Origin of the sequence: Pseudoroseicyclus aestuarii (assembly GCF_003217255.1) — a bacterium.
GTDB classification, from domain to species: Bacteria; Pseudomonadota; Alphaproteobacteria; order Rhodobacterales; family Rhodobacteraceae; genus Pseudoroseicyclus; species Pseudoroseicyclus aestuarii.
Window position 1 is genome coordinate 1 of sequence record NZ_QJTE01000008.1, and the last position, 57,096, is coordinate 57,096.

Here is a 57,096-nt window from a genome sequence, read left to right on the forward strand (position 1 = left end):
GCTTGAACTCGCGGCTGAATTTCCTTCTCTGCATTCCAAATCTCCAGTTCCGTTAAACACCTTATCTCGGCGTCCACGAAACCGGCAGCAGGCCATTGTGCTCAGCCTCTCAGCCGAAGGGCGTTTGGTCCAGAGCGGTTCTCAGAGCAGTCTGAGCGCCGGCAGACACCTCCTCCGCGATCGACCACAGCGGTCACTTTACACTCAGCGCGCCCCTTAAAGCGCTCGGCCCGAAGCCGGCATTCGGCGCGATGCAATGATCGTGACTGTCACCGCGGCGGTGCTGCAGGCGGGCGCTCTGCCTGCCCGGCGCGCTGTCGGGGCGGCAGGATGGACGCCCGTCGCCCTTCCCCTTCAGAGGCTCGCCGCCGCGCGCGCTGCCTGATCGTAGCTGCCCGACAGCGCGCGCAAGAGCGCGGCGAGGTTCGACATCTCGCTCGGGTCGAGCCCCGTGGCCTTGAGGCCGCGGATCAGCAGCGCCTCGCGCACCTCTCCGTAGCGCTTGCAGAGGGCGGCGCCCGTCTCGGTGATGACGACCGTCTTCTCCTTGCCCTTGCGGCCCGTGTCGATCAGCCCGCGCTCCGTCAGCTTGCGAAGCGCGTAATTGACGAGATGCGTATCCTCGACGTTCAGCACCAGGCAGATGTCGGCGAGCGTCTTGGGCCGCTCGCGGTGATTGACGAGATGCAGGATCAGGATTTCCAGCGGCGCCATCCCCGCCTCGCCCGCCGCCGCCATGCAACGCGACATCCAGCGCTGGAAGGCGTGGTTGGTCATGGTGATCGCGAATTCCATTTCGGACGCTTCGGGCAGCGCCGAATTCGCCAGATGCGCGGAACTGACGACGGGGCCGATGGCTGTGGGTTCGTCTTTGCGTGTCATGGGTCAGTTCAGCATCGTTCCGGGAAGCCAGAGGGCGATCTGCGGGAAGGCCGACAGAAGGGCGACGGCCAGCACGAGGAGCCCGAAGAAGGGCGCGGCATAGGCCGCGAGGGTCAGGATGTCACGCCCGGTGATCTTCTGCAGCACGAAGAGGTTGAAGCCCACCGGCGGGGTGATCTGGCTCATCTCGACGACGAGGACGAGGAAGACGCCGAACCAGATCGGGTCGATCCCGGCCTCCAGCACCATCGGCATGATGATCGAGACGGTGAGCACGACGATCGAGATCCCGTCGAGGAACATGCCCATGACAACGAAGAACACCGTCAGCGCCGCGAGGAGGGCATAGGGCGACAGCCCCATCTCGCCGATCCACGCGGCCAGCGCGCGGGGGATGCCGGTATAGCCCATGGCGACCGTCAGGAACGCGGCGCCCGCAAGGATGAAGGCGATCATGCAGGTGGTCTGCGTGGCCGCGATCAGCCCCTCGCCCGCGCCGCGCCAGCTTAGCGCACCGGTGGCGGAGGCGAGGATGAGCGCGCCGGCGACGCCGATCACCGCCGCCTCGGTCGGCGAGGCGATGCCGGCATAGATCGAGCCGATGACGGCCGCGATCAGCCCGATGACCGGCAAGAGGCGAAGCACGGCGCGCGGATCGCCCGATCCCGGCTCGTCTGCCGGCATGGCGCTGCGATGCGTGGTCGCCCAGAGCATGATGAAGCCCGAGAACAGGGCGACCAGCATCAGCCCCGGCACGAGGCCGGCAAGGAACAGGCGGGCGATGGATTGCTCGGTCGCCGCGCCGTAGACGATCATGATGATCGAGGGCGGGATCAGGAAGCCGAAGGTACCCGACCCGGCGAGGCTGCCGATCGCGATGCGCGGATCGTAGCCCCGCGCCGTCAGCTCGGGCACCGACATGCGCCCGATCGTCGCCGTGGTCGCGGCGGAGGAGCCGGAGACGGCGGCAAACAGCGCGCAGCCAAGGACGTTCACGTGCAGAAGCCGCCCCGGCAGGTAGCGGGTGAAAGGCGCGAGCCCGGCGAACATGTCCGCCGAGAGCCGCGAGCGCACGAGGATCTCGCCCATCCAGATGAACATCGGCAGGGCGGTGAGGTCCCAGACCGTCAGCCCGCCCCAGACGCGGGTGGCGAAGACCAGCGTGACGGGCGCGGAGGAGGCCGCCGCCATGGCGACGAGGCCGACGACGATCAGCGCGAAGCCGATCCACAGGCCCGCCGCCAACGCGGCAAAGAGCAGCACGATCAGGATCGGCGCGAGGGTCGCGATCTCCATCAGCCCTCTCCCCCGGCTTCCGCTTCGCCGATCTCGTAGGCCGGCGTGGCGCCGCGCAGCAGCTGGATCAGCGCGTCCAGCAGGGCCACCGTCAGAAGCGCGAGCCCCAGCGTCATCACGCCCTGCGGCAGCCAGAGCGGCACCCGGATCATCCCGAAGCTGACGCTGTCGAAGACCCAACTGTCCACCGTCTGCAGCCAGCTCGACCATGTCCCGAAGGCCGAGAGGCCCAGCGCCGCCGCCGCGACGAGGGCCGACAGCCCCCGCCCCGCGCCCGGCGGCAGCGCCCGCGTCAGAAGCGAGACCCGCACATGTCCGCCCCGCACGAAGGTGCCGGCCAGCCCCAGCGTCACCCCGGCGACGAAGAGGAAGCCGCCGATCTCGGCGAGCGAGGGCACCGTCAGTCCCGGCGGCGGGGCGCCGACGAGCCGGGCCGCGCGGTCGATCAGCCGGCCAAGAACCTGGATGAGGACGAGCCCGGCGATCGCGGCGAAGCTGGCCGCCGAGGCGAAGAGGGATCCGGCATAAAGCCGGTCGAGGAACAATCGCATGGCGGGCTCCGATGCGCGGACGTGCAAATGGGGACCGGGGCCGCCAGCGCGGCAGCCCCGGAGGAGGACGCTACTCGGCGCGGTAGGCGTCGATCACCGCCTGCCCTTCTTCGCCGGCCTGCTCGCTCCATTCCGCGGTCATCGTCTCGCCGATCTCGGCGAGTTCGGCGGACAGCGTCTCGGAGGGCTCCATCACCTCCATCCCGTTCTCGGTCAGCGCGGCGATCTGCGCCTCGGTCTCGGCCTCCGACATCTCCCAGCCGCGGGTCTCGGCGGCCTCGGCGGCCTCCATGACGGCGGTCTGCACCTCTTCGGGCAGGCCCTCGAAGGCACCGGTGTTCACGATCACCATGTTCTTCGGCAGCCAGGCCTGAAGCTCGGTATAGGTCGAGACAAAGTCCCAGGCCTGCGACGAGACGCCGGTGGAGGGCGAGGTGATCATCGCGTCGGCGCGGCCGGTGGCGAAGGCGGTGGGGATGTCGCCGGTCTCGATCTGCGTCGGCACGGCGCCCATCAGCGTGGCCAGCCGCTCGGTCGCGGTGTTGTAAGCGCGGAAGGCGCTGCCCTCCATGTCGGCCACGCTGTCGACGGGGCCTTGCGTGTAGAGGCTCTGCCCCGGCCACGGCACGGCGAAGAGCAGGGTCAGCCCCTGCTCGGACAGCTTTTCCTCGATGGCGGGGCGCGAGGCCGCCCAGAGCGCCTCGGCCTCGTCGTAGCTGGCGGCGAGGAAGGGCACGCTGTCGATGCCGAAGAGCGGATCCTCGTTCTCCAGCCGGGACATCAGCGTCTCGCCGATGGGGGCAAGGCCGCGGCGCACGGAATCCTTGATCTCGGGATGCGCGAAGAGGGAGCCGGCGGAGTGGACGGTGATCTCCAGCTCCCCGTCCGTCGCCTCGGCCACGTCCTCGGCGAACTGCGTGATGTTCTGGGTGTGGAACACGCTGTCGCCGTAGGGCGTCGGCATGTCCCAGGTCTCTGCGGCGGCCGGTACGGCGGTGGCGGCGAGAAGGCCGGCGATCAGCCGGGCGGTCGTATGTGCGGTCATGGCTTTCCCTGTCTGTCAGTCGCTGGAGCGGTCGATTCTTTCTCCGCGGCGCGCCCGCTCCGGCGCAGCGGATAGATGAAGGTTGACCGGACGAAATTAAGTTGTCAACAAATCGTCAGCGTTTTGCCGATGACATGCAGGAGATGACCAATGAATGAGCAGCAGCCCCCCGGCGCGTGGCAGTTCTGGGTCGATCGCGGCGGCACCTTCACCGATATCGTCGCCCGCGCGCCGGACGGGGCGATCACCACGCGCAAGGTGCTGTCCGAGAACCCCGAGCAGTACGAGGACGCTGCCGTTCACGGCATTCGGATGATCCTGCGCCTGGCCGACGGCGCGCCGATCCCGCCGGGCACGATCCGCTCGGTGAAGATGGGCACCACGGTCGCCACCAATGCCCTGCTGGAGCGCAAGGGCGACCGGACGGTGCTGTTCATCACCCGCGGCTTTCGCGACGCGCTGCGCATCGGCTACCAGAACCGCCCGCGCCTCTTCGACCTCGACATTCGCCTGCCGGAGCTCCTCTACGAAGACGTGGTGGAGGTGGACGAGCGCCTGGATGCCGGCGGCGAGACGGTCCTGCCGCTCGATACTGGGCAGGTCCGGGCGGAGCTGTCGCGCATTCACGGCACCGGCGTCCGCTCCATTGCCGTGGCGCTCATGCATGCCTGGCGCGCGCCGGAGCACGAGCGGATCATTGGCCGCATGGCGCGGCAGCAGGGCTTTCAGCAGGTCTCGCTCAGCCACGAGGCGAGCCCCCTGATCAAGCTGATCGGGCGCGGCGACACGGCGGTGGTGGATGCCTACCTCTCGCCCATTCTGCGCCGCTACGTCGATCGCGTCGCCGCAGCTCTGGGCCGCGAGGAGGAGGGCGGGCCCCGGCTGATGTTCATGCAGTCCAGCGGCGGGCTGACGGCGGCGGACCGCTTTCAGGGCAAGGACTCGATCCTATCGGGCCCGGCCGGCGGTGTCGTCGGCATGGTCCGGACCGCCGAGGCGGCGGGTCATGATCGGCTGATCGGCTTCGACATGGGCGGCACCTCGACCGATGTCTGCCACTATGCCGGCACGCTCGAGCGCAGCTTCGAGACCGAGGTGGCGGGCGTTCGGATGCGGGCGCCGATGATGGCGATCCACACCGTCGCGGCGGGCGGCGGCTCCATCTGCTCGTTCCGGGACGGGCGGCTTCAGGTCGGACCCGAAAGCGCCGGCGCCGATCCCGGCCCGGCCGCCTATCGCCGCGGCGGGCCACTGACGGTGACCGATTGCAACGTGGTGCTGGGCAAGCTGCAGCCCGCGCTTTTCCCCAAGGTGTTCGGCCCCGGCGCCGACCAGCCGCTGGATGCCGAGGCCCCGCGCCAGGCCTTCGAAAGGCTGGCGGCAGAGATCGCGAGGGCGACCGGCCAGCCCGAAATGAGCGTCGAGGCGCTGGCGAGTGGTTTCCTGACCATCGCCGTGCAGAACATGGCCGCCGCGATCAAGAAGATCAGCGTCGAGAAGGGCTACGACGTCACCGGCTACACCCTGCAATGCTTTGGCGGCGCGGGCGGTCAGCATGCCTGCCTCGTGGCCGATGCGCTGCGCATGGACAGGGTCTTCGTCCACCCCCATGCCGGCGTGCTCTCTGCGCTTGGCATGGGGCTTGCCGATATCCGTGCGCTGCGCGAGGTGCAGTGGGGCCGACCGCTGGAGGAGGTCGATGCCGCCGCGGCGGCGCTGAACGACATCGCCGCACAGGCGCAGGCCGAGGTGGCCGAGCAGGGCGTGGGTGACATCGCCCTCCTGCGCACCGCGCATATCCGCGCCGGCATCGCCCTTCAGACCCTGCCCGTCCCCTTCGGCGCAGAGGAGGACATGCGCGCCGCGTTCGACGCCGCCCACCGCCAGCGCTTCGGCTTCGGCGCCGGGGATCAGCCGCTGACCGTCGAGCAGCTGAGCGTCGAGGCCGTCGGCCGGACCGGCGAGGCGGTGACGGCGATGCAGCCTGAAACCTCCCCTTCCCCGACGCCCGATGCGCGCATCTGGTGCGGCGATGCCTGGCGCGAGGTGCCGGTTCTGCATCGCGGGGCGCTGGCGACTGGCGAGCGCGTCGCCGGCCCCGCCCTCGTGGTGGAGCCCACCGGCACCAACATGATCGAACCCGGCTGGACCGCGCAGCCCGACGCCTACGGCAACCTGATCCTGACCCGCACCGAGCCGCGCGCCGAGACCCGTCCCGAGGGGACGCAAGCCGACCCCGTGCTGCTGGAGGTGATGAGCAACCTTTACATGTCCATCGCCGAGCAAATGGGCGCGACGCTGGCCAACACCGCCTATTCGGTGAACATCAAGGAGCGGTTCGATTTCTCCTGCGCCATCTTCGACGCCGCCGGCAACCTCGTCGCCAATGCGCCGCATGTCCCTGTCCACCTCGGGTCGATGAGCGAGAGCGTCAGGACAGTCCTCAGCGACAATGCCGGCCGCATGCAGCCCGGCGACGTCTACGCCACCAACGATCCGGCGCGCGGCGGCACCCACCTGCCCGACGTCACCGTCGTCACGCCCGTGTGGGACGATGCGGGGGCCGAGATCCTCTTCGTCGTCGCCTCGCGCGGGCATCACGCCGATATCGGCGGCACCACCCCCGGCTCGGCCCCGCCCGACAGCCGCCGGATCGAGGAGGAGGGCGTCGTGCTGCGCAACCTCCTGCTCGCCCGCGGTGGCGCGCTGCGCGAGGCCGACCTGCGGGAGGTTCTGGCCTCGGCGGAGTGGCCGGCGCGCAACCCCGATCAGAACCTTGCCGATATCAAGGCCCAGATCGCCGCAAACGAGACCGGGCTGTCCGAATTGCGGCGGATGACCGGGCGCTACGGCCGCGACGTGGTGCTCGCCTATATGGGCCACGTGCAGGCCAACGCCGAGGCGGCGGTGCGCCGGGTGCTGCGGGACCTGCCGGATGGCCGGTTCACCTACAGGCTCGACAGCGGCGCGACGATCGAGGTGGCGTTGAGGGTCGACCGGGAGGCAGGCGAGGCGGTGATCGACTTCACCGGCACCTCGCAGCAGGACGCCGGCAACTACAACGCCCCGCGCGCCATCACGCGGGCCGTGGTGCTTTATGTCCTGCGCACCCTCGTTGGCACCGACATCCCGCTGAACGAGGGCTGCCTCGCCCCGATCCGCCTGATCGTACCAGAGGGCTGCTTCATCAACCCCGCCCCCGGCGCCGCCGTCATCTCGGGCAACACCGAGGTCAGCCAGGCCATCGCAGAGGCGCTCTATGGCGCGCTCGGGGCCATCGCGGGCAGCCAGGGGACGATGAACAACTTCGTCTACGGCAACGATCATCACCAGAATTACGAGACGATCTGCGGCGGCACAGGCGCGGGCGACGGCTTCGACGGCGCCTCGGCCTTGCACAGCCACATGACCAATACCCGCATGACCGACCCCGAGGTGCTGGAGGCGCGCTTCCCGGTGCGGGTGGAGGAATTCTCGATCCGCGCCGGCTCGGGCGGCATGGGCCGCTGGCAGGGTGGCGACGGGATCCTGCGCCGGCTGCGCTTTCTCGAGCCGATGACGGTGACCGTCCTGTCCTCGCACCGCGCCACCGCGCCGCACGGCGCGGCGGGCGGCCTGCCGGGGCTGCCCGGAGAGAACGCGGTGGAGCGGGCGGACGGCACCGCCGAGGCCCTCGCCGGCAACGATCGCGCCGAGGTCCGGCCCGGCGATGTCTTTGTCATGAAGACGCCGGGCGGCGGCGGCTACGGCTCGCCCCTTGCGCAGGCCGAGGCAGCCGAATGATCATGTCCCCAAGACCCGCCCGGGCCGTTCGCGGCACCGACATCGCTTCCACCCCTCTCCCAACGGCCGGAGCACGCGACCCATGCCCTTTCTGACCACCTCCATCGACCGGCGCCACGTCCTCAAAGCCGGAGCGGCGTCCCTCGCGGCTGCGAGCATCCCCGCCGCGCTGCGCGCCCAGACCGCGGGCGACGCGGTGCTCTTCACCATCGCCGACCTGCACTCGCCCTATGCCCGGTTGCCCGCGATCCTGTCCCGGCTGCGGCAGGCGCGGGCCGACACGGACATGCCGATGGCACTGCTCATCAACGGCGACGTGTTCGAGCGAGGGAACGTCGTCGCGCTGCGCTCGGGCGCGGAGGCGGACTGGGCCTTCCTGCGCGCGGCGGCGGCCGAGATGCCGGTGATCCTGAACCTCGGCAACCACGAGACCGCGATCATGGACGACATGGCAGAGGTCGTCGCGCGGGCGCGGGAGATGGGCGTACAGGTCGTCTCGAACCTCGTCGACACGCGCACCGGCGAGTACTTCGCCGAACCGGGCCACCGCCTGATGCTCGGCGATGTCGACATCGCCCTGCTCGGCCTCGCGACCACCAATGCCTTCGTCTACCGCGAGGAGGTGCGCGACACGCTCGGCTTCGCCGATCCGGCCGAATTCGCGCGAGAGGCGTTGCCCGTCCTCGTGCAGGAGGCGGACCTCGTGGTCGTCATGAGCCATGCGGGCGTGACACCGGACAAGGCGGTGCTGAACGCGCTGCCGCCAGGGGCGGTAATCCAGGGCGGCCACGACCATCTGTCCTTCGAGATGACGCCGCAGGACGCCCTCTACTTCCACGGCGCGAGCTGGGGCACCCTGCTTGGCCGCATCGACCTTACGCTCGCGAACGGTGCCGTCCGGGCCAGCTACAGCGCCGAGACCATTCCGGCCGGCTCCGGCGACGGCGACCTCGCCGCGCTGATCGCCGCGCAGATGGAGACGCACCTGACCGCGGAGGACCGCGAGGTACTGGCGCGGATCCCGCAGACGCTGGACCTTCACGCCTCAATCCTCGTCGCCGCCGAGGCCGTGCGGCAGGCCGCGCAGGCTGATCTTGCCATGCTCAGCCACACCACCTTCGGAGCGCCGCTGAGCGAAGGGCCGTTCACGCGCTACGATCTCGACGCCTTCATCCGCTTCGGTGGCGGGATCAGTGTCACTGAAATTTCCGGCGCTGACCTCACCGCTATCCTGTCGCGCACCAACCAGTTTGCAGCGGCCTCTCTCGATGCTCGGACGGGCGACTACATGCATGTCGCCGAGGTCGATCTCGATCCTGATGCCACCTATCGATTGGCCATGAACTCCTGGCCGGCCTCGAACCAGGAAAGCTACCTCGGAACCGATGGACTGACGTTCCAGGACGTGGAAGGGCTGGAGTTGAAGGAGATCGTGACGCGACATCTTGCGTCCGGTTGAAGGACAGCCTCTCAAAGGCATTCCCAGCAGTGCGCCTGCGCCAAGTGCAAAGCCTCTGAAAAAAATTAGGGGCCCGTGCATCCAATCGGTCTGCTCGCCGAGTCCTAGGGGTATCGAGGCTGCGGAGCATCCGCGGCCGTGGACCCAAAAGGAACCGATCCATGACCAAGACCCTCACTGCACTGACCGCCGCCGCCCTGATCCTGCCCGCCGCCGGCGCGCTGGCGCAGGACGATGCCGGACTGATGGCCATCGGCCTCTCGGGCGACAAGACGCTGCACCAGATCGACACGAGCACCGCGACTGTCACCGCCTCCATGGAGGTCGAGGGTGTGGACCGGCTGCTCGGCATCGACCTGCGTCCCTCGAACGGCACGCTGATCGGCGTCACCGCCAGCTTCGACATTGTCGAGATCGATCCGATGACCGGCGCCGCCACCGTGGTCTCGACCATGGACACCGAGCTGCCGATCGAGGCCGATGCGCCGGTGATCGTCGACTTCAACCCGATGGCGGACAAGCTGCGCTTCATGTCCGGCACCACCAACCACCGCGTCGATATCGAGACCGGCGCCGTGACGGTCGACGGCTCGCTCGCCTTCGAAGAGGCGGACATGCATGCCGGCGAAGCCCCGGCGATCGCCGCGGCGGCCTACATCAACTCCTACGGCATGCCCGAGAGCACGGCAATGTACGACATCGACAGCACCATCGTCGCCCTGATCCAGCAGACCTCGCCCAATGAAGGCACGCTCGCGGCGATCGGCAAGCTCGGCATTGACGCGGCCGACAGCTATGCCTTCGACATCGCCACCGATGCCGAGGGCACCAACACCGCCTGGCTCGCGGCCGGCGGCATGCTCTACACCGTCTCGCTGGACGACGGCTCGGTTCAGGACAGCTGGGAGATCGTGGAAGCCGGCGATGCCGAGCTGCGCGACATCACCTTCATGACCGCCGACTGATCGAAGGATCATCGACAGGCTGGCGCGGGCCCCAGGGCCGCGCCAGCCTCGGACAGGGGCCGGCCTGATGCCAATGCCTTCAAGCAGCCGCGCCCCTGCCCCCTGCCTGACGCCGCGTTTGACAGAATTCGCCGCCTTATCTAGCAGTTGCTTCGACGCGGTGCCGGGACGGGATCGCCTAGCCCGGGCACGTCTCACAGTGACAGATCATGCAAGCTTGCTGAAATCCTGCGCCGCGGGCGACCGGGCCGCGCTGCGGGCGCTGATGGAGGCCGAGGGCGGGCGCATGCTGGGCGTGGCACGCCGGATGCTGCGCCGGGCCGACCTTGCCGAGGATGCGGTGCAGGAGACGCTGGTGCTGATCTGGCGCCGGGCCCACCAGTTCGATCCGGCGCGGGGCAGCGCCAAGGGATGGGTCTACACCATCCTGCGCAACCGCTGCTTGACGCTTCTGCGCCGCGAGGATCGCGAGGTGGCGACCCAGCCGGCTGCCTTCGACAGCGCCGAGGACCGGATCGTCCTGGATCAGGCCTTCGACCGGCTGGCCGCCAATTCCGACCTGCGCCGCTGTCTGGCGGGGCTCGACGAGCAGACCCGGCGGGCGATCCTGTCCTCCTACCTGCTGGGCCACAGTCACGGCGAAATCGCGGGGCGGCTGGAGGCGCCGCTCGGATCGGTCAAGTCCTGGGTCCGCCGCGGCCTCGGCAAGCTGAGGGAGTGCCTGTCATGACGGATCGATCCCGGCAAATCCTGATCGACGAGGTCGTTCTCGGCCTCGCCGACGAGGCCGATGCCCTGCGGCTCGAGGCACTGGCCGCCCGCGACCCGGATCTGGCCGAAGAGCTTGCCCGTGCGCGCGAGCGCTTTGCCCAGCTCGACGACACCGCCGAGAGCCTGCCCCTTCCGGAGGGTTTCTGGTCGCGGATCGAACCCGCGCTCGACGCCGGCCCTGACGACGCCCGCCCCGAGGAGGCCCAACTCGCCGCGGCATCGGCGGATGTGGTCGATCTCTCCGCGGCCCGCCGGTCGATGACCCGCTGGCGCGGCATGGCCCTGGGCAGCGTCGCGGCCACGGTGCTGCTGGCCCTGACCCTCGGATGGACCACGCTGACCCCGGTGGAGCCCTCGGTGATCGCGGTCCTGCTAGACGAGGACGGGCAGGCGATCGGGCTGGTCGAAGGGCAGCCCGACAACACCACGCTCGTCACCCTGCTCGAACGGGCGGATGTCCCGCCCGAGCGCGTGATGCAGGTCTGGACGAAGCCGGACGATGACGGGCCGCCCGTCTCGCTGGGGCTGCTGCGCTCGGGCCGGTCGGCGAGGCTGGCGATCGACGGGCTCCCTGCCCCGCATCCGCAGCAACTTTACGAGATCACCGTGGAGCCGGCCGGAGGCTCGCCCACGGATCTGCCTACCGGCCCGATCCTCGGGAAGGGCCTGGCCAAGGAGCCGGTGGTCTGATCGCAGGACTATCCCGTACCGAACCGGGCGCAGTCCTGAGAGTTTCCATGCGCAGACCGTTCGGCAGCCAAGGCAGTGAGGCGCTGTCGGTCAAGCCGTCGCCACGCCGGCCCAACAGGGCGGCCGGTCAGCACGGTGAAAGGCCAATGGTCATGATGCAGGCCTCCGAACGCTGCGCTTCGTGACGTGGGCCTGACGACCGACCGACTCTCTGGCGTCCCATCGGCGGGTGAGGCGTCCAGGGGCCTTCCCCATGCGCGCAGCCCGGAGGTCTTCGACCCAAGCGGCGCAGGAGGGCCTCCGGCCTCTCCCCTTACTCCACTAATTGGACATTTTTCCTGAAATAGCGGCGCAGGAAAAGAAAGATTGGATGCGCGGTCACCGCGAGGTGGCTCAGATTTTTGGACCACCCCCGGTGCCCTGCGGCGCGCCGCGGCGGCGGGAGGCCCTACCCCGACCGCCGCCAGCGCTGGCATCTCCGCCCGGTCAGCCGGTGCCGGTCCGGCTTGCCTGCCGCTGGTGCGCTCGGCGCTACCGGTCAGGCCTCCTCCTCCACCGGCCAGCTGGCGCGCGTGCCGTAGAAGGCTGCCGCCATCCGCGGGCGCGGGGCCGGGCCCGAGAGCCGGTCGAGGGCCGCGGCGAGCGCTGCCGCTGCCGCCTGCACCGTGGCGCCGCCCAGGCCCCAGTTCTGCTTCTTCAGCAGGCCGGAGATCGTCAGCCCCTCGACGAAGACGCCGTCCACCAGCTGCCGGTCGCTGATCGCCCGCCGCGGCTTGGCGTCCGCGCCCCGCTTCGATGGGCGGACGCGCCGGATCGGCATCGCCACCCCGTCCCCGATCCGGCGCTGCAGCGCGACCAGCCGCCGCCGCTCTTCCAGCCGTGCCTCGTTGACGTCGCCGCCGCGCGCGCCGGCGGAGCGGCCGCCGGCCCTCTGCATCGAGGAGATAGGGCAGGACGTCGACCTTGCCGCCCTCCCCGTAGAGGCCGCGCGGGGGACCAGGTACGATGCCCGGCGCGGCATCGGCTTCGCCCGCGCCGTCGGAGCCCCGATCGCGACATCGTCCTGCACGCCTGCGTCCTGCGCCTCGTCGGGCTGAACCCGCCCGCCAAGGATGAGGCGCTGGCGCTGCATGTCATCGAGGGTCCCCGCGGCCGCATCGCCGTCGCCGCGCAGAAGCTTCGGCAGGTCGTCGAACGCACCGAGCGTCTCGCAGCCGAGAAGCAGAACATCCCGGACCAGATGAAGGAGGTCATGGCCGAGGCCGAGGGCCGCGGCCACGATACAAAGCTCCTGCGCAGGCTCATTGCCCTGCGCAAGCGCGACCCAGACGACGTCGCCGAGGAAGAGGCGATCCTCGACATGTACAAAGCCGCGCTGGGGATGTGAGCGCTGCTAGAAAGCGCCCCCACATTCACGCGCACCGCGTGCCGCACTGTGAGCGACAGTCCGAAGACATCGAAGCCGACGATGTCGCATTACCAATCAAACGCCGGGAAACATTTTAGCATTCCGGCAAGGGGATCGCTATTCATCGCGGTGGCCGTGACCCATCGATCTGAAAGCCCATCGACTAAGATCGCCCACATCACGCCGTCCGGCTCAACCAGAGTCCCGAGGGCTTGGCTCTCTCCGTGCGCGGCAAGCTCTCCCGGCAAGCCGTCTATGGAAAACACATTTTTCTCGACATCCACCACGACATCGCTCTGCTCGCCACGACTGTCCACGCAGACCATCGGTACCGGCCGCGCTGACACCGAAAGGGGCGCGACCATCAAAAAGACCGTAAGGACCCGCCGCATCACTCTCTCCTCCACCGATGAGAGACCCAAACATGACACGCTCGGGCGGCTCGCGGAACCCCGCCCTCCTGAAGCCTCTCGACGCTTCAGGAGGCGCCCGAATGACCGGAGGCACGAGTACCCAGAACCGCATCGCCTGCGGCGGCATCCAACACGACTGGTGTGGGCGCCATGCGCGCTCACAGGCAGCGCGCGGAGAGGCGCAGCGGCTATCACCTCGAAAGCAGGAGGGGCACCAAGCCATGCCGCAGGCCAGCTTCACGCAAGCCGATCTGTCGCGCGCTGGGTACGTGGAGAAAGGCCGGTTTGCGGTTTGGCGAGGCCCTGATCTTGCCCGATGGCAGTATCCGCATCCGGGCACCGCGGGCCGCGGACCGCAGACCTATGGTGCTGCCGCACAGGGGGCACGACGGGCCGAGCCCACGGCCATGACGCCAGGGGGCTGGGACCTGTCACTACCCCAAGATCGACCAGACTACCCCAAGCAAATATTTTCATATTTAACTGAACTACTTATCGTGAATCTCGTATCCTGCCGGGCCTATCAAGGCCGCCCGGAACGCCAGAACGCCCCGAGCCGGCGCGCCGCTGTTACCAGTCGGCCTCTCGATCTCCGCCAGTGAATTGCGCGCTGGCCGCGGTGTACTCGAACAGCTCGATCTTCACGCCGTTCGGATCGTCGACCCAGGCCTGCCAGGTGTCGTCGACGGCTTTCTTCGGCTCGGTCGGCTCGAGGCCCTGCGTTTGGATATGGGCGACGGCCTCGGCGAGGTCCTCCACCTCGAGGCACAGGTGGTTGATCTGGTTCCTGCCGCTGTATTCGGCCGAGGCATTCTCGAAAACCTCGACGAAGCTGCGATTGCCGGCATCAAGGTAGAAGCCAAAGACCCGGCCGTCGCGGGTAAAGTCGAAGACGCGCGTCATGCCGAGCACATCCTCGTAGAAACGGCGCGTCTCATCGAGATCGCGGGCGAAGATGCAGACATGGGCAAGTTGCTTCAGGTTCAGGGCCATCCCGGCCTCCCTTGCTAAATTCGGGTCCGATGGACCGCCGACCCGGCGCCCGCGCATGGCGGGCCTGCCACCTGCGGCTCAGCAGGCCGGCTGCGCCGCCTCGGGCTGCCGCGTCTCGTCCTCCTTCGACGCCTCCGGCGCGCGGTCCCACTGGAAGCGATCATAGGGCACCGGCGTCGGGAACAAAGCCATGATAAAGGCCGCGCGGGCGAAGCGACGGCTCGACCTTGGCCGGCGCGGCGCGGACGGCGCGGTCGCAGCCCCCCAGGCCGATCCTGACTGCCCTGTTAATCGGCCCTCCGAACGCTGCGCCGCCGCTGGCGAGCGGCAGCGGGCGGTTCCGGTCCGGGGCCTGGATCACCCTCCTGCTGCTCGCAGCGGCATAGTGCCGATGGAGGTCACGACGCCCGGAAAGCGTCGTCCGTCAGGCGCCCCGGATCGCCGCCTCGTAGGTGTCGAGTTGCTGCGTCACGGCAGCGAGCAGCAGCGCGCGCGCCTGCGGAGGGACCTGCCCCGCGCGCACAGGGTCCGCGAGGCGGCCCAGGTGCTGACCGATCAGCGGCAGCGGGATCTCGACGCCCTCGAGACGGGTCAGCAGCGCCTCCACCGCCGCGGCGATCTGCGGATCGGGCCAGTAGTAGCGGATCCGGTCGGACAGCGAGTAGTGCCGCTGCAGGAACAGGGCCGCCGCGTCTCCGTGGTAGTAGCTTTGCCAGTAGCGCGGCTCGGCCAGCATCCGCTCTTCGGTCACGCGCGGCAGATCGGCGGCGTGGTGCCCGTCCAGCACCGCGGCGATGGCCGAGAGGCCATAAAGCGCCTCGCGCAGGGCGAAGGTCAGGCCGGGCCCGACCTTGAGGATAGCGAAGCCGTCGCGAACCAGCGCAGCAAGCGCGGCCTCGGTCTGGTAATCGGTGGAATGGGCCTCGTAGACGAACTGCGGCAGATCGTTCAGCGCGGCGCTCAGATCGCGCGCGGCCTCGGGGGCGTAATCGACGATATTGGTGCTGCCGAACTCCACCCCCGGCTGGACGACGACGGCGATGGCGCGGGCAAAGGCCGCCTCCTGACCCGCCTCGGCGAAGGCGCGGCGATGCACCTCGATGGTGTCCCGCACGGCTGCCGGGGTCGTCGGCTGCAGCCCCTCGATCTCTTCGAGCGCGCCGCCCGGCACAGGCACCTCGGTGCCGATGACGTAGACCGGGGCGGGCCCCGTCGCCGCCGCCTCGGCCCTTGCGGCCAGCTGCGCGGCCCGGCGGGCGGTGACGGCATCGTCGAGGGCCGCGGGCTCTCCGGCGCAGCCCATCGAGCAGTCGAGGTGCAGCTTCGAGAACCCGGCCTCGGCATAGGCCGCGATCATCGCGCCCGCCTTCTCCATCGCCTCTTCGGCCGGGAGCGCCTTCCAGGGGTTCGGGCCGAGATGATCGCCCCCGAGCACCAGCCGATCGGCGGGAAAGCCGGTGCGCGCGGCGATCCCCATGACGAAATCGCGGAAATCCGAGGGGGTCATGCCAGTATAGCCGCCGTCCTGGTTGACCTGGTTGCAGGTCGCCTCGATCAGCACGTCGCCGCCGCGCGCCAGCCCGTGGCGCAGCGTCGCCTCGATCACCAGCGGATGGGCCGAGCAGACGGAGGTGATGCCCTCCCTGCCGCGCCGTTCGGCAATGCGGGCCAGGCGGTTCGTGGCTGTATCGGTCATGGCCTCTCCTTCAGTCGCTTGCGCGCAGCATCGCATCGAGGGCGGCGCTGTCCAGCGCCCCTTCCATCGGCCCCAGCGCGGTCACCGCCGCGGCCCCGGCGGCATTGGCCCGTGCCAGCGCCTGCGGGGCGGCCAGTCCGCGCAGCCAGAAGCTGACCGCTGCCGCGCCGAAGCTGTCGCCGGCGCCGGTGGGATCGACCTCCTCGACAGCCAGCGGCGCCGCCTCGTAGCGCCCGGCACCGTCGTACCAGACCGCGCCCGCCGCACCCTTCTTGACGACGACCGCTTCGATGCCGCGGGCCAGCAGCTCTGCCGCGGCGGCATCCTCGGTGGTGGCCTCGCAAAAGGAGAAAAGCTCCTCGCCCGAGGGCAGGAAAAGGTCGCAAGCCTCGAGCACCCGCTCGAGAGCCGGGCGCAGGCCCGGCGCGCGGGCCATCTCCTTGCGCAGGTTCGGGTCGAAGGAGACCGTGCCGCCCTGCCCCTTCACCGCGTCGAGCGCCTGCAGGACCGTCGGCGCCAGCCCCGGCGCGGCGAGGGCGCTGCCCATGACATGCAGGTGATCGGCCCCCGCGACGGCGGCGCGGGCGGATGCATCGAAGGGGATCGTGCCGCAGGCGGAATGGGCGATGTTGAACAGGAAATCGCGGCTGCCGTCCGCCGCATAGGTCACGAAAGCACTGCCGGTCGCGGGGCCCTGACGCACCGCCACCGCCGAGACATCGACCCCGCTCGCCCTCAGGCGGTTGAGGTTCACCGCCCCAAAGGCATCCTCGCCCACCGCCGAAACGATGGCGGCCGGCTGGCCCAGCAGCGCCGCCTGATTGACGAAGATCGCCGGCGCGCCCGAGGGGAAAGGCCCGCGGTAGTCCCCGGCCTCCAGAAAGCTCTGGCCGCGCCGGGTGGCCATGATCTCGACCAGGATCTCGCCGATGGTGACAATCTTGCGCAGCCTGCTCATGCCGCGCCGCCCCCGGGCTGTCTGGCGGGGCGAGCGGGCGGCATTGGGCGGCATCGGGTCATGGCGCCATCAAGGCCGATGCCGTGCCGCTTGGCGAGTCGAAGACGGCAGATCCGCCTCCGACCGGCAGGATGGTGCTGCAGCCCCAAGGTGGAAACCCTGTCTTTGCCATGCAACCGACACACTGTTCCCTCCTTCCGCCTGCACTTTAGACTAGGACCAGAAGAGTCCCGGGCAGGAGGAGGCCGACCATGATGCGCAAGCTGATCGCCGTCGCAGTCGCGGGCTGCTGTGCCGTCATGCCCCTGTCTGCACAGGATGCCGCGCAAAGCCGGGGCGATGCCGGCGCGGCCATGCCGCCCGTTCGGCCCTGCATCGTGGAGGCCTGGCGATTCGAGCTGATCAGCCGCGGCGTAACCCTGATCGAGGGGTCGACGGACTGCGACCAGGGCGTGATCGATCTCGAGATCTACCAGCAGGACATGCTGCGCCTGACCGAGCGGACGATGGTACAGCAGCACCGCTTCCGCACCATCGTCATCGCGACCCTCCTCGACGAGGCAGAGCTGCGCTACCAGATGATCGCCCGCTAGGCGCCCTCGTCGCCGGTCTGCGCGCCGCGCAAAGCGGCAAAGCGCGAGGCCTGCTCGGCGGTCCAGCGCACCCGCAGATGGGTGCCCTTGCCGCTTTCGCGCGTCTCCTCGACCACCTTCTGCTCGAAGAGCCAGGCCCGCGCGCGCCCCTCGTCGTGCCGCAGCAGAAGCGAGGCCTCGTGCTGCGGGCCGGTCAGCCGGGCCGAGACCATGGTCATCAGGCCCTCGAGGCCCTCGCCCGTCAGGGCCGAGATCGCGGCGACATCCTCGGTGCGGGCGGCGCGCGCCTCGGCGGCGGCACGCGCGTCGCCCGTCAGCGCGTCGATCTTGTTCCAGACCTCGAGGCGCGGCGTCTCCTCGGGCAGGCCGAGACTGGCGAGGATCGTCTCGACGTCGCGCGCCTGCTCTTCGGTCTGGGGATGCGAGATGTCGCGCACATGCAGCACGATATCGGCGTCCAGCACCTCTTCGAGGGTGGCGCGGAAGGCGGCGACCAGCTCCGTCGGCAAGGACGAGATGAAGCCCACCGTGTCCGACAGGATCACCCTGTCGCCGGTCACCGGCAGATCGACGCGGCGCATGGTAGGATCGAGCGTGGCGAAGAGCATGTCCTCGGCCATGACCTCGGCCCCGGTCAGCCGGTTGAAAAGCGTGGATTTGCCAGCGTTGGTATAGCCGACCAGCGCGACGATGGGGAACGGCACCTTGGCGCGGGCGGCACGGTGCAGCGTGCGGGTCTTAACGACCTTTTCCAGCTGCCGTCGCAGATGCGTCAGCTGCTCGTCGATGGCGCGGCGGTCCGCCTCGATCTGGGTCTCGCCGGGGCCGCCGACGAAGCCGAGGCCGCCGCGCTGCCGCTCGAGGTGGGTCCAGGCGCGCACGAGCCGGGTGCGCTGGTAGCTGAGCGCCGCCATCTCGACCTGCAGCACGCCCTCGCGGGTGCGGGCGCGGTCGCCGAAAATCTCGAGGATCAGCCCGGTCCGGTCGAGGATCTTAACCTTCCAGGCCTTCTCGAGGTTGCGCTGCTGCTTGGCGCCGAGGGTGCCGTCGACCAGCACCAGCGCGACCTTCTCGGCCGTGAGGCGCTGCTTGATCTCCTCGATCTTGCCCGTGCCGAAAAGCAGGCCGGGATGCGGCCGCGGCAGCGGCACCACCTCCGACCCCACGACCTCGAGGCCGGGAAGAGCGGCGGCAAGGGCCACGGCCTCTTCCAGCGCGGGGCCGGGCTCGCGCCGGTCGCGGTCGCTGCGGATATCGGGATGGATCACCCAGGCGCGGGTATCGGGCGCCTCGGGTTCGAAATAGGTGTCCTTGCCGCGCGGGACGAAATCCTCGTCCCCGCCGCTCTCAGCGCCGCCGGTCAATCTTCGCCGTCGTAGAGGTTGACGGGCTGCGACGGCATGATCGTCGAGATCGCGCTCTTGTAGACCAGCTGGCTCTGCCCGTCGCGGCGCAGCAGCACGCAGAAGCTGTCGAACCAGGTGATCACGCCCTGCAGCTTCACCCCGTTCACCAGAAAGATCGTGACCGGGGCCTTGATCTTGCGGACATGGTTCAGGAAGGCATCCTGAAGATTCTGCTTGTCCCCCGCCATCGGTAACCCTTGTTCTTGTAACTGCCGCATATCGGCGTTTTCTCACATCCCTGAGAGTATGTCGCGCAGCAGGGGGAGTTTCCACCCCAAAAGCCGCCGGAACCGGGCGTCACCCTGCCCAAATAGCCCGCTTTGGGGCCCTCAGCGCCGCCAGGAGGCGGGGTTGAGCAGCGCGATGATCGCCAGCGTCTCGAGCCGGCCGAGCACCATGGTCCCGGCCAGCACCGCCTTCGCGGCATCCGGAATCCCGGCGTAGGAGATCGGCGCCTCGGCTGCGACCTGCGCCAGCGGCCCGGTGGTCGACAGCGCGGCGACGGTCAGGACCATGGCCTGCTCGAACTCCACCCCCGTCAGCGACAGCGCGAGCATCACCCCGGTGACAGAAAGCGCGGTCAGCATGAAGAAGATCCAGCTGATCACCGCGCCCTGCCGCCGGATGCGCCGCGCCTCGGCGCCGTCGGTGCCGATGGAATTGGGGTGCACCAACCGCTCCAGCTCGCGCCGGCCATGCACCCAGAGCGCGTAGACCCGCAGCAGCTTGACCCCGCCCGCCGTCGTCGCGGTGCCGCCGCCGATCAGCGCGAGGCCGACCAGCACCAGCCCCGGCGTGTCGAGGCCTGACCAGCTGGTCGATCCCTGCCACCACGCGCTTTCGAAGCCGGTGGTGGTCAGGAAGGACAGGACGGTGAAGAGCGCGCCCCAGAGCGCGGCGAAGGCCCCGGGCAGATCGCCCTCGGTCCTGTCCTCGACCGCGCCGACGAAATGGCGCAGGAACAGCAGCCCCGGCACGATCAGCACCAGCGCAAGGCCCATCCGCATCTCGGGATCGCGCAGCAGGCTGCGGCCGTCGTCGCCGAAAAGGCTGCGCGCGAAAGTCAGCCGCGAAAGGGCGAAGATCATCAGGCAGAACATCGCGAGCTCGCCCAGAAAGCCGCTGCCGGCATGGGGCACGCCCTGCAGCGGGCTGATGCCGCTGGTCGCCAGCACCGACATCGCGTGGCAGATCGCGACGAAGGGCCGCTCGCCCGAGGCGACGAGCGCCAGCCAGAGCACGCCGGTCAGCCCGACGTAGATCGGCACAAGCCGGGCCGAATAGCGGGCCAGCCGCTCCGTCGTGCGGGCGGTGCGCCCGATCTGCGAGAAGCGCTGCCCCCCCTCGCCCGCCTGCGCCGGGCTGCGCACCTCGAAGCCGCCGAGGTTCATCGGCGCCAGGATCGAGATGGCCGCCAGCCAGATCAGCAGCCCGCCCAGCCAGCCGACCAGCGCCCGCCAGAGGTGCAGCGTCTCGTTCAGCCGCGAGACGGCGTCGTAGATCGTGGCGCCGGTTGTGGTGAAGCAGCTCACCATCTCGAACCAGGCATTGAAGAAACTGGTGGTGCCGAGCGCGATCCAGAAGGGCAGCGCGAACATCACCGGCAGCAGCCCGAAGGCGGCGACCAGCGCCAGAAGCTGACTGCGCGGGATCGACTCGGGCTCGTGGTTGGCGGTGGCGAGGCCGGTCACCAGCGCGAGCATCAGGCCCAGCCCCGCGCAATAAAGGAACACGCGCGCCGTCGCGCCGTCGCCGGTCACCGTGGCATGCAGCGCCGGCAGAAGCATGGCAGCCGCGCCGACCGCCATGATCAGCACGAAGAAGGGCAGCCGCTCCAGCCGTCGATGCACGCGTGTGACCGTCTGCACCGCCCCGCCCCTAGAAGAAGTCGATCGAGACCTGGAGCATGCGCTCCACCTCGGGGACCTGCGGCGCCATGGCGAAGATCGCGACCATATCGCCCTCCTCGATCCGCAGATCGCCCGAGAGGCGCACCATCTTGCCGTTCTTCAGCACGCCGCCCACCAGCACGCCGCGCGGCAGGCCGAGGTCGCGCAGCCGCTGGCCCGCGATGGGCGAGGTCGACAGGACCTGCGCCTCGATCATCTCGGCCTCGGCATCGCCGACGGAATAGACCCCGCGCACGCGCCCGTGACGGATGTGCCGCAGGATCGAGCTGACGGTGGTGGCGCGCGGGTTGATGTAGGCATCGACGTCCAGCGCGCCCATCAGCGGGATCAGCGTCGGATCGTTCACGAGGCAGATCGCCAGCGGGCAGCCCATGGCCTTGGCCCGGACCGCCGCCAGAAGGTTCGTCTTGTCGTCGTCGGTCACGACCAGCACGGCATCGGCGCCGCCGATCTGCGCCTCTTCCAGAAGCGCGGCATCGAGGCCGTCGCCGTTCAGCACGATGGTCCGGTCCAACTGGTCCGCGGCCCGCTCGGCCTGGGCGCGGTTGCGCTCGATCATCTTGACGCGCACCCGCTCGGGCCGCGACTCCAGCGCGCGGGCCACGGCCAGGCCGACATTGCCGCCGCCGATGACCACGACACGCTCCTGACTGCCCTGCCGCTTGCCGAAGATCTCCATCGTGCGGTCGACATCGGCAGTGTCGGTGAAGACATAGGCCTCGTCGCCGGGGAACAGCTGATCCTCGGCCGAGGGCGCGAAGAGACGCCCCTTGCGGCGCACCGCCACGACGATGGCCCGCAGGGTCGAGAACAGGTCGGTCAACTGCCGCAGCGGCGTGTTCACCACCGGGCAATCCTCGTCAATCTGGATGCCCAGCAGATGCGCCTGCCCGTCAAGGAAGACCTCGGCATCGAAGGCCGAGGGCGCGGCAAGCCGCTGCAGCGCCGCCTCGGCGACCTCGCGCTCGGGCGAGATCAGCACGTCGATGGGCATGTGCTCGCGCCGGTAGAGGTCGGAATAGATCGCGTCGAGGTAGCTCTGCGCGCGAAGCCGCGCGATCTTGCGCCGGATGCCGAAGATCGAATGGGCCACCTGGCAGGTGACCATGTTGACCTCGTCCGAATGGGTCGCGGCGACGATCATGTCGGCATCGCGCGCCCCGGCCCGCTCCAGCACGTCGGGATAGGAGGCGAAGCCGCTGATCCCCTGCACGTCGAGCGAGTCGGTCACCCGGCGCACCAGATCGGCATTGCTGTCGACGACCGTCACATCGTTTCGTTCGCGCGACAGGTGGCGGGCGATCTGCCAGCCGACCTGCCCCGCACCGCAGATGATGACCTTCATCGAGGCTCCCCAAGGCGGCGCCGCATCCCGCGGCCCTTGACCGGCGCAGAGGTGACAGAGCGCGCCCGCGCGGTCAATGGCGCGCCCTGCGTGGCCTCAATCCTCGAGATGCGCGACGCGGGCCCCGGCCTTGGTGCTGGTGACCACGCCGAGGCTCTTGAGCTTGCGGTGCAGCGCGCTGCGCTCCATCCCGACGAAGGCCGCGGTGCGAGAGATATTGCCGCCGAAACGGTTGATCTGGGTCAGCAGGTATTCCCGTTCGAAGAGTTCGCGCGCCTCGCGCAGGGGCAGCGTGGCAAGGCCGCCGGAGAGGACGACGCGGCCCTCCTCCTCGCTCGGCTCCTCGAGGCCGGGAAGCTCGCGCGCCGTGATATCGCCGGCGGATTCCCCAAGGATCAGAACGCGTTCCATCACGTTCTTCAGCTGCCGCACGTTGCCGGGCCAGAGCATGGTCTGAAGCAGCGCGCGGGCATCCTCGCCCAGCTTGCGCAGCGGCAGGCCCTGGCTGCGGTTCAGCTCCTCGACGAAATGCTCGGCCAGCAACGGGATATCCTCGCGCCGCTCCTCGAGGCCCGGCACGGCGATCGGCACGACGTTCAGCCGGTGATACAGCTCCTGGCGAAAGGTGCCGGCGGCGATGGCGGCCGGAAGATCGCGGTTGGTCGAGGAGATGACCCGCAGGTCGACCTTCACCTTCTCGGTGCCGCCGACCCGCTGAAAGCTCTGGTCGACCAGCACGCGCAGGATCTTGGCCTGCGTGCCGGGCGGCATGTCGGCCACCTCGTCGAAATAGATGACACCTGTATGGGCCTGTTCCAGCAGCCCTTTCTCGATGCCCTTCTCGGGGCTCTCGCGGCCGAAGAGGACCTCTTCCATGCGCTCGGGCTCGATGCTGATCGAGTTCACGGTGACGAAGGGCCCCTTCGCGCGGGTCGAGTTCTGGTGGATGTAGCGGGCCGCCATCTCCTTGCCGGAGCCGGGCGCCCCGCTCAGCATCACCCGACCGTTGGACTTGGTCACCTTGTCGAGCGCGGCGCGCAGCGAACGGAAGGTGGCACTGTCGCCCAGCATCTCGGCCGGCGCCTGCTCCCCGCGCTTGAGCTCGACATTCTCGCGCCGCAGCCGCGAGGCTTCCATCGCGCGGCGGATGACGACCAGAAGCTGGTCGATGTTGAACGGTTTCTCGATGAAGTCGTAGGCGCCCTGCTTGATCGCCGCGACCGCGATCTCGATGTTGCCGTGCCCCGAGATGATGATGATCGGCACGTCGGGATGGTCGCGCTTCACCGCCTTCAGGATGTCGATGCCATCCATACGGCTGTCCTTGAGCCAGATGTCCAGGATCAGGAGGGCCGGCGGCTCGTTCGCGATCTCGTCCATGCACTGGTCCGAGGTGCCGGCCAGCCGGGTGGCATAGCCCTCGTCCTGCAGGATGTCCGAGATCAGCTCCCGGATGTCGCGCTCGTCGTCGGTGATCAGGATATCGCCCATGCTGCTCGCCTCTTGCCTATGCCGTTGCCTTGAGCGCGGCTCTTCCGGCCTGCGCTTCGCTCGTTTCTGCCTCTGCCGCCCGCAGCACGGGCAGCGTCACCACGGCCATCGCCCCGAACCGCCCGTCCGGCCCGAAGGGCTCGGCATCGGCGAGGGAGAGCGTGCCGCCATGTTCCTCGATGATCTTCTTGACGATGGGCAGGCCGAGGCCGGTGCCCTTGTCGCGGGTCGTCACGTAGGGCTCGAACAGCCGGCTGCGATCCTCCGGCAGGCCGATCCCGTTGTCTGAGACGGTGATCCGCGCCTGCGGCCCGTCCTTGACCATCCGCACGCGGATTTCCGGCTTGAATCCCTCTGGTGCGCCGTTTTCGCGCAGCGTCTCAATCGCTTCGCCGGCGTTCTTCATCAGGTTTGTCAGCGCCTGATGGATCATCGTGGCGTCCAGCTCGGCCTGCACCGCCTCCTGCAGCAGGTCGAAATGGAACTGCACTTCGGGCTGCCCGGCCTCCTGCAGAGTGCCGGCGCTGCGCACGAGGGCCGTGAGGTCGTTGGTGATGCGATCCGGCTCGGGCATCCGCGCGAACTTGCTGAACTCGTCCACGATGCGGCGCAGGTCGCCGGTCTGGCGCACGATGACCTCGGTCATCTGGTCCAGCGTCGCGGCGTCCTCCTCGCTCAGCACGCGGCGGAACTTGCGGCTGATCCGCTCCGCCGAGAGGCGGATCGGGGTCAGCGGGTTCTTGATCTCATGCGCGATGCGCCGGGCCACGTCGCCCCAGGCCGCCATCCGCTGCGCACCCACCAGATCCGTGATGTCGTCGAAGGCCACGACATACCCCTCGAGCGCCCCGTCCTCGGTGCGGCGGGTCGACATGCGGACCAGCAGGCTTTCCTGACTGCCGCCGCGGATCAGCGCGACCTGGTCCTGCACCGTCTCGCGCCCGTCCGCGCGAAGGTCGCTGCAGAGCACCTCGAACAGAGGCGAGAATTCCGGAACGGCATGGACCAGCGCCATCTCCTCCTGCGCCTCGCCCACGGCCAGCAGCCGCCGGGCGGAGCGGTTGGCGAAGGTGATGCGCCCCTCGGGATCGAGGCCGATGACGCCCGAGGTGATCGAATGGAGCACGGAATCGAACAGCCGCCGCCGCTCCTCGATCTGCCGGGTATTGGCCAGCAGGGCTTCGCGTTGCGCCTTAAGCTCGCTCGTCATGTGATTGAAGTTGCGGCCCAAAAGCGCGATCTCGTCCTCGCCCTCGTCCTCGATCACATGCACGTCGAGGTTGCCCGCTCCGACACGCTGGCTAGCGGCGACGAGCCGCCCGATCGGGCGCGAGAGGCGTTCGGCGAACCAGAGGCCCAGCCAGATCGCCGCAAGGATAAGAACAACGGCGAAGCCTAGGTAAAGCAAGCCGAATTCGAACAGGAGCCGCCCCCGCTCGGCCTCGAGCTGCTGGTAGAGGGCCACCGTCTCCTGCGTGTCGTCCAGCAGCGACAGGATGCCGCCGTCCACCGCACGCGTCACGTAGAGGTAGCGGTCGACGAAGGCCGGCAGCTGGACGAGGGCGCGGAACTCGTTGTTCTCGTAATCCTCGATGATCGCCATCTCGCCGCCCCGCGCCTGCTCGAAGGCCTCGGCGGGGGGCTGCTCGTAATCGAACTCGTAGGACAGGGCGCCACGGGCGCGGATCGTGCCGGCACTATCGAGAACGAAGGCCTCGGTCAGGTTGGCCTCGCTCTGCTCCTGCAACTGGCCAAGCGCCTGCCGGACGTCGCCGTCGTCCATGAAGAAATCGTTCTGCCGCTCCTCGTCCAGCGAGGAGGCGAGGTTGGCGGCATCGCGCGTCAGGTCTTGGCGATGCTCCTCGCCATAGGCCTGCGCGGCGGCGAGAGAGGTGCCAAGGACCGTGCGCACCCGCTCCGAGAACCAGCCTTCGAGGCCGACATTGATGATAAGGACCGAGAAGATCGCGACCAGCACCGTCGGGATCAGCGCCAGCAGCGCGAAGGCGCCCGTCAGCCGCAGGTGCAGGAGCGAGCCGGCGGAGCGGGCGCGCCGCGCGGCGACCATGCTGACCACCCGGCCCAGCACCAGCGCGGCGATCAGCAGCGCATAGACGAGGTCCGCGAGCAGCACGAGGCGCAGGCTGAGGGAATTGGCGCCCTGATCCAGCGGGCCGAGCACCCAGTAGGTGCAGAAGGCCAGCGCCGGCCCGAGGACGACCAGCGACAGGGCAGCAACGGTCTGGAACCGCCGCTGCCGCCGCAGCCGGTTGATCCTTGCAAAACTGCTCACGCCCAGGGGCCGTCGCACGCTGCCTGCCTCCGCCGCAGAGGCGCGGCGCGGACTTGCCCGCACCACTCACCGCTCGCCGTGGCTTCACCGTCACTGCGTCCGGTGCGCCACGTTTCTGTTGCGGTTTTACATCAACTTCCGGCGCCTTGTCACGCGAATATCCAGATCGGTGATCTTCTTGCGCAAGGTATTGCGGTTGATGCCGAGCAGATCGGCACATTTCGCCTGGTTGCCCCCGGTGGCGTCCAGCGCGATCTCGATCAGCGGTGTCTCTACCTCGCGCAGGATGCGCTGGTACAGGCCCGGCGGCGGCAGCACGCCGCCATGCAAGTCGAAATAGCGCCGCAGGTGCCGCTCGACGCTAGCGGCCAGCTTATCGCCGTCGCCGCCGCGCATCGGCTCCATCGCCGGCTGGCTGCCGAGGACGGCCTCGACCTCGGCGCGGCCGATCTCTTCTTCCGAGGTGGTGGCGACGAGGCGGCGGATCGCGTTTTCCAGCTGCCGCACGTTACCGGGCCAGGAATAGGCGCGCACCAGCTCCATCGCCGGGCCCGAGAGGCGGCGCAGCCCCAGCCCGTCGCGCTCTGCCCGGGCGAGGAAATGGTCCGCCAGCAGCGGGATGTCGTCGACCCGCTCGCGCAGGGCCGGAACGGCCACCGTCACGCCGGCGAGGCGGTAGTACAGATCCTCGCGAAAGCCGCCCTCCCCGATCCGCGCCTGCAGATCGACCTGGCTGGTCGCCATGACCCGCGGCGCGCTGTCGCCGAAGCTGTCGAGCATGCGCACGATCCGGGCCTGCGCCTCGGGCGCGAAATCCCCGGCCTCGTCGAACAGGATCGAGCCGCCCCTGGCGCGGGTCAGAACCTGAGCCGGCCCGTCCGCCCCCTGCAGGTCAGAGGCCGAGACCACGACGAAGGGCGTGCCGCGCCGGTCCGAGAAATCGTGGATGGCGCGGGCGATCAGCGATTTGCCGGTGCCGCTTTCCCCGGTGACGAGGACGGGCAGCGGCGTGTTCATCACCCGCGCCACGAGGCGGTAGAGGTCCTGCATCGCAGCAGTCCGGCCCACCAGCGGCAGATCAAGGCCCGCACCCGGCGCCTCGGGGCGCGGCTCGGTGGGCTCGGGGCGCGGCGCCGGGGCGCGGCGCTTGACCTCCAGCGCGCGAGAGGCGCGTTTCATCAGGTCCGGCAGGTCGAAGGGCTTTGGCAGGTAGTCGTAGGCCTCCTTCTCGGCGGCCTGAATAGCGGTCATGATGGTGTTCTGGGCGCTGATCACGATGACCGGCAGGCCGGGCCGCGCCTCGGCGATGCGGGGCAGCTGCTCCAGCCCGTTGCCGTCGGGCATGACGACATCCGAGATCACCAAATCGCCCTTCCCCTCGTCGACCCAGCGCATCAGCGTCACCAGAGACGAGGTCGCATGCACCTTGCAGCCGGCGCGGGTCAGCGCCTGCGTCAGCACCGTGCGGATGGTGCGGTCGTCGTCGGCAACCAGGATCGTTCCGTCCATCAGCTCTTACTCCTGTCGGTCGTGTCATCGTCCCCGCCGGACAGCTGGTCAGCAGCCCGCGGCAACGAAATGCGAAAGGCGGTGCGGCCGGGCACCGAATCCACCGAGATCCGGCCCCCGTTCTCGCCGATCAGCTTGCTGACCAGCGCCAGCCCCAGCCCGGTGCCGTTCTCGCGCCCCGAAACGAAGGGCTCGAAGACATCGGCGGCGATCTCGGGCGGCAGGCCGGGGCCGTCGTCCACCACCTCGATCTGCAGCGGCAGGCGCGCCTGGCGGCCATCGGGCCGGGTGATCCGCAGGCCGGGCTCGTAAAAGCTGTGCAGCCGGATCGTCCCGCCCTGCGGCATCGCCTCCGAGGCATTCTTCAGCAGGTTGAGGAAGATCTGCAGCAGCTGGTCGGGATCGGCAAACGTGCGCGGCAGCGAGGGGTCATAATCCTCGTGGAAGGTCACGTGGCTGCCGAAGCCGACCGAGGCCGACTGCCGCGCCCGTTCCAGCAGATCATGGATGTTCACCGCCTGCGAGGCGGGCGGACGCAGGTTGCCGAACTGCTCGACCTGTTCGAGCAGGGTCACCACGCGGCGGCTTTCCTCGACGATCAGGTCGGTCAGTTCAAGGTCCGCTCCTTCGAGGCCCATCGACAGCAGCTGCGCGGCGCCGGTGATGCCCGCCAGCGGGTTCTTGATCTCATGCGCCAGCATCTCGGCCATGCCGATCGCGGATTTCGCCGCCTTGGCGCTGCTGCGCTGCTGCACCATGCGGCTGGCCATCTCGCGCGGGCTGATCAGCATCAGCATCTGCCCGTTGGTGCCCTGCAGCGGCGCGATCTGGATGTTGCATTGCACCGGCGCCCGCTCGCCCGAGCCGACGTCAACGTCGTTCACGATAAGGGACGAGTTCTGTGCCCGGGCGCGGGCAAAGGGCTCTTCCAGCGCGGCGTCGACCATGACCCTGTCCCAGACCGGGCTGCCCAGAAGCGCCCGCACCGAGAGGTTCAGAAATGCCTCGGCCGAGGCATTGGCATCCGTGATGGTATCGTCCGGCCCCAGCAGCAGCGCCGGAATGGGGAGGGAGTTCCAGAGTGCCGCGTCGCCGATCATGCCGCCGCCCTCCGGTCCAGAAGCGCGTCGGCGAGCAGGGCCGGAACGGCCTCGGGCGCGGCGGTCAGCACCTGCCGTCGCAGCACGGGATCGGTGCCCGCGCCGTCCATGTACCAGCCAAGATGCTTGCGCGCGACGCGCCCGCCCAGATCGCGCCCGTAGAAGTAGAGGATCTCGGCATAATGCTCCTGCGCGATGTCCAGCACCTGCGCGGGGCCGGGATCGGCAGGCACCGGCGCGCCGGTCAGCCGGGCCGCGACCTGCCCCGGCAGCCAGGGCCGGCCATAGGCGCCGCGCCCGATCATCACCGCCGCGGCGCCGGAGGCTGCAAGCGCGGCTTCGGCCTCCTTCGGGCCGATGATGTCGCCGTTCGCCACGACGGGGATGCTCACGACTTCCGTGACGCCGCGGATGGCGGCCCAGTCGGCGCTCCCCTTGTAGAACTGGCAGCGGGTGCGGCCATGAACCGTCACCATCTTCACCCCCGCAGCCTCGGCCCGGGCCGCGATCTGCGACGCGGTCAGGCAATTATCGTCCCAGCCAAGGCGCATCTTCAGCGTCACCGGCACCGAGACGGCGCCCGCCACCGCCTCGATCAGCCGCAGGGCGTGATCGGGCGTCTTCATCAGGGCAGAGCCTGACAACCCGCCCGTCACCTGCTTGGCCGGGCAGCCCATGTTGATATCGATCAGCCGCGCGCCGTTCGCCTCGACCATGCGGGCGGCCTCGGCCATCCAATGCGCCTCGCGCCCGGCAAGCTGCACGGCCGTGGCGTCATCGCCGATGCCAAGCGCGGCGCGCTCACGCACGCCGGGCTTGGCCTGCACCATCTCCTGGCTGGCGACCATCTCGCTCACGGTCCAGCCGGCGCCGAAGCGGCGGCACAGCTGGCGAAACGGCAGGTCTGTTATACCGGCCATCGGCGCCAGCGCCACCGGGGCGAAGGGCGGCAAGGAGGAGTCGATATGCAGCGGTTCGCGTGCCAATTCGGTAGACAAGTGCCCAAAGGTTAAGCGTTGCTCCGGGTCTAGAAGGTTCGCACTCCGGGTACAACGTCGGGTTTCACGGCCGCAGCGGAAGAGGCTGCCGGTCCTGTCCCCGCTGCCCAAAATTTAAGCGCCCCTGCCCGCGAAGGCCCGCAATTGCGCCGGCTGCCACAGCTCCCTACAAGACGCATCGAACAACGGGATGACCCCCATGAGCATGGCTGCCCTCATCGTCGCCGCCGGGCGCGGCACCCGCGCCGGCGCCGGCCTGCCCAAGCAATGGCGCGACCTCGCCGGTCGGCCTATGGTGGCCCATGCCCTCGGGGCCTTTCGCGCCGCGCCCGCCGTGACGCGGCTGGCGCTGGTCCTGCATCCCGATGACATCGGCCAGATGCCGCAGATCGAGGCCATGGCCGATCTCGTGGTGCCGGGCGGTGCAAGCCGCGCCGCCTCGGTCCGCGCGGGCCTCGAGGCGCTGGAAGCGGAGGCCCCCCGCGACGTGCTGATCCATGATGCCGCCCGCCCCCTTGTGCCGGCCGAGGTCATCGCCCGCGTCGCCGACGCGCTGCAGGCGCATGAGGCCGCGGCCCCCGGCCTGCCGCTGACCGATGCGCTCTGGCGCGAGGTGGATGGCGCAGTGTCGGAGGCGCCGGACAGGGGCGGCCTCTGGCGCGCGCAGACGCCGCAGGGCTTTCGCTTCGCGCCGATTCTCGCGGCGCATCAAACGCATGACGGCAGCGCCGCCGACGATGTCGCGGTGGCGCGGATGGCAGGGATGGAGGTGCGGATCGTGCAGGGCGACGAGCGGAACATGAAGATCACCGGGCCGCAGGATTTCGCCCGCGCCGAGGCGCTGGCCGCGGCCCCCCTGCCCGACATCCGCGTCGGCAACGGCTACGATGTCCACCGCTTCGGGGAGGGCGATCACGTCATGCTCTGCGGCGTGGCGGTGCCCTTCGACCGCGGGCTCTCGGGCCATTCCGACGCGGATGTCGGCATGCATGCGCTGACCGACGCGATCTTCGGCGCGCTCGCCTCGGGCGATATCGGGCAGCATTTCCCGCCCTCGGACCCGCAGTGGAAGGGCGCCGAGAGCCACATCTTCCTGACCCGCGCGGTTGAACTGGCCCGTGAGCAGGGTTTCGCCCTGACCCATGCCGATGTCACCCTGATCTGCGAGCAGCCGAAGATCGGACCCCACGCGCAGGCGATGCGTAGCGCGCTGGCGGGCATCCTCGGCGTTCCGGAAGGGCGCGTCAGCGTCAAGGCCACCACCTCCGAGCGGCTGGGCTTCACCGGGCGCGGCGAGGGGATCGCGGCGCAGGCCACCGCGACGCTGGTGCGGCCATGAGCCGCCTCGTCGCGACCTTCTTCTACAGCGGCCTGCTGCGCCCCGCGCCCGGCACATGGGGCTCGCTCGCCGCGCTGCTGGCGGCTTGGCTGATCTATGTCGTCGGCGGGCCATGGCTGGTGCTGCTGGCCCTCGGGATCGTGCTGCTGGCCGGCTGGCCGGCGGCCAAGGCCGAGCGCGAGGCATCCGGCGCCGAAGACCCGGGCCATATCGTCATCGACGAAGTGGCGGGCCAATGGGTGGCGCTGCTGCCCGTGCTGATCGGGGCGGCGCATGTCGGCGCGCCGGTCCTGTCGCTCTGGCCGGGCTGGATCGCGGCCTTCGTCCTCTTCCGCCTCTTCGACATCTGGAAGCCCGGCCCCGTCGGCTGGGCCGACCGGCGCGGCGACGTCACGGGGCTGATGCTGGACGACCTGATCGCGGGGGCCATGGCCGCGGTCTGCGTGGTGATCCTCGCCGTGCTCTACCACGGCGTGATGCTGGCATGAACGCCGAGGCGCTGATCGCCGCGGCCCGCGCCCGCGGCCTGCGCCTTGCCAGCGCCGAAAGCTGCACCGGCGGGCTTGTCGCCGCCGCGGTGACCGAGGCCCCCGGCGCCTCTGCGGTCTTCGACATGGGCGTCGTGACCTATTCCAACGAGATGAAGACCGCGCTGCTAGGTGTTCTGCCCGACACGCTGAAGGCGCATGGCGCCGTCAGCGAAGAGGTCGCGGCGGAGATGGCGGCAGGCGCCCGCGCCCGCTCCGGCGCCGATATCGCCGTCTCGGTCACCGGCATCGCCGGCCCCGGCGGGTCCGAGCACAAGCCCGAGGGGCGCGTCTGCTTCGGCCTCGCGCAGGCCGGCGACGTCACGGTGGAGACGGTCGAGTTCGGCGCCCTTGGCCGGACCGCCGTGCGCCGTGCGGCGCGCGATCACGCGCTGGCGCTGCTGGCGCGCGCGGTCGAGGCGGCTCAGCCGTAAAGCTCTTTCGCGCGCCGCTCGAAGGCGCCGACGATGCGCTGCATCGCCTCGTTGAAGAACATGCCCGCCGCGCCCGACAGCAGCCGGTTCTTGAACTCGAAGCTGGTGCGGAAGCGGATCTCGCAGCTGCCCGGCGCGCCCGGCGCCTCGGCAAACTCCCAGCGGCTGTCCATCTTGCGGAAGGGGCCATCGACATATTCGGTGTCGATCCGCTTCGCCTCGGGCCAGAGCGTGACGCGGCTGCCGAAGCTTTCGCGGAACACCTTGAAGGACACGACGAGGTCGGCCAGCATCTCGGAATGATCGCCCATGTCCTCGGTCGAGCGGATGCGGGCGGCCGCGCACCAGGGCAGGAACTGGGGGTAGCTGGCGACATCGGCCACCAGATCGTACATCTGCTGCGGGGTATAGGGCAGAACCCGCGTCTCGGAATGGGTCGGCATCGTCTCTTCTCGGCTGTGCGGCGCCGTGATGCTGGACCCTTTGCCGAAGCGCAAGCCCGAAGGGCCGTGGATCGGCGGGGAGGGAGGCCGGTATGACGCCATCATGGCTGCTGCGCATGGCGCGCTGGCTGCGGCACCCGCCCTCGGCGGGGCGAGTCGCTCTGGTGCTTGCGGTCGTCGTGCCCTGCGCCCTGCTGGTCGCGGTGGAGCGCCTTGCAGGCTGGCCCGACTGGATGACGGTCGAGCCTGTGGGGCGCCGGGGCGGATCGTTCACACTGCAATAGGCGCCGGGCAGCCCAGGTCGAGTCTCTGTGATCCACGCGGGGCAAGAGACCTCTGGCTTTGATGCAGAACCTCGCTAGGCTGTGATCAAACAAAGCTCAGGGAGCCATCTCATGTTCGCCACCCCCCTTCGCCGCACCGGCCTTGCCGCCGGTCTTGTCCTGTCCTGCCTTGCCGCCCTGCCCGCCGCCGCGCAGGACGAGCCGCTGACCCCCGAGGCCGCCCACGAGGCGCGCGAGGAGCATATGAAGATGCTCGGCCAGAACCTCGGCGTGATCGGCCGCATGGCGCAGGGCGAAGTGGACTACGACGCCGAGGCCGCGCAGGAGGCCGCCGATGCGCTGGTCGAGATCAGCGGCATGGATATGGAGGCCTGGCTGGTCGAAGGCTCCGACAGCGAGAGCCTCGAGGACAGCCGCGCCCTGCCGATCATCTGGGACGAGACCGAGGATTACCTCGCCCAGTGGGAGGATCTGCACCAGGCCGCGCTGGCCATGCAGGAGGTCGCGGGCACCGATCTGGCCGCGCTGCAGGGCGCGATGGGCCCGCTCGGCCAGTCCTGCGGCGGCTGCCACCGGACCTACCGCGCCTCCGAGTAAGGGATGCGCCGCGCGCTGATCACCCTCGGGCTCCTGGCGGTGCTTGCCGCCGGGGGCGCCTGGATCCTGACCGCCCCCGATCCGATCCCCGAGGCGCGGATCGCCGGGCTGACTGGCGATCCCGAGCATGGGCAGCTGATCTTCGATGCCGCCGGCTGCGCCTCCTGCCACATGGCGCCCGATGCCGAGCGGGCGGAGGGCGAGCCTCCCGTCCTCGCCGGGGGCGAGGCCTTCCAAAGCGCCTTCGGCACCTTCCACGCGCCCAATATCTCGCCCGGCCCGGCGGGCATCGGCGGTTGGAGCGATGCGCAGATCGTCAACGCGGTGATGCGCGGCGTGGCGCCCGGCGGCGTGCACCTTTATCCCGCGCTGCCCTACGGCGCCTATATCAAGGCCGAGGTGCAGGACATGGTCGACATGACCGCCTACCTGCGCGGCCTGCCGGTCTCGGATGCGGAAAGCCTGCCGCATGACCTGTCCTTCCCCTTTACCATCCGCCGCGCCGTGGGGGCCTGGAAGCTTCTGTTCCTGGACGAGGACTGGGTCATCGAGGGCGATCTGACCCAAGCGCAGCAGCGCGGGCGTTACCTCGTCGAGGCGGTGACCCATTGCGGCGAATGCCACACGCCGCGCAACGCGCTGGGCGGGCTGAAGCTGTCCGACTGGCTGGCCGGGGCCGAGAATCCCTCTGGCGAGGGCAGCATCCCCGACATCACTCCCGGCGGGCTGGACTGGTCCGAAAGCGATATCGCGCAGTACCTCTCCTCGGGCTTCACGCCCGAGTTCGACACCGCCGGCGGCGCCATGGCGGATGTGATCGCCAACAGCACCTCTCGCATGGGCGATGACGACCGCGCCGCCATCGCCGCCTACCTCAAGATCGTGCCGCCCTCCGGCGGTTGAAGCGCAGCTTCGGCAAGACATGGCGGGCGCCCCTGAGACGGGCGCCCGTTTTCATGGGGGCGGAAAATCTTGACCGGGCGGGGCGAAAGAATTAGAACATAAAGAGAACACAGCGAGTCGCCTGGCGGACCTTCACGGCCTCCAGCGGCCCGCCCCAGCCCGAGAGTTTCCGTGTCGTGGTCATCCTCTTCGCCCCCCCTGTCTTCCCCCTCTTCGGCCCCCGAGGACCGCAGCCCGACCCTGTCGGAGATCTTTGCGGAAACCTCCGCCGATGCCGCCGCGCCGGCCTTTGCGCTGGCGCATCTGGGCGAGGATACGCGCCCGCTGCTGTGGATCCAGGATCGCATGTCGCGGCGCGAGGCGGGGCGGGTCAATCCGCCGGGCCTCGCGGAATTCGGCGCGCGCCCGCTGCTGATGCTCGAGGTGGCGCGCCCGGTGGACGTCCTTTGGGCCATGGAACAGGGGCTGGACACGCCCGCGCTCTGCGCCGTCATCGGCGAGGTGTGGGGCGATCCGCCGGCACTGGACTTTACCGCGACCAAGCGGCTGGCCCTGCGGGCCGAGGCCCATGGCGTCCATGCCTGGCTGATCCGGCGCGGCGCGCGGGCGGATCTGTCCGCCGCGCGCGAACGCTGGCGCATCGCATCGCTTCCGGCGCGGGCGGATCCCTTCGATTCCCGCGCCCCGGGCGCCCCGCTGTGGCAGGCGGACCTGTTCCGCGCCCGCTGGCGCGCGCCCGGCGCCTGGGTGGCCGGGCATGAACGCGGAAGCGGACAGCAGCCCCGCCTGGTGCTGGAACATGCCATCTCGGCGCCGCCTGCCGCAGCCGCCTCTGGCATGCAGCGCGCCCGCCATGCCTGAGGCCTGGCAAGGGGGGCCGGTCGGCGGGGGCATCGAGCCCCCTTCGCCCGGCGGCCGCCGTCGCGGCCGGGCCCGCCCCACGGCCAGGCACGGAGGAGACGGCACAGACCCACGGCCCCTGCACACGCGGCCCCGTTCCCGCCCTGCCGCAGAACATCCCCGCGGCCCGAAACCGGAGCCGCGGAGACGATGACGGGCGAGGACAAGCTGCCGGTCCTCGCCCTCCTCCGCCCCGATCCCCGCAGCCCGCTGGACGCCCCGGCCTCTCTGGCGGCGCATGCGCCCGGTCCTTCGGGAACCGGCGCCGATCCGGCGCGCGGACCTGCAGCGACATCCGAAGACAGAGCCGATCCCGAGGCGCTTGCGCGGGCGAGAGAGGCACTGAAAGGGGCCGAAACCTCCGCCGCGGCTCGGGCACGGCCAGAACAAGCGGCAAGCGCGCCCCGGCAGGATACCGATGACGAGGAGGGGTTTTCCGACGCGAGCCAGCCGCGGCGGCAGCCGCGCCCGGCCCGGCACGGCGCCGCGCCGGCGGCTGCCCCTCGCAGGGCGCCGGACCCGAAAACTGCCAGCCGAAAAGCACGACCGGGCGGGTCGGGCCAGACCGCCTGCGCGCGCCGCATCCTCTCGCTGCAACTGCCCCGCTTCGCGATAGAGCGGCGGCTGCGGACCATGGCACGGGACGAGGCCGGCGCAGAGGCGCCGCCCCTCGTCTTGGCCGTCGAGGGGCGGCACGGCCCCGTGGTGCATGCCACCTCTCGCGGGGCCGAGGCGTTGGGCGTCCGGATCGGCGCGCGCCTCGTGGATGCCCGCGCCCTCGCGCCCGAGCTGGTGGTCGATTACGCCGATCCCGCCGGGGATGCGGCCGCGCTGTCGCGGCTGATGCTCTGGGTGCGCCGCTGGTGCCCCTGGACCGCGATCGACGGCAGCGGCGCGGCGGCCCTGCTGCTCGACACCACCGGCTCCGACCACCTGCACGGCGGCGAGGAGGCGCTGCTGCGCGAGATCGAGGACCGCCTCGCCGGGCTGGGCCTCTCCTCTCGCCTCGCGCTTGCGCCGACGCCGGGCGCGGCCTGGGCGCTGGCGCGCCATACCGGCCCCCGAACGCGCTGCTTGCCGGATGGGCTGGCGCAGGCCCTGGCCCCGCTGCCGGTCGAGGCGCTGCGCCTGGGCGAGGGAACGGTACTGACGCTGCAGCGGCTGGGCCTGTCGACGATCGGCGCGCTGGCCGCCGTGCCGCGCCTGTCGCTGGCCCGCCGCTTCGGCCGCACCGCGCTGGAGGACAACCCGCTGCTGCGGCTGGATCAGGCGATGGGGACACTGGCCGAGCCGCTCTCCAGCCCCGAGGAGCCGCCGCGCTTCGCCGCCCAGGCCCGCCTGGCCGAGCCGGTGCTGGACCCGGTGCCGCATCTCCCAAGCCTTGCGCAGGATCTCTGCGCGGACCTCGCCGCCGAAGGCTTCGGCGCGCGGCGCTTGCGGCTGACGCTCTACCGCACCGACGGTCTCGTCACCCGGGCCGAGGCCGCGACCGCCCGCCCCAGCCGCGAGGCCGGCCACCTGCTGCGCCTCTTCGACGAGCGGCTGGAGAGGCTGGATCCCGGCTACGGCTTCGACCTCATCGCGCTCGAGGCGATCGTGGCCGAGGCGCTGGGGGCGCGGCAGCATGCCTTGGGCGGCGGTCGGGAAGAGGCGGCGGATCTGGCGCGGCTGATCGACCGCCTCTCGGCCCGCTTCGGCGCCCCCGCCCTGACCCGGCCCGCCCTGATCGAAAGCCACCTCCCCGAGCGGCAAAGCCGCTGGATACCGGCCCTGGCCGGTACTCCGGGCGCCTTTCCGGCGGCCCTGATCCTGCGCCCGCTGCGCCTTTTCGATCCGCCCGAGGAGGTTCGCGTCCTCTATGCCGTGCCCGAGGGGCCGCCGGCGCAGTTCTCCTGGCGCCGCCAGACCTGGCGCATCGCCCGCTTCGCCGGGCCCGAACGGATCGCGCCCGAATGGTGGACCGACCGGCCCGGCACGCGGCTGCGCGACTACTACCGGATCGAGGAGCAGACCGGCCGCCGCTTCTGGCTTTACCGCGAAGGCCTGCTCGGCGACGGGCGTGGCGAAGGCCCGCGCTGGTTCCTGCACGGGGCCTTCGCGTGACCGGCTCCGCAAGGGGGGCTCTGCCCCCCGCCCGCCAGAGGCGGCCTCCCCCCGGGATACTTGCAAAGAGAAGAGGGCCCCTCCACCCTCTCCCGCCGCGCCCCCTTCATGTTTCGAAAAATACTCTCGGGGGGACTCCGCGCCGCGCGCGGAGGGGGGGCAGACAGCCCCCCTGCCCGGCCCGCGGCCAGTGCCATGCCTGACACCGAGAGCCAGCCCCGCCGCACCCTGCCCGAGGACGAGGCGCGCCGCCCGAACCCGCCCGCGCCTTACGTCGAGCTTGGCCTCGCCTCCTGCTTTTCCTTCCTGCGCGGGGCCTCGGATGCCGTCGACCTGGCGGGTACCGCCCATGCGCTGGGCTATCATGCGATCGGCATCGCCGATCTCAACACGCTTTCGGGCGTGGTGCGGCTGCATGCCCAGGCGCTGGAGGCTCAGCTGAGGCCGGTGATCGGCGCCCGGCTGCGGCTGGTCTGCGGTACCGAGTTCCTGGCCTACCCGGTGGATCGCGCCGCCTATGGCCGCCTCTCGGCGCTGCTCTCGAAGGGCAACATGCACGACCCCGAGGGCAACTGGCAGAAGAAGGGCACCTGCGACCTGACGCTGGCGGATCTCGCCGCCCATGCCGCAGGCCTCCAGCTGATCGCCGTCCCGCCCGAGGATCTGGACGCTTTCGAGAGAACCCTTCCCGGTCTCGCGCGGCGGCTGCCGAGCCTGCACCATGTCGCGGCGGCCTTCCTCTACCGCGGCGATGACCGGGCGCGGATCAACCGGCTCGAGGCCATGGCTGGGCGCGCCGGCCTCGCGCTTCTCGCGATCAACGACGTGCTCTACCACGCGCCCGAGAGGCGCCCCTTGCAGGACGTGATGACCTGCATCCGCCACGGGGTCCGCCTGGCCGAGGCCGGCTTCCTGCTGCACGCCAATGCCGAGCGGCACCTGAAGTCCCCGGCCGAGATGCAGCGCCTCTTCGCCGAATGGCCGGGCGCGATCCGCGCCACGATCGAGGTCGCCGAGGCCTGCCGCTTTTCCCTGGCCGAGCTGGCCTACGAATACCCGCGCGAGGTGGTGCCCGGCGGCGCCAGCCCGCAGGCCCATCTCGAGGCACTGACGGACAAGGGCGCTGCCTGGCGTTGGCCCGAGGGCGTGCCCGAGGGCGTGCGCGCCACCCTGCGCAAGGAGCTCGATCTGATCGGCAAGCTCGACATTGCGCAGTATTTCCTGACCATCCACGACATCGTCCGCTATGCCCGCGAAGAGGCCAGCCCGCCGATCCTGTGCCAGGGCCGCGGCTCGGCCGCCAATTCCGCCGTCTGCTACGCCCTTGGCATCACATCGGTCGATCCCGCGCAGCACCAGCTCCTGTTCGAGCGCTTCATCTCCGAAGAGCGCAAGGAGCCGCCCGATATCGACGTCGATTTCGAGCACGAGCGCCGCGAGGAGGTGATCCAGCACATATACGCCAAGTATGGCCGCGACCGCGCCGGCCTCTGCGCCACGGTGATTCACTACCGCCCGCGCTCGGCGATCCGCGAGGTCGGCAAGGTCATGGGCCTGTCGGAGGACGTGACCGGCGCGCTGGCCAAGACCGTCTGGGGCAGCTGGGGCACCGAGGTCGAGGAAAAGCACGTCGCGCAGGCCGGGCTCGATCTCTCCGATCCGCTGCTGCGGCGCACGCTGATCCTCGCCCGGCAGCTGATCGGCATGCCGCGCCACCTCAGCCAGCATGTCGGCGGCTTCATCCTGACGGAAAAGAAGCTGACCGAGACGGTGCCGATCGGCAATGGCGCGATGCCGGACCGCAGCTTCATCGAATGGGACAAGGACGACATCGACGCCCTTGGCATCCTCAAGGTCGATATCCTGGCGCTGGGGATGCTGACCTGCATCCGCAAGTGCTTCGACATGATCAAGGCGCACTGGCAGCAGGACTGGAGCCTCGCCACCGTCCCGCAGGAGGATCCGCGCGTCTACACGATGCTCTGCCGCGGCGACAGCCTCGGCGTCTTTCAGGTCGAGAGCCGGGCGCAGATGAACATGCTGCCGCGCCTGCGCCCGCGCACCTTCTACGACCTGGTGATCGAGGTGGCGATCGTCCGCCCCGGCCCGATCCAGGGCGACATGGTCCATCCCTACCTGCGCCGCAGGTCCGGCGAGGAGGCGGTGGAGTATCCCAGCCCCGGCGCGCCGCATGACCCGGCCGAACTCAAGACGATCCTCGGGCGCACGCTGGGGGTGCCGATCTTCCAGGAGCAGGCGATGCGCATCGCCATCGAGGCGGCAGAGTTCACGCCTAGGGAGGCGAACGAGCTGCGCAAGGCCATGGCCACCTTCCGCAGCCGCGGCATGATCGACGTGCTCGAGGAGAAGATGGTCGGCCGCATGATCCGCCGCGGCTACGACGAGGCCTTCGCCCGGCGCTGCTTCGACCAGATCAAGGGATTTGGCGAATACGGCTTTCCCGAAAGCCATGCCGCCAGCTTCGCGGCGCTGGTCTATGTCTCCTCCTGGCTGAAGTGCCATTTTCCCGGCGCCTTCGGCGCGGCGCTTCTGAACAGCCAGCCGATGGGGTTTTACGCGCCCGCGCAGATCGTGCGCGACATGCGCGAGCACGGGGTCGAGGTGCGGGCGCCGGACGTGAACTACTCCGACTGGGACTGCACGCTGGAGCCAGTGCCGCAGGGCGGTTTCGCCGTGCGGCTGGGCCTGCGGATGATCGGCGGGCTGCGCGCCGATGCCGCCGCGCGCATCATGGCCGCCCGCGATGCGCCCTATCCCGACATGGAGGCGCTGAAGCGCCGCGCGGGGCTGACCGCGCCGCTCTTGCGCCGGCTGGCCGAGGGCGATGCGCTGCGCTCGATGTTCCTCGACCGGCGGCAGGCCCTGTGGGAGGCGCGCGCCGCGCGCGACGCGCCCGACCTGCCGCTGTTCCAGGATCGCAGCGACGAGGGGCCGGAACGGGTCGTGCCCTTGCCCTCGATGCCGCTGACAGAGCAGGTGGTCGCCGATTACCAGACCCTGCGCCTGTCGCTGAAGGCGCATCCCATGGCCTTCCTGCGCCGCAGCCTGACCCGGCAGGGCTATGCCCCGGCCAGCGCGCTGAAGGAGGCGCGCCCCTTCAAGAAGCTCAAGCTGGCGGGGCTGGTGCTGGTGCGGCAGCGGCCCGGATCGGCCAAGGGCGTCTGCTTCATCACGCTCGAGGACGAGACCGGGGTCGCCAACCTCGTGGTCTGGCCCAAGATGATGGAGCAGTTCCGCCGCGAGGTCATGCAGTCCCGCCTGCTGGTGGTCGAGGGCTACGTGCAGCGCGACGTGGAGATCGTGCATGTCGTCGCCCAGCGGCTGATCGACCGCTCCGACGCGCTCTCGCGGCTGCAACCGGGCGGCTTTACCCCGCCGCTCAGCCATGCCGACGTGGTCGCCAGGCCCAACCCGGGCAGCCGCAGCAACGGCCCCGCCGGCGCCCCGGCGCAGGGGCACCCGCGCGATGCCCGCGTCTTTCCCGGCAAGGGGCCGAAGACGGGCTGACAGCGCCCGCCCCGGCTGTTGTCCCTGCGCCGCCGGTCGCCTAAGCCTCGGGCAACTGGCCGCGGGGCCATGCGCATGATCAAGGAGACCGGCTGATGGAGTTCCTCGCCGTTGGAGAGCCGCTCGTCGAATTCGCGGCCGTGCCGGGCGCGGCCGAGCACTTCCACCGCCGGCTCGGCGGCGACACCCTGAACGCCGCGATCTACTACGCCCGGCTGCGCCCTGAGGCGCGCACCGCGCTTCTGACCCGGCTGGGCGACGACGCGATGAGCGGCTGGATGCTCGACGCCATCGCGGCCGAGGGGATCGACACCGGACCCGTCACGCGCGTCGCGGGCGGGCGCCCCGGCCTTTACACCGTGACGGTGGACGGGAGCGGCGAGCGCAGCTTTGCCTACTGGCGCGATCAGGCGCCGGCGCGGGGCATGTTCGACCGGGACCCCTGCCCCGAAACCGCCCCGCTGGCCCAGGCGCAGACCATCCTCTTCTCCGGCATCACCCTTGCCATCCTGCCGCCCGAGGGCCGCGCGCGGCTTCTTTCCGCGCTGAAAGCGGCCACGGAGCGCGGCGCGGCGGTGGTCTTCGACACGAACTACCGCCCCGTGCTCTGGCAGGACGCGAGCGAGGCGCGCGACTGGACCGCGCGCGCCCTTGGCGTCGCGACGCTGGCGATGCCTTCCCTAGATGATGTCGAGGCGCTCTGGCAGGGGCACGGCCCGGAGAACGCCCATGCCGCGCTGCTGGAAATCACGCCGGGCGAGATCGTGATGACCGCCGGCGCGGGCGCCGTGCTGCACCGCGCGCCGGGAGAGGGCTTCCGCAGCATCCCGCTGCCGCCGCCCGTCGCTGCCGTCGATACCACCGCCGCGGGCGACAGCTTCAACGCGGGCTTCCTTGCCGCGCGGGCCGGCGGCGCGGATGTCGAGGGCTGCGTGGCGGCCGGCGGCCGGCTTGCCGCCTGCGTGGTGGGCCATCCCGGCGCGATCATCCCACGCGAGGCCATGCCGGGCTAAAGCCCGATGCCCCGCCGCCTCAGGCGGGGCACCGACCCCCCCGATGGATCAGGCGTTCCAGGCGAGGTAGCCCTCGATCCCACCCTGCCGGGCCGAGGCCAGATCCTCGGGCGAGGTCTCTATGGCGGCGCCCTCCGAAAGCACCTCGACCAGCGCATCGCGCACCAGCGCCGCCTGACCGGGCCGCAGGTTGCAGGGATCGAGCTGGAAGTACCCAAGCTCGACCTCATGCGCCCGCACCACGATCGAAGGATCGCGCCGCCCGAGGGCGGCGGCGAAGCCGGCGGCGGTACAGCCCGCCAAGCCCGCATCGACATTCACCTGCAGCCGGCTCAGCGGATTGCCCGTGGGGTCCGGAATGCGGTGCGGCGTGATCCCGGCAAGCGGCTCAAGCGCCGTCTGCCACATCTCGAGCGCGGCCTCTTCCTCGGCGCGGACGGCGGCATGGTCGCGCGTCATCCAAAGCTCCATCGCGGCCATGGCGCCGGCGATGCTTTCCTTGCCGATCTTCATGCCCCGCCCGATCCCGGCGTTCTGCATGTAACCCGCGCGCACGAGGTCCTTGCGCCCCGCCACGATGCCGCTGGTCGGCCCGCCGAGGAACTTGTGCCCCGAGTAGATGGCAATATCCGCGCCCCGCGCGATGAAGCTTGTCAGGTCGTATTCCGAGGCCGCGTCGACGATCACCGGCACGCCCCGCTCGTGGGCAATCGCCACGAAGCGCTCGAAGGGGATCTGCCCGTAGTGCACGACGTGGTGCGACACGACATAGAGGGCGGCGGCGCAGCCCTCGTCGCAGGCCGCCTCGAGCTGGTAATCGGTCGCCTGCGTCGACTGGCCGAGGGGCCGGACGCGCGCGCCCGCAAGCTCGATCGACTGGCTGAGGGGCGCGCCGTAGTCGCACAGGTGCCCCAGCTGCACGGCGACGGCATTGCGCAGGCCGGGATCGCGCGGCAGCGCCTCGACCCGGGCGGGCGAGAGGCCGGTCATGCAGCCCGCGATGGCCAGCGTGATGCCGGCGCTGGCGCTGGCGGTCAGGAACCCGGCCTCGGCCCCGGTCAGCCGGGCGATGGTCCCGCTGGCCGCCAGCTGCATCTCGTGGATGCGGGCAAAGCGCGCCATCGCGGCAGCCGTCGCCTCGGCCACCTCGGGCCGGGTGACGGAGGCGCCGAGGCCGGTCATCGTGCCCGAGACATTGACGATGCGGGACAGGCCCTGCGCCTCGTGCCAGGTCCAGTCGGGGGCGGTATCGGCACTCATGGCCTCTCCTTTCTAGGTTGTGGCGCGGTCGCCGGGCAGGCAGAACGGCAGCCTGAGGAGTATGCCGCGTGACCGACCAGAACCCCATCCGTCAGCGCACCAGCGGGATCGACCGCGCGCTCCAGATCATGGACATCCTGGCCGAGCGGCTGGTGCCGGTGACGGCCTACGAGCTGTCGAAGGCCGCGGGCGCGCCGCCCTCGACCTTCTACCGGCTGATCGACGAGCTGGTCGAGCGCGGGATGCTGACGCGCACGGCAGAGGGGCGCGTCTGGCTGGGGCCGCGCCTGATGCGTTACGGCCTCGCCTATCGCTCGCGGATGAGCGCCTTTGCCGAGGCCGAGCGCGAGATGCAGGCGTTGAGCCAGCGCACCGGCGAGATGGTGCAGATCTGTGCCCGAGACGAGGGGCGCATGGCCGTCATCGCCATGGCCGAGGGCGGCGGGCATTTCCGCGTCACCTCGGATGTCGGCACGCGGGTGCCGCTGAACTGGACCGCCTCGGGGCGGCTGCTGCTGGGCCACCTGCCCGAGGCCGAGCGCATCGCGGCCTTCGCCGCCTGCGCCGAGCCCTCGCGCACCGGCCTTGCGCCGACCGATCCCGCGCTTCTGGCCGCCGAGAGCCGCCGCGACTACGAGGCCGGGCTTTCCGTGCAGATCGACACCTCCGAAGAGGCCGTCGCCTGCATCGCCGCCCCGATCCGCGACGAGGCCGGCGCCTGCGTGCTGACGATGTCCGTCGTCATGCCGCGCCACCGGGTCGAGGGCACGCTGGAAGCCATCGCCGCCGAGGTCCGCGCCGCGGCCGCCACCGTCGAGCGGGCGATGGGGCTGCACCGCGCCTTCTGACATCACTCCGCGATCTCGACGATCGCCTCGATCTCGACCGTGATCCGGTTCGGCAGAGAGCCGACCCCGAAGGAGGACCGCGCATGCACGCCGGCCTCGCCGAAGACCTCGTGCAGCAGGGTCGAGGCGCCGTCGATGACGAAGGGATGGTGCTGGAACTCGGGATGCGCGTTCACCAGGCCCAGCAGCTTTATCACGCCCGTCACGCGCGACAGGTCGGACAGATGCGTCTTCAGCGCGGCGATGATGTTCAGCGCCACGAGGCGCGCGTCCTCCTGCGCCTCTTCGGCGGTGACATCCACGCCGACCTTGCCGCGCCGCAGGCTGCCATCGGCCTCGACCGGCCCCTGCCCCGAGACGTAGAGCAGGTTGCCGCAGCGACGGACATTGGCGAAGGCGCCGATCGGCGCAGGGGCCGTTTGCGGCAGCGTCAGGCCGAGGGCCTGCAGGCGGGCTTCAGGCGTGGGCGTGGTCTTGTCGGTCATCCTATCTCCGATCCCCCGGGTCCCCGTGCTGGTCCGGGCGAGAGCCCGCCCGACCCTTGCAGCGAAAGCGATCCAGGGCTTTAGTACCTTGTAATGGGCTATATCGTCTTATTGTATAAATCAGCATCATTCGCCCCGGCTGTAAAGGGACGCGCCCTCCCGCCCGCGTTCACAAACCGCCTATTCTTTGCCGTTTGAGAAAAATCGGAACCGTGACACGCTGCAGTTGACTGAAGCGGGAGACGGGATATGGCCGATCGGGCAAGGGGTGGCATAGCGGCAGCGAGGCTCTCGCCGCAGGAGGCGGAGGCGGGTTTTGCCGACCTCCACCCGCCGCTGGACCGGCGCGCGGCGGCGGTGGCCGCCGACCGCTGCTACTTCTGCTACGACGCGCCCTGCATCGCGGCCTGCCCCACCGGCATCGACATCCCGCTTTTCATCCGCCAGATCGCCGGCGGCCGCCCCGAGGAGGCGGCGAAGACGATCTTCGACCAGAACATCCTTGGCGGCATCTGCGCCCGCGTCTGCCCGACGGAGGATCTTTGCGAAGGCGCCTGCGTGCGCGAGGAGGCCGAGGGCAAGCCGGTCGAGATCGGGCTGCTGCAGCGCCATGCCACCGACAGCCTGATGGCCGCGCCGCAGCATCCCTACCGGCGCGCGCCGGACAGCGGCAAGCGCATCGCCGTCGTCGGCGCCGGTCCGGCGGGGCTGGCCTGCGCCCACCGCCTCGCGCTGCACGGCCATGCCATCACCCTTTACGAGACGCGCCACAAGCCGGGCGGGCTGAACGAATTCGGCATCGCCGCCTACAAGGCGACCGGCGGCTTCGCCCAGGCCGAGGTCGACTGGATCACCGCCATCGGCGGCATCACCCTCGAGACCGGGCGCCGGCTCGGCGCGGATCTGACGCTTGAGGCGCTGCGCGACAGCTTCGACGCGGTCTTCCTCGGCCTCGGGCTGGAGGGCGTGAATGCCCTGACCGCCGAGGGGGCCGAGTTGGAGGGCGTAGCGGATGCGGTGGGCTTCATCGCCGAGCTGCGGCAGGCCGAGGACCTGACGGCGCTGCCCGTGGGCCGCGACGTGGTGGTGATCGGCGGCGGGATGACGGCGATCGACGCGGCGGTTCAAGCGCGGCTGCTGGGCGCGCGCTCGGTGACCATCGCCTATCGGCGCGGGCGGGCGCGCATGGGGGCCTCGCGCTACGAGCAGGATCTGGCGACCTCGCGCGGGGTGCGCATTCTCTGCAACCTGCGCCCCGTCGCGGTGCATGGCACCGACGCGGCAACGGAGATCGAGCTGGCCCGCACGGTCGAGACCGGCGCCGGCCTTGTCGACACCGGCGAGCATCTGCGCCTGCCTGCCGACCAGGTCTTCAAGGCCATCGGCCAGAGGCTGGTGCTGGAGGGCGGCCCCGCCCAGCGCGGCGGCAGGATCGCGGCGGATGCGCATGGGCGCACATCCATCGAGGGTGTCTGGGCGGGCGGCGATTGCGTCTCGGCGGGCGACGACCTGACCGTCTGGGCCGCGGCGCAGGGCCGCGACGCCGCAGAGGACATCCACGCCAGCCTGATGCGAGCCGAGGCGCAGCCCACCGGCGCAAGAATTGCCGAAGCCGCCCGCGGCATCGCGGCCGCCCCGCGCGGCGCCATGACCGCGCTCGACCGGAGACAGACCTGATGGCCGACCTGACGACGACTTTCGCCGGCATCCGCAGCCCGAACCCCTTCTGGCTCGCCTCTGCGCCGCCGACGGACAAGGAATACAACGTGCGCCGCGCCTTCGAGGCGGGCTGGGGCGGCGTGGTGTGGAAGACGCTGGGCGCCGAGGGGCCGCCGGTCGTCAACGTGAACGGCCCACGCTACGGCGCGATCTACGGCCCCGACCGGCGCCTGATGGGCCTCAACAACATCGAGCTGATCACCGACCGCCCGCTCGAGGTGAACCTCGAGGAAATGACGCGCGTGAAGGCGGACTACCCGGACCGCGCGCTGATCGCCAGCATCATGGTCCCCTGCGAGGAAGACGCCTGGCGCGCCATCCTGCCCCGCGTGGCCGAGACCGGCGCCGACGGGATCGAGCTGAACTTCGGCTGCCCGCACGGCATGAGTGAGCGCGGCATGGGCAGCGCCGTCGGTCAGGTGCCCGAGTACATCGAGATGGTGACCCGCTGGTGCAAGCGGTACTACGACCGCCCCGTCATCGTGAAGCTGACGCCCAATATCACCGATATCCGGGGGCCGGCGCAGGCCGCGCGCAACGGCGGCGCCGATGCCGTGAGCCTGATCAACACGATCAACTCGATCACCTCGGTCGACCTCGACAGCCTCAGCCCCGAGCCTTCGATCGACGGCAAGGGCAGCCACGGCGGCTATTGCGGCCCGGCGGTGAAACCGATCGCGCTGTCGATGGTCTCGGACATCGCGCGGGCCGAGGGCACGCGGGGGATGCCGATCTCGGGCATCGGCGGCATCACCACATGGCGCGACGCGGCGGAGTTCCTGGTGCTGGGCTGCGGCTCGGTTCAGGTCTGCACCGCGGCGATGACCTACGGCTTTCGCGTGGTCGAGGAGATGAAGGCCGGCCTCTCGGCCTGGATGGACGAGAAGGGCTATGCCTCGGTCGCCGAGGTGACGGGCCGGGCGGTGCCGAACGTCACCGACTGGCAGTACCTGAACCTCAATTACGTCACCAAGGCGCGGATCGACGAGGATCTCTGCATCAAGTGCGGGCGCTGCTATGCCGCCTGCGAGGATACCTCGCACCAGGCCATCGCGATGAGCGCGGACCGCCGCTTCGAGGTGATCGACGCCGAATGCGTCGCCTGCAACCTTTGCGTCGACGTCTGCCCGGTCGAGGATTGCATCACGATGACACGGCTGGCCCCGGGCGAGGTCGATGCCCGCACCGGCAAGGTCGTGACGGCGGACTACGCGAACTGGACGAGCCACCCGAACAACCCGGCGGTGACGGCGACGGCTGCCGAGTAGGCCCCGATTCCTCGCCCCTCGCTTCTCTGCGCCCGGCCCCGGTTCTCGCCCTGCCCGCGAATTGCACAACCACCGGGTGCCGGGCGCCCATTGTCCCGGCACCCGCCGCAGCCCCTCGCCAACGGACCGCCACGCCTGCCCGCGCCGGTACCTGTGGCCCGCGCCCTGGGGGCAGGATGAGGGGACAGGAGGGCCAGGCATGACGGCAGGCGCCAGGGGCGAGAACGTGACCGTGAACGGCGAGAGGCTGTGGCAGTCGCTGATGGAGATGGCGAAGATCGGACCCGGCGTCGCGGGCGGCAACAACCGTCAGACCCTGACGCAGGCCGATGCCGAGGGGCGCGCCCTCTTCCGCCAATGGTGCGAGGAGGCGGGTTGCACCATGGGCCTCGATTCCCTCGGCACGATGTTCGCCCAGCGCCCGGGCCTTGATCCCGACGCGCTGCCGGTCTGCATCGGCAGCCATCTCGACACCCAGCCCACGGGCGGCAAGTACGACGGCGTTCTGGGCGTGCTCGGCGGGCTCGAGGTGATCCGCACGCTGAACGAGCTGGACCTGCGCACCAAGCATCCGATCACCGTGGTGAACTGGACCAACGAGGAAGGCACCCGCTTCGCTCCCGCGATGCTGGCCTCGGGCGTCTTCGCCGGCATGCACGAGCAGGCTTGGGCCGAGGACCGGGTGGACGCCGGTGGCACCCGCTTTGGCGATGCGCTGGACGCCATCGGCTGGCGCGGCGAGGAGCCCGTCGGCGCCCGCAAGATGCACGCCATGTTCGAGCTGCATATCGAGCAGGGCCCGATCCTCGAGGCCGAGGGCAAGGAGATCGGCGTCGTCACCCATGGGCAGGGGCTGTGGTGGCTGCAATGCACCGTGACCGGCAAGGACGCGCATACCGGCTCTACCCCCATGGCGATGCGGGTCGATGCCGGGCTCGGCATGGCGCGGATGACCGAGGCGGCGCATCGCATCGCGATGGCGCATCAACCCCATGCCGTCGGCGCCGTCGGCCATGCAGAGGTCTTCCCGAACTCGCGCAACGTGATCCCCGGACGCGCCGTCTTCACCGTCGATTTCCGCACCCCCGATCTTGAGAAGCTGACATCCATGCGCACCGCCTTCGAGGCGGAGGCGCAGCGGATCGCCGAAGAGGCCGGGCTCGGTCTCGAGATCGAAGAGGTCGGCCATTTCGATCCCGTCACCTTCGACCCCGGCTGCGTTGCCGCCGTGCGCCGCGCGGCCGAGCGGCTGGGTCATGCGCATATGGATATCGTCTCGGGCGCCGGCCACGACGCCTGCTGGATCAACCGCGTGGCGCCCACGGCCATGGTCATGTGCCCCTGCGTCGATGGCCTTAGTCACAACGAGGCCGAGGAGATTACCCCCGGCTGGGCCAAGGCCGGCACCGACGTGCTGCTGCACGCGGTGCTCGAGACGGCAGAGGTGGTGGCATGACCGCCCTGCCCCCGCAGCGCCCTGACCTCCGCACCAGAAAGGCCCGGACATGAGCACCGTGATAAGGGGTGGCACCGTCGTCACCCATGACCTCAGCTACAGGGCCGACGTGCTGATCGAGGATGGCACCATCACCCAGATCGGCGAGGGGCTGACCGGCGACACGGAGCTCGACGCGACGGGCTGCTACGTGATGCCCGGCGGGATCGACCCGCACACCCACCTCGAGATGCCCTTCATGGGCACCCATTCCACCGACGATTTCGACAGCGGCACCCGCGCCGCGCTGGCGGGCGGCACCACCATGGTCGTCGATTTCGCCCTGCCGCAACCGGGACAGGGCCTGCTGGATGCGCTGAAGACCTGGGACAACAAGTCCGCCCGCGCCCATTGCGACTACTCCTTCCACATGGCCGTGACCTGGTGGGGCGAGCAGGTCTTCGACGAGATGCAGGAGGTGGTGGCGAAGCACGGCATCAACAGCTTCAAGCACTTCATGGCCTACAAGGGCAGCCTGATGGTGCAGGACGACGAGATGTTCGCCTCGTTCCAGCGGCTGGCAGAGCTGGGGGCCATCGCCCTTGTCCATGCCGAGAACGGCGACGTGGTGGCGGACCTCTCGGCCAAGCTGCTGCGCGAGGGGACGACCGGCCCGGAGGGCCACGCCTATTCCCGCCCGCCGCAGGTCGAGGGAGAGGCCGCGAACCGCGCCATCATGATTGCCGACATGGCCGGGGTGCCGCTCTACGTCGTCCATGTCTCCTGCGAGCAGAGCCACGAGGCGATCCGCCGCGCCCGGCAGGCCGGGATGCGGGTCTGGGGAGAGCCGCTGATCCAGCACCTCACGCTGGACGAGGGCGAGTATTTCCACGCCGACTGGGATCATGCCGCGCGGCGCGTGATGTCGCCGCCCTTCCGCAGCAAGGCGCATCAGGCCTCGCTCTGGGCGGGGCTGCAATCAGGCTCCCTGTCGGTCGTGGCCACCGATCACTGCGCTTTCACCACGGCGCAGAAGCGCACGGGGGTGGGCGATTTCACCAAGATCCCCAATGGCACCGGCGGGCTGGAGGATCGGCTGCCGATGCTCTGGACCCATGGCGTCGTGCCGGGGCGGCTGACCCCGAACGAGTTCGTCGCCGTCACCTCAACCAATATCGCCAAGATCCTGAACTGCTACCCGAGGAAGGGCGCGATCCGCGTGGGCTCGGACGCGGATATCCTCGTGCTCGACCCGGCGCGGGAAAAGACCATCGCCGCGACGGACCAGCAATCGGCCATCGATTACAACGTCTTCGAGGGTCAGCAGGTCTCGGGCCTGCCGCGCTACGTCCTCTCGCGCGGGCGGGTCATGGTGGATGACGGCACTTTGAAGCCCGCCGAGGGGCATGGCCGCTTCGTCGCCCGCGCGCCGCGGGGCGAGGTCAGCCGTGCCCTGACCTCCTGGAAAGAGACCACGCGCCCCCGCCCCGTCGACCGGGCGGGTATCCCCGCGAGCGGGGTCTGAGCCATGGCGAGCGGGCTATGAGCGGCGCCGTCGTCGAAGCCGAGGGGCTAGGCCTCACCTTCGCCACCGGCGACGGGCCGGTCCATGCCCTGAAAGACGTCTCGCTGAGCATCGGCAAGGGAGAGTTCGTCTCCTTCATCGGGCCGTCGGGCTGCGGCAAGACCACCTTCCTGCGCTGCGTCGCGGGACTGGAGGCGCCGACCTCGGGCAGCCTGCGCGTGAACGGGATGAGCGCCGACAACGCGCGGCGCGCGCGGGCCTACGGCTATGTCTTCCAAGCGGCCGGGCTTTATCCTTGGCGCACCATCGGCGGCAATATCGCCCTGCCGCTCGAGATCATGAAGTACCCGGCTGCCGAGCGGCAGCGCCGGGTGCGCGAGACGCTGGCGCTGGTCGACCTCGCGGGCTTCGAGAACAAGTATCCCTGGCAGCTGTCGGGGGGCATGCAGCAGCGTGCCTCCATCGCTCGCGCGCTCGGCTTCGACGCGGATCTGCTGCTGATGGACGAGCCCTTCGGCGCGCTGGACGAGATCGTGCGCGACCGCCTGAACGAAGAGCTTCTGGCGCTCTGGGCGCGCACCGGCAAGACCATGCTCTTCGTCACCCATTCGATCCCCGAGGCGGTCTATCTGTCGACCCGGATCGTGGTCATGTCGCCGCGCCCGGGGCGCATCAGCGACGTGATCGAGAGCCCCCTGCCGAAGGAGCGGCCGCTGGAGATCCGCGACAGCTCCGCCTTCATCGAGATTGCGCACCGCGTCCGCGAGGGCCTGCGCGCAGGGATGGAGGCCGCATGACCGAGGCCGCCGCCCCCGGCCCGGCGACGCTTGCGGCAGCGACCGCACGCCGCCGCCTTGCCGCGCGCGGCGCCGCCCTGCGGCAGAGTGTCCTGCCCGTGCTGGGCGTGATCGCGGCGCTTATAGCCTTCTGGTACCTCGCCTGCATCCCGATGAACGCCGCGCAATCGGTGCTGGAGGCCGCGCGCGCCGGCGCCCCCGTGACGCCTGCCGAAGCCTCCGAGCGGCGCGGGATGTCCGGCCTCGCGCTGGCAGTGCAGAACCCGGCCGAAGCTGCGGCCCGCGCCTATGGGCAGGAGCGGCCGCGCCTGCCCGCCCCGCACCAGATCGGAGCCGAGGTCTGGGCCGCCACGGCGCAGGTCGCCCCCACCTCGCCGCGCAGCCTGCTTTACCACGGCTGGGTCACGCTGTCGGCGACGCTGCTGGGCTTTGCCTTCGGCGCGGCGCTGGGCGTGCTTCTGGCCATGGGGATCGTGCAGTTCCGGGTGATGGATCTGAGCGTGATGCTCTGGGCCATCGTCAGCCAGACGGTGCCGATCATCGCCATCGCACCGATGGTCATCGTGGTGCTGCATTCGGTCGGGATTTCGGGGATCGTGCCCAAGGCCGCCATCGCGGCCTGGCTGTCGTTCTTCCCGGTCGTGGTCGGCATGGTCAAGGGTCTGCGCAGCCCCGATGCCGCGCAGCTCGACCTGCTGAAAACCTACGGCGCGACGGCGCGGCAAACCTTCCTTTCGCTGCGCCTGCCAGGCTCGACGCCCTACCTCTTCGCCTCGCTCAAGATCGCCGTGGCCGCAGCCCTCGTCGGCACCATCGTGGCAGAGCTTCCGACCGGCGCGCAGGCCGGCTTCGGCGCGCGGCTGCTGGCGGGCAGCTACTACGGGCAGACGGTGCAGATCTGGTCCGCCCTCGTCGCCGCCGCCGTCCTTGCCGCGCTGCTGGTCGCGCTGGTCGGCGCGGCAGAGCGTCTGGTGCTGGCGCGCATGGGACTGCGGCGGTGACGCTGGTGGCCCTCGCCCTTGCCCTCTGGGCCGGCGCCTGGGCGCTGAACGTCCGGCTGGCAGCCGGGCCGGACCAGCGCCGGGCCGCCCTCCTCGTCCCCGCGCTTTTCGGCCTGACGCTCCTGATGCTGTGGGAGCTTCTGGTGCGCGGCCTCGCGGTGCCGATGGTGATCCTGCCGGCACCCAGCCGGATCGGCGCCGCCATTGCCGCCAATGCCCCGATCCTCTGGACGGATTTCGTGCAGACGGTCCTGCGGGGCGCCCTGCCCGGCTATGCCATCGGCTGCGCCGCCGCCTTCGCCGTGGCGCTGCTGGCCGACCGGGTGCCGCTGCTGCGCCGCGGCCTTCTGCCGGTCGCGGGAATGATGGCCGCGCTGCCCGTGGTGGGCGTCGCCCCGATCCTGGTGATGTGGTTCGGGTTCGACTGGCAGTCCAAGGCCGCCACTGTCGCCGTCATGGTCTTCTTTCCGGTGATGGTGAACACCGTCGCCGGGCTTTCGGCGGCAGAGGCGATGCAGCGCGACCTGATGCGCACCTACGGCGCCGGCTACTGGTCCGCGCTGTCCAGGCTGCACCTGCCCGCCGCCATGCCCTTCGTCTTCAACGGGCTGAAGATCGCCACGACGCTGGCGCTGGTCGGCGCCATCGTGGCCGAGTTCTTCGGCAGCCCGATCCGCGGCATCGGCTTTCGCATCTCGACCTCCGTGGGCCAGCTCGCGCTGGACATGGTCTGGGCCGAGATCGCCGTCGCCGCGCTGGCGGGCAGCGCCTTTTATGGCCTGATCGCCGTGACCGAGAAACGGGTGACCTTCTGGCACCCGTCGAACCGGGACTGATCCCGGAGACAAACAGGAACAGGGGAAGACGACATGCAACGGATCATTCTTGCAGCCCTCGCGGGCGCGGCCTTCGCGGCACCGGCCAATGCGCAGGACGCGGTGACGCTGCAGCTCAAGTGGGTCGCGCAGGCGCAGTTCGCGGGCTACTACGTCGCGCAGGACCAAGGCTTCTACGAGGAGGCCGGCCTCGACGTGACGATCAACCCCGGCGGGCCGGACATCGCGCCCGAGCAGGTGATCGCCGGCGGCGGCGCCGATGTCATCGTGACCTGGATGGCCGCCGCCCTCGCCGCGCGCGAGCGGGGCGTGCCGCTGGTCAACATCGCCCAGCCCTTCGGCACCGGCGGGCTGCAGCTGACCTGCCTCGCCGAGACCGGCGTCGAGACACCGGAGGATTTCCCCGGCCGTACCCTTGGCGTCTGGTTCTTCGGCAACGAATACCCCTTCTACGCCTGGATGGCGCAGCTCGGCATCGACACGGGCGGCACCAGCGACACCGGCGTCACGGTCCTGAGGCAGGCCTTCAACGTCGATCCGCTGCTGCAGGGACAGGCGGACTGCATCTCGACGATGACCTACAACGAATACGGGCAGGTGCTGGACGCGGGCTATACTGAAGACGAGCTGGTGAACTTCAACTACCTCGACGAGGGCATCGGCATGCTGGAAGACGGCCTCTACGTCATGGAAGAGGACCTCGAGGATCCGGCTTTCGTCGACAAGATGTCCCGCTTCGTAGCCGCTTCGATGGAGGGCTGGCGCTATGCCGAGGCGCACCCCGAGGAGGCCGCCCAGATCGTCATCGACAACGACACGACCGGCGCCCAGACGCTTGAGCATCAGGTCTACATGATGACCGAGGTGGCGAAGCTGACCGAAGGCTCCGACGGATCGCTCGACCCCGCGGCCTACGAGCAGACTGTCGCCACGCTGCTCTCCGCCGTCAGCGAGGACAACCCCGCGATCACCGAAGAGCCCGAGGGCGCCTATACGACCGCCGTCACCGATATGGCTCTGGGCGAGTAAACCGCCGGGGACAGCGCGGCGGATACGGCTGGCCAGGTCCCATCAGACCATGGGGCCTTGCTGGCTGGACCTGTTGCGCTGTCCCATGATCTCGGCGACGAAGGCCTTCACCAGCGTCGATTTCTGGCTGTTCGGGGGAAAGAGAAGGTAGGCCTTGAAGGGCACGCGGGGGCTGAAGGGACGCAGCGCGAGCCCCGGATAGCGTTCTTCCCGGGCGGCCAACGGGTTGACGAAGCCGACAGCATCTCCGGTCAGCGCCAGTTCGCAGACCGTGGCGGAACTGGGTGTCTCGATGACATAGTCGGGATCCACGCCGGCCTCGGCGAGCGCCGCGTCGAACCGGTGGCGCGCCCGGTCCTCTGACGCGAGACCGATCAGCGGCTGGCCGTCTAGCATGTCTGGCGTCACGACCTCTTGGCGGGCCAGCGGGTGATCCTCCGGCATCGCGATCAGCCCGGCGAAGGTGCCGAAGACCTGCGTGTCCACGCCTGACCTGTCGATCTCGTCGGCGGCGATCCCGATATCGTAAAGGCCGTCCGCCACGCCGTTCCGGATCGCCGGCGAGGAGGTGATGTGCAGAGTGATCCGGGTGCGCGGGTTGTTCTGCCGGAACGCCCGCACGGCCGCCGGGATCAGGATGCTGCCGGTCGCGGCAAGCGAGGCGATCCGCAGCGAGCCGGTCCCGTGATCGCGGATGTTCGCGGCCGACACGCGCAGGCGGTCCAGACCGATGAAGCTGGCCTCGACCTCGCGGAAGAACAGCTTTCCCTCCGGTGTCGGGACGAGACGCCCACGCACGCGGTCGAACAGGGCGAAGCCGACCGCCGCCTCCAGCTCCGAGATCAGGCGGGACACGGCCGGCTGCGTCACCGCCATGAGTTCGGCAGCCCGCACCGTCGATCCCGAAATCATCACGGCATTGAAGGCCTCGAGTTGTCGATGCTGCACTATCAGGTTTCCGCATAGAGATATGACTTGGGATCAGTATTCATTCTGGGCGGAATCGGCGAGGGTGCAAGCAACAACACAGGACCTCCCATGCGCGACGCGACCCTTTCCGTACATCACCCTGCCGTATCCGAAGACGGCTATGCCGCGCTGAGCGTCCCGACGCACCGTGCGTCGACCATCGTCTTTCCAGATGCCCAGGCCTATGCGACGCGGGGCAAACGGTCGCTTGACGGGTATTCCTACGGCCTTCACGGCACGCCCACGCAAAAGGTGCTCGAGGCGCAGCTCTCGGCGCTGGAGGGCGCGGAGCGGACGGTGATCCTCCCCTCGGGACAGGCGGCCATCGCCATCACCTTCCTGACGGTTCTCGCCGCCGGTGACCACGTGCTGATCCCGGACACGGCCTATCCGCCGGTCGTCGGGTTCTGCCGCAACTACCTCGCGCCGCGCGGGATCGACTGGTCGGTCTACGCGCCCGGCATCGGCGCCGGCATCGAGGCCGAGATTCGCGCCGAGACCAAGCTGATCTGGATGGAATCCCCCGGATCGACCACGATGGAGGTCGAGGACGTGCCGGCCATCGTTCAGGTCGCCAAGGCGAAGGGCATCCTGACCGGCATCGACAACACCTGGGCGACGCCGCTTCTGTTCAAGCCGATCTCGCACGGCGTCGACTTCTCCATGCAGGCGCTGACCAAATACCCCGGCGGGCATTCCGACCTGCTCCTAGGGTCGGTCAGCGTAGGCAGTCTGGAGCATCGCCAGCGGCTGCGCGATACGATGCGGATGCTGGGTCTGGGCGTGTCCCCGGACACCGTGGGACTGGTGCTGCGGGGCATGGAGACCATGGCGATGCGCCTGTCCCATATGGGGCGCGTCGCGACCGAAATCGCCGAGGAGCTGCAGGATCGCGGCGTCGGCGAAGTGCTGTTCCCCGCCCTTCCGTCCTGTCAGGGGCACGAGATATGGAAACGGGACTTCGCCGGGGCCAGCGGGCTTCTGTCCGTCGTCCTGCCCGAGGCTGCCGAGGCCAACCTCGATGCGGCGCTCGACGCGCTGGAGGTCTTCGCGATCGGCGCATCCTGGGGCGGGACACGCAGCCTGATGGCCCCGATGTCCGTCGCCGGATCGCGGGCGTTCCCGCATGGGCGCAACGACCGCACGATCCTGCGGATCAGCATCGGCCTCGAGGATCCCCGTGACCTGCGGCAGGACCTCGACCGCTTCTTCGGCATCCTCTCGGGCGCCGACGGAAAGACGACCGCGGGCTGAACCCGCGGCGACAAGACAAAACCCCAACAGGAGTATCCCATGAGAACGAAGACCATCGTGTTGTCGTCCATCCTTGGCGCGGCCATCGCGGCCCCGGCCGTGGCGCAATCCACGCTGGAGACGGTGAAAGAGCGCGGCCGCCTGATCTGCGGCGCAAGCCAGGGCACGCCCGGCTTCGGCGCGCCCGACGACAACGGCTACTGGAACGGCATCGACGTCTCGATGTGCCGCGCCGTCGCGGTGGCGGTGCTGGACGACATGGATGCGGTCGATTTCGTGCCCCTGACCGGACAGCAGCGCATCCCGGCCCTGCAGACCGGCGAGATCGACATGCTGCCGCGCACCCTGACCTGGACCCTGCAGCGCGATTCCAACGGCATCGATTTCACGACCACGAACTACTACGAGTACACCGGCTTCATGATGCCCGCCTCGCTGGGGATCGAAACGGCCGAGGACATGACGGGCGCCTCGGTCTGCGTGCAGACCGGCTCTACCACGGAGCTGATCGTCAACGATGTCTCGCAGAAGAACGGGCTGGATCTGAACCCCGTCGTCTTCGACAACACCTCGGGCACGCGCGAGGCGTTCTTCTCGGGCCGCTGCGACGCGCTCATCACCGATGCGGGCGCGCTGGCCTCGGTCCGGGCCACGATGGCCGACAACCCGGATGATTACGTCATCTTTCCCGCGACCCCCTATGCCTCGGCGCTGACGCCCGCGGTCCGCGAGGGCGACGCCGAATGGCGGGACATCGTGAACTGGTCGATCCAGTCGCTGATCGCCGCCGAGGATTTCGACCCGACGCAGGAGAACATCGACGCGGCGCTGGACAGCGAGGATCCGGTGATCATGCGCTTTGTCGGCACCACGCCGGGCCTTGGCCAGTCCTTGGGCCTGTCGGACGATTTCTCCTACCGGATCGTGAAGGCGATGGGCAATTACGACGAGATCTTCGAGCGGACCGTCGGCATGGACAGCCCGCTGCAGATCGAGCGCGGCTACAATGCCCTCTACAGCGGTGGCGGGCTGATGTTCCCGCTC

The 57,096-nt window shown here is 69.8% G+C and carries 50 protein-coding genes (1 of these 50 only partly in view); 28 read left to right on the plus strand and 22 right to left on the minus strand.

What is annotated here, in order from left to right:
- Positions 1-354: 354 nt before the first annotated feature.
- The 4 genes from DFP88_RS15165 to DFP88_RS15180 form a co-directional block, all read right to left on the minus strand.
- Entirely contained in the window at positions 355-882 is a 528-nt protein-coding gene (locus tag DFP88_RS15165; protein WP_245904842.1) for a winged helix DNA-binding protein, read from the minus strand.
- Positions 883-885: 3 nt separating this feature from the next.
- Positions 886-2,178, minus strand: coding sequence for a TRAP transporter large permease (locus DFP88_RS15170; protein ID WP_110815555.1), 1,293 nt, complete (start codon positions 2,176-2,178; stop codon positions 886-888).
- Positions 2,178-2,729 (minus strand): TRAP transporter small permease, encoded by a 552-nt coding sequence (locus DFP88_RS15175; protein WP_110815556.1) that lies wholly within the window; start codon positions 2,727-2,729, stop codon positions 2,178-2,180. The genes DFP88_RS15170 and DFP88_RS15175 overlap by 1 nt, the downstream gene beginning before the upstream one ends.
- 70 nt (positions 2,730-2,799) lie before the next feature.
- Complete coding sequence (locus tag DFP88_RS15180; RefSeq protein WP_245904843.1) at positions 2,800-3,774, minus strand: TRAP transporter substrate-binding protein; 975 nt, start codon at positions 3,772-3,774, stop codon at positions 2,800-2,802.
- A 150-nt stretch (positions 3,775-3,924) separates the two neighbouring features.
- On the opposite strand from DFP88_RS15180, the gene DFP88_RS15185 reads away from it, so the two are divergent.
- The 5 genes from DFP88_RS15185 (at position 3,925) to DFP88_RS15205 (ending at position 11,442) form a co-directional block, all read left to right on the plus strand.
- Entirely contained in the window at positions 3,925-7,557 is a 3,633-nt protein-coding gene (locus DFP88_RS15185) for a hydantoinase B/oxoprolinase family protein (protein WP_110815557.1), read from the plus strand.
- An 82-nt stretch (positions 7,558-7,639) separates the two neighbouring features.
- On the plus strand, positions 7,640-9,016 hold the full coding sequence (locus DFP88_RS15190; protein ID WP_110815558.1) for a 5'-nucleotidase C-terminal domain-containing protein: 1,377 nt from the start codon (positions 7,640-7,642) through the stop codon (positions 9,014-9,016).
- A gap of 161 nt (positions 9,017-9,177) precedes the next feature.
- Positions 9,178-9,981, plus strand: coding sequence for a DUF4394 domain-containing protein (locus DFP88_RS15195; protein ID WP_110815559.1), 804 nt, complete (start codon positions 9,178-9,180; stop codon positions 9,979-9,981).
- 199 nt (positions 9,982-10,180) lie between these two features.
- A complete protein-coding gene (locus DFP88_RS15200) occupies positions 10,181-10,711 on the plus strand; it encodes a sigma-70 family RNA polymerase sigma factor (RefSeq protein WP_110815560.1) in 531 nt (176 codons plus the stop codon).
- A complete protein-coding gene (locus tag DFP88_RS15205) occupies positions 10,708-11,442 on the plus strand; it encodes an anti-sigma factor (RefSeq protein ID WP_110815561.1) in 735 nt (244 codons plus the stop codon). Before DFP88_RS15200 ends, DFP88_RS15205 begins: the two co-directional genes overlap by 4 nt.
- A gap of 538 nt (positions 11,443-11,980) precedes the next feature.
- Here the strand turns inward: DFP88_RS15205 and DFP88_RS17245 are convergent.
- Positions 11,981-12,379 carry a hypothetical protein gene (locus tag DFP88_RS17245; RefSeq protein ID WP_220032351.1) on the minus strand — a complete coding sequence of 133 codons (399 nt, stop codon included), beginning with the start codon at positions 12,377-12,379 and terminating at the stop codon, positions 11,981-11,983.
- A 198-nt stretch (positions 12,380-12,577) separates the two neighbouring features.
- Between DFP88_RS17245 and DFP88_RS17250 the strand changes: the two genes are divergently transcribed.
- Complete coding sequence (locus tag DFP88_RS17250) at positions 12,578-12,829, plus strand: DUF2312 domain-containing protein (RefSeq protein WP_220032350.1); 252 nt, start codon at positions 12,578-12,580, stop codon at positions 12,827-12,829.
- A gap of 89 nt (positions 12,830-12,918) precedes the next feature.
- Here DFP88_RS17250 and DFP88_RS15215 read toward each other — a convergent pair whose 3' ends face one another.
- From DFP88_RS15215 to DFP88_RS15230, 4 genes are all read right to left on the minus strand, one after another.
- A complete protein-coding gene (locus DFP88_RS15215; RefSeq protein ID WP_110815563.1) occupies positions 12,919-13,242 on the minus strand; it encodes a hypothetical protein in 324 nt (107 codons plus the stop codon).
- 591 nt (positions 13,243-13,833) lie between these two features.
- Positions 13,834-14,256, minus strand: a complete 423-nt coding sequence (locus DFP88_RS15220) for a VOC family protein (protein WP_110815564.1) — start codon at positions 14,254-14,256, stop codon at positions 13,834-13,836.
- 424 nt (positions 14,257-14,680) lie between these two features.
- Positions 14,681-15,952 (minus strand): D-tagatose-bisphosphate aldolase, class II, non-catalytic subunit, encoded by a 1,272-nt coding sequence (locus DFP88_RS15225; protein ID WP_110815565.1) that lies wholly within the window; start codon positions 15,950-15,952, stop codon positions 14,681-14,683.
- Positions 15,953-15,962: 10 nt separating this feature from the next.
- The gene (locus DFP88_RS15230; RefSeq protein ID WP_245904844.1) at positions 15,963-16,910 is read right to left on the minus strand and encodes a sugar kinase; all 948 of its coding nucleotides are present in this window, start codon (positions 16,908-16,910) and stop codon (positions 15,963-15,965) included.
- A 251-nt stretch (positions 16,911-17,161) separates the two neighbouring features.
- Between DFP88_RS15230 and DFP88_RS15235 the strand changes: the two genes are divergently transcribed.
- Positions 17,162-17,503, plus strand: a complete 342-nt coding sequence (locus DFP88_RS15235) for a hypothetical protein (RefSeq protein ID WP_110815566.1) — start codon at positions 17,162-17,164, stop codon at positions 17,501-17,503.
- Here the strand turns inward: DFP88_RS15235 and hflX are convergent.
- The 9 genes from hflX to dusB form a co-directional block, all read right to left on the minus strand.
- Positions 17,500-18,771 (minus strand): GTPase HflX, encoded by a 1,272-nt coding sequence (gene hflX / locus DFP88_RS15240; RefSeq protein ID WP_110815602.1) that lies wholly within the window; start codon positions 18,769-18,771, stop codon positions 17,500-17,502. The genes DFP88_RS15235 and hflX overlap by 4 nt on opposite strands.
- A gap of 92 nt (positions 18,772-18,863) precedes the next feature.
- Positions 18,864-19,097: an RNA chaperone Hfq gene (gene hfq / locus DFP88_RS15245; protein WP_110815567.1), complete on the minus strand. Its 234-nt coding sequence runs from the start codon at positions 19,095-19,097 to the stop codon at positions 18,864-18,866.
- Positions 19,098-19,238: 141 nt separating this feature from the next.
- Positions 19,239-20,717, minus strand: a complete 1,479-nt coding sequence (locus tag DFP88_RS15250) for a TrkH family potassium uptake protein (protein WP_245904848.1) — start codon at positions 20,715-20,717, stop codon at positions 19,239-19,241.
- 70 nt (positions 20,718-20,787) lie between these two features.
- Positions 20,788-22,164 (minus strand): Trk system potassium transporter TrkA, encoded by a 1,377-nt coding sequence (trkA, locus tag DFP88_RS15255; protein ID WP_110815568.1) that lies wholly within the window; start codon positions 22,162-22,164, stop codon positions 20,788-20,790.
- 96 nt (positions 22,165-22,260) lie between these two features.
- Positions 22,261-23,655 carry a nitrogen assimilation response regulator NtrX gene (ntrX, locus tag DFP88_RS15260; protein WP_110815569.1) on the minus strand — a complete coding sequence of 465 codons (1,395 nt, stop codon included), beginning with the start codon at positions 23,653-23,655 and terminating at the stop codon, positions 22,261-22,263.
- A gap of 16 nt (positions 23,656-23,671) precedes the next feature.
- Positions 23,672-25,948 (minus strand): sensor histidine kinase NtrY-like, encoded by a 2,277-nt coding sequence (locus DFP88_RS15265; protein ID WP_245904845.1) that lies wholly within the window; start codon positions 25,946-25,948, stop codon positions 23,672-23,674.
- A 126-nt stretch (positions 25,949-26,074) separates the two neighbouring features.
- The gene (locus DFP88_RS15270; RefSeq protein ID WP_110815570.1) at positions 26,075-27,457 is read right to left on the minus strand and encodes a response regulator; all 1,383 of its coding nucleotides are present in this window, start codon (positions 27,455-27,457) and stop codon (positions 26,075-26,077) included.
- Positions 27,457-28,557: a two-component system sensor histidine kinase NtrB gene (locus DFP88_RS15275; protein ID WP_110815571.1), complete on the minus strand. Its 1,101-nt coding sequence runs from the start codon at positions 28,555-28,557 to the stop codon at positions 27,457-27,459. Before DFP88_RS15275 ends, DFP88_RS15270 begins: the two co-directional genes overlap by 1 nt.
- Positions 28,554-29,543 (minus strand): tRNA dihydrouridine synthase DusB, encoded by a 990-nt coding sequence (gene dusB / locus DFP88_RS15280; RefSeq protein ID WP_281268200.1) that lies wholly within the window; start codon positions 29,541-29,543, stop codon positions 28,554-28,556. The genes DFP88_RS15275 and dusB overlap by 4 nt, the downstream gene beginning before the upstream one ends.
- A 211-nt stretch (positions 29,544-29,754) precedes the next feature.
- Here dusB and DFP88_RS15285 point away from each other — a divergent pair, with 211 nt between their 5' ends.
- From DFP88_RS15285 to DFP88_RS15295, 3 genes are read left to right on the plus strand one after another with little or no spacing between them, the layout of a single operon-like run.
- On the plus strand, positions 29,755-30,894 hold the full coding sequence (locus DFP88_RS15285) for a bifunctional 2-C-methyl-D-erythritol 4-phosphate cytidylyltransferase/2-C-methyl-D-erythritol 2,4-cyclodiphosphate synthase (RefSeq protein ID WP_110815572.1): 1,140 nt from the start codon (positions 29,755-29,757) through the stop codon (positions 30,892-30,894).
- The gene (locus DFP88_RS15290) at positions 30,891-31,382 is read left to right on the plus strand and encodes a phosphatidylglycerophosphatase A family protein (protein WP_110815573.1); all 492 of its coding nucleotides are present in this window, start codon (positions 30,891-30,893) and stop codon (positions 31,380-31,382) included. Before DFP88_RS15285 ends, DFP88_RS15290 begins: the two co-directional genes overlap by 4 nt.
- Positions 31,379-31,855, plus strand: a complete 477-nt coding sequence (locus DFP88_RS15295) for a CinA family protein (RefSeq protein ID WP_110815574.1) — start codon at positions 31,379-31,381, stop codon at positions 31,853-31,855. The genes DFP88_RS15290 and DFP88_RS15295 overlap by 4 nt, the downstream gene beginning before the upstream one ends.
- Here DFP88_RS15295 and DFP88_RS15300 read toward each other — a convergent pair.
- On the minus strand, positions 31,846-32,298 hold the full coding sequence (locus tag DFP88_RS15300) for a type II toxin-antitoxin system RatA family toxin (protein WP_110815575.1): 453 nt from the start codon (positions 32,296-32,298) through the stop codon (positions 31,846-31,848). The genes DFP88_RS15295 and DFP88_RS15300 overlap by 10 nt on opposite strands.
- Before the next feature lie 92 nt (positions 32,299-32,390).
- Between DFP88_RS15300 and DFP88_RS15305 the strand changes: the two genes are divergently transcribed.
- The 7 genes from DFP88_RS15305 to DFP88_RS15335 all read left to right on the plus strand — a co-directional run bounded on the left by DFP88_RS15305 (position 32,391) and on the right by DFP88_RS15335 (position 41,626).
- Positions 32,391-32,582 (plus strand): hypothetical protein, encoded by a 192-nt coding sequence (locus DFP88_RS15305; RefSeq protein WP_110815576.1) that lies wholly within the window; start codon positions 32,391-32,393, stop codon positions 32,580-32,582.
- Positions 32,583-32,693: 111 nt separating this feature from the next.
- The gene (locus DFP88_RS15310; RefSeq protein WP_110815577.1) at positions 32,694-33,179 is read left to right on the plus strand and encodes a c-type cytochrome; all 486 of its coding nucleotides are present in this window, start codon (positions 32,694-32,696) and stop codon (positions 33,177-33,179) included.
- Between the two features lie 3 nt (positions 33,180-33,182).
- Positions 33,183-34,082 (plus strand): c-type cytochrome, encoded by a 900-nt coding sequence (locus tag DFP88_RS15315; RefSeq protein WP_110815578.1) that lies wholly within the window; start codon positions 33,183-33,185, stop codon positions 34,080-34,082.
- 171 nt (positions 34,083-34,253) lie between these two features.
- Positions 34,254-34,943 (plus strand): ImuA family protein, encoded by a 690-nt coding sequence (locus DFP88_RS15320; protein WP_245904846.1) that lies wholly within the window; start codon positions 34,254-34,256, stop codon positions 34,941-34,943.
- Between the two features lie 672 nt (positions 34,944-35,615).
- Positions 35,616-37,085, plus strand: a complete 1,470-nt coding sequence (locus DFP88_RS15325; protein ID WP_181418676.1) for a Y-family DNA polymerase — start codon at positions 35,616-35,618, stop codon at positions 37,083-37,085.
- A gap of 195 nt (positions 37,086-37,280) precedes the next feature.
- Positions 37,281-40,613 (plus strand): error-prone DNA polymerase, encoded by a 3,333-nt coding sequence (locus DFP88_RS15330; RefSeq protein ID WP_110815579.1) that lies wholly within the window; start codon positions 37,281-37,283, stop codon positions 40,611-40,613.
- A gap of 95 nt (positions 40,614-40,708) precedes the next feature.
- Complete coding sequence (locus DFP88_RS15335) at positions 40,709-41,626, plus strand: sugar kinase (protein ID WP_110815580.1); 918 nt, start codon at positions 40,709-40,711, stop codon at positions 41,624-41,626.
- A 48-nt stretch (positions 41,627-41,674) separates the two neighbouring features.
- Here DFP88_RS15335 and DFP88_RS15340 read toward each other — a convergent pair whose 3' ends face one another.
- On the minus strand, positions 41,675-42,886 hold the full coding sequence (locus DFP88_RS15340; RefSeq protein WP_110815581.1) for an aminotransferase class V-fold PLP-dependent enzyme: 1,212 nt from the start codon (positions 42,884-42,886) through the stop codon (positions 41,675-41,677).
- Positions 42,887-42,954: 68 nt separating this feature from the next.
- On the opposite strand from DFP88_RS15340, the gene DFP88_RS15345 reads away from it, so the two are divergent.
- On the plus strand, positions 42,955-43,734 hold the full coding sequence (locus DFP88_RS15345) for an IclR family transcriptional regulator (protein WP_245904847.1): 780 nt from the start codon (positions 42,955-42,957) through the stop codon (positions 43,732-43,734).
- 2 nt (positions 43,735-43,736) lie between these two features.
- Here DFP88_RS15345 and DFP88_RS15350 read toward each other — a convergent pair whose 3' ends face one another.
- Positions 43,737-44,219: a RidA family protein gene (locus tag DFP88_RS15350; protein ID WP_110815582.1), complete on the minus strand. Its 483-nt coding sequence runs from the start codon at positions 44,217-44,219 to the stop codon at positions 43,737-43,739.
- 249 nt (positions 44,220-44,468) lie between these two features.
- On the opposite strand from DFP88_RS15350, the gene DFP88_RS15355 reads away from it, so the two are divergent.
- The 8 genes from DFP88_RS15355 to DFP88_RS15390 all read left to right on the plus strand — a co-directional run bounded on the left by DFP88_RS15355 (position 44,469) and on the right by DFP88_RS15390 (position 53,829).
- Positions 44,469-45,896 carry an NAD(P)-dependent oxidoreductase gene (locus DFP88_RS15355; RefSeq protein WP_110815583.1) on the plus strand — a complete coding sequence of 476 codons (1,428 nt, stop codon included), beginning with the start codon at positions 44,469-44,471 and terminating at the stop codon, positions 45,894-45,896.
- Positions 45,896-47,206, plus strand: a complete 1,311-nt coding sequence (gene preA, locus DFP88_RS15360; RefSeq protein WP_110815584.1) for an NAD-dependent dihydropyrimidine dehydrogenase subunit PreA — start codon at positions 45,896-45,898, stop codon at positions 47,204-47,206. Before DFP88_RS15355 ends, preA begins: the two co-directional genes overlap by 1 nt.
- 199 nt (positions 47,207-47,405) lie before the next feature.
- Positions 47,406-48,662, plus strand: coding sequence for a Zn-dependent hydrolase (locus DFP88_RS15365; RefSeq protein ID WP_110815585.1), 1,257 nt, complete (start codon positions 47,406-47,408; stop codon positions 48,660-48,662).
- Positions 48,663-48,711: 49 nt separating this feature from the next.
- Positions 48,712-50,166, plus strand: coding sequence for a dihydropyrimidinase (gene hydA, locus DFP88_RS15370; protein ID WP_110815586.1), 1,455 nt, complete (start codon positions 48,712-48,714; stop codon positions 50,164-50,166).
- Positions 50,167-50,183: 17 nt separating this feature from the next.
- Positions 50,184-50,963 (plus strand): ABC transporter ATP-binding protein, encoded by a 780-nt coding sequence (locus DFP88_RS15375; RefSeq protein WP_110815587.1) that lies wholly within the window; start codon positions 50,184-50,186, stop codon positions 50,961-50,963.
- The gene (locus tag DFP88_RS15380) at positions 50,960-51,964 is read left to right on the plus strand and encodes an ABC transporter permease (protein WP_110815588.1); all 1,005 of its coding nucleotides are present in this window, start codon (positions 50,960-50,962) and stop codon (positions 51,962-51,964) included. Before DFP88_RS15375 ends, DFP88_RS15380 begins: the two co-directional genes overlap by 4 nt.
- Positions 51,961-52,800: an ABC transporter permease gene (locus DFP88_RS15385; RefSeq protein ID WP_110815589.1), complete on the plus strand. Its 840-nt coding sequence runs from the start codon at positions 51,961-51,963 to the stop codon at positions 52,798-52,800. The genes DFP88_RS15380 and DFP88_RS15385 overlap by 4 nt, the downstream gene beginning before the upstream one ends.
- A gap of 33 nt (positions 52,801-52,833) precedes the next feature.
- Positions 52,834-53,829, plus strand: a complete 996-nt coding sequence (locus DFP88_RS15390; RefSeq protein ID WP_110815590.1) for an ABC transporter substrate-binding protein — start codon at positions 52,834-52,836, stop codon at positions 53,827-53,829.
- 42 nt (positions 53,830-53,871) lie between these two features.
- Here the strand turns inward: DFP88_RS15390 and DFP88_RS15395 are convergent, their stop codons facing one another.
- Positions 53,872-54,777 (minus strand): LysR substrate-binding domain-containing protein, encoded by a 906-nt coding sequence (locus tag DFP88_RS15395; RefSeq protein WP_110815591.1) that lies wholly within the window; start codon positions 54,775-54,777, stop codon positions 53,872-53,874.
- Between the two features lie 90 nt (positions 54,778-54,867).
- Between DFP88_RS15395 and DFP88_RS15400 the strand changes: the two genes are divergently transcribed.
- Together DFP88_RS15400 and DFP88_RS15405 are read left to right on the plus strand one after the other, a co-directional pair.
- Positions 54,868-56,052, plus strand: a complete 1,185-nt coding sequence (locus DFP88_RS15400) for a trans-sulfuration enzyme family protein (protein ID WP_110815592.1) — start codon at positions 54,868-54,870, stop codon at positions 56,050-56,052.
- Between the two features lie 39 nt (positions 56,053-56,091).
- A protein-coding gene (locus DFP88_RS15405) for an amino acid ABC transporter substrate-binding protein (protein ID WP_110815593.1) crosses the window boundary here: on the plus strand, positions 56,092-57,096 show its 5' portion. Its footprint extends 12 nt past the window's final position; 1,005 of the gene's 1,017 nt are visible here — the first part of the coding sequence; its start codon is at positions 56,092-56,094; the stop codon falls past the right edge of the window.

Bases quoted from the DNA above. Each gene is read 5' to 3' on its own strand.
- DFP88_RS15275 (WP_110815571.1), bottom strand. From the start codon at position 28,557: ATGATCGGCGACGCGGCACTCTGGAACTCCCTCCCCATTCCGGCGCTG.
- DFP88_RS15355 (WP_110815583.1), top strand. From the start codon at position 44,469: ATGGCCGATCGGGCAAGGGGTGGCATAGCGGCAGCGAGGCTCTCGCCG.
- DFP88_RS15340 (WP_110815581.1), bottom strand. From the start codon at position 42,886: ATGAGTGCCGATACCGCCCCCGACTGGACCTGGCACGAGGCGCAGGGC.
- ntrX (WP_110815569.1), bottom strand. From the start codon at position 23,655: ATGGGCGATATCCTGATCACCGACGACGAGCGCGACATCCGGGAGCTG.
- DFP88_RS15390 (WP_110815590.1), top strand. From the start codon at position 52,834: ATGCAACGGATCATTCTTGCAGCCCTCGCGGGCGCGGCCTTCGCGGCA.
- DFP88_RS15235 (WP_110815566.1), top strand. From the start codon at position 17,162: ATGATGCGCAAGCTGATCGCCGTCGCAGTCGCGGGCTGCTGTGCCGTC.
- DFP88_RS15400 (WP_110815592.1), top strand. From the start codon at position 54,868: ATGCGCGACGCGACCCTTTCCGTACATCACCCTGCCGTATCCGAAGAC.
- DFP88_RS15170 (WP_110815555.1), bottom strand. From the start codon at position 2,178: ATGGAGATCGCGACCCTCGCGCCGATCCTGATCGTGCTGCTCTTTGCC.
- DFP88_RS15180 (WP_245904843.1), bottom strand. From the start codon at position 3,774: ATGACCGCACATACGACCGCCCGGCTGATCGCCGGCCTTCTCGCCGCC.
- DFP88_RS15220 (WP_110815564.1), bottom strand. From the start codon at position 14,256: ATGGCCCTGAACCTGAAGCAACTTGCCCATGTCTGCATCTTCGCCCGC.
- DFP88_RS15310 (WP_110815577.1), top strand. From the start codon at position 32,694: ATGTTCGCCACCCCCCTTCGCCGCACCGGCCTTGCCGCCGGTCTTGTC.
- DFP88_RS15175 (WP_110815556.1), bottom strand. From the start codon at position 2,729: ATGCGATTGTTCCTCGACCGGCTTTATGCCGGATCCCTCTTCGCCTCG.
- DFP88_RS15285 (WP_110815572.1), top strand. From the start codon at position 29,755: ATGAGCATGGCTGCCCTCATCGTCGCCGCCGGGCGCGGCACCCGCGCC.
- DFP88_RS15330 (WP_110815579.1), top strand. From the start codon at position 37,281: ATGCCTGACACCGAGAGCCAGCCCCGCCGCACCCTGCCCGAGGACGAG.
- DFP88_RS15250 (WP_245904848.1), bottom strand. From the start codon at position 20,717: ATGGCGGTCGGCGCGGCTGCCATGCTTCTGCCGGCGCTGCATGCCACG.
- DFP88_RS15300 (WP_110815575.1), bottom strand. From the start codon at position 32,298: ATGCCGACCCATTCCGAGACGCGGGTTCTGCCCTATACCCCGCAGCAG.
- hydA (WP_110815586.1), top strand. From the start codon at position 48,712: ATGAGCACCGTGATAAGGGGTGGCACCGTCGTCACCCATGACCTCAGC.
- DFP88_RS15185 (WP_110815557.1), top strand. From the start codon at position 3,925: ATGAATGAGCAGCAGCCCCCCGGCGCGTGGCAGTTCTGGGTCGATCGC.
- DFP88_RS15305 (WP_110815576.1), top strand. From the start codon at position 32,391: ATGACGCCATCATGGCTGCTGCGCATGGCGCGCTGGCTGCGGCACCCG.
- DFP88_RS15290 (WP_110815573.1), top strand. From the start codon at position 30,891: ATGAGCCGCCTCGTCGCGACCTTCTTCTACAGCGGCCTGCTGCGCCCC.
- DFP88_RS15195 (WP_110815559.1), top strand. From the start codon at position 9,178: ATGACCAAGACCCTCACTGCACTGACCGCCGCCGCCCTGATCCTGCCC.
- DFP88_RS15270 (WP_110815570.1), bottom strand. From the start codon at position 27,457: ATGGACGGAACGATCCTGGTTGCCGACGACGACCGCACCATCCGCACG.
- DFP88_RS15215 (WP_110815563.1), bottom strand. From the start codon at position 13,242: ATGCGGCGGGTCCTTACGGTCTTTTTGATGGTCGCGCCCCTTTCGGTG.
- preA (WP_110815584.1), top strand. From the start codon at position 45,896: ATGGCCGACCTGACGACGACTTTCGCCGGCATCCGCAGCCCGAACCCC.
- DFP88_RS15165 (WP_245904842.1), bottom strand. From the start codon at position 882: ATGACACGCAAAGACGAACCCACAGCCATCGGCCCCGTCGTCAGTTCC.
- DFP88_RS17245 (WP_220032351.1), bottom strand. From the start codon at position 12,379: ATGCAGAGGGCCGGCGGCCGCTCCGCCGGCGCGCGCGGCGGCGACGTC.
- DFP88_RS15365 (WP_110815585.1), top strand. From the start codon at position 47,406: ATGACGGCAGGCGCCAGGGGCGAGAACGTGACCGTGAACGGCGAGAGG.
- DFP88_RS15190 (WP_110815558.1), top strand. From the start codon at position 7,640: ATGCCCTTTCTGACCACCTCCATCGACCGGCGCCACGTCCTCAAAGCC.
- DFP88_RS15230 (WP_245904844.1), bottom strand. From the start codon at position 16,910: ATGAGCAGGCTGCGCAAGATTGTCACCATCGGCGAGATCCTGGTCGAG.
- DFP88_RS15375 (WP_110815587.1), top strand. From the start codon at position 50,184: ATGAGCGGCGCCGTCGTCGAAGCCGAGGGGCTAGGCCTCACCTTCGCC.
- DFP88_RS15325 (WP_181418676.1), top strand. From the start codon at position 35,616: ATGGCACGGGACGAGGCCGGCGCAGAGGCGCCGCCCCTCGTCTTGGCC.
- trkA (WP_110815568.1), bottom strand. From the start codon at position 22,164: ATGAAGGTCATCATCTGCGGTGCGGGGCAGGTCGGCTGGCAGATCGCC.
- DFP88_RS15335 (WP_110815580.1), top strand. From the start codon at position 40,709: ATGGAGTTCCTCGCCGTTGGAGAGCCGCTCGTCGAATTCGCGGCCGTG.
- DFP88_RS15205 (WP_110815561.1), top strand. From the start codon at position 10,708: ATGACGGATCGATCCCGGCAAATCCTGATCGACGAGGTCGTTCTCGGC.
- hfq (WP_110815567.1), bottom strand. From the start codon at position 19,097: ATGGCGGGGGACAAGCAGAATCTTCAGGATGCCTTCCTGAACCATGTC.
- DFP88_RS15225 (WP_110815565.1), bottom strand. From the start codon at position 15,952: ATGACCGATACAGCCACGAACCGCCTGGCCCGCATTGCCGAACGGCGC.
- DFP88_RS15295 (WP_110815574.1), top strand. From the start codon at position 31,379: ATGAACGCCGAGGCGCTGATCGCCGCGGCCCGCGCCCGCGGCCTGCGC.
- DFP88_RS15315 (WP_110815578.1), top strand. From the start codon at position 33,183: ATGCGCCGCGCGCTGATCACCCTCGGGCTCCTGGCGGTGCTTGCCGCC.
- DFP88_RS15380 (WP_110815588.1), top strand. From the start codon at position 50,960: ATGACCGAGGCCGCCGCCCCCGGCCCGGCGACGCTTGCGGCAGCGACC.
- DFP88_RS15350 (WP_110815582.1), bottom strand. From the start codon at position 44,219: ATGACCGACAAGACCACGCCCACGCCTGAAGCCCGCCTGCAGGCCCTC.